62 protein-coding genes are annotated in these 53,657 nt (G+C 65.7%); 33 read left to right on the top strand and 29 right to left on the bottom strand.

Annotation, left to right across the window (positions count from 1 at the left end; all coding sequences use genetic code 11):
- Window positions 1-9: 9 nt before the first annotated feature.
- From GA0061099_RS32430 to GA0061099_RS32420, 3 genes are all read right to left on the bottom strand, one after another.
- Window positions 10-315, bottom strand: a complete 306-nt coding sequence (locus GA0061099_RS32430; protein WP_074448241.1) for a hypothetical protein — start codon at window positions 313-315, stop codon at window positions 10-12.
- 110 nt (window positions 316-425) lie between these two features.
- Window positions 426-1,079 carry a response regulator gene (locus tag GA0061099_RS32425; RefSeq protein ID WP_036027820.1) on the bottom strand — a complete coding sequence of 218 codons (654 nt, stop codon included), beginning with the start codon at window positions 1,077-1,079 and terminating at the stop codon, window positions 426-428.
- Between the two features lie 7 nt (window positions 1,080-1,086).
- Entirely contained in the window at window positions 1,087-2,457 is a 1,371-nt protein-coding gene (locus tag GA0061099_RS32420; RefSeq protein WP_036027819.1) for a sensor histidine kinase, read from the bottom strand.
- 198 nt (window positions 2,458-2,655) lie between these two features.
- On the opposite strand from GA0061099_RS32420, the gene GA0061099_RS32415 reads away from it, so the two are divergent.
- The 5 genes from GA0061099_RS32415 to GA0061099_RS32395 all read left to right on the top strand — a co-directional run bounded on the left by GA0061099_RS32415 (window position 2,656) and on the right by GA0061099_RS32395 (window position 7,002).
- Window positions 2,656-3,426: a MotA/TolQ/ExbB proton channel family protein gene (locus GA0061099_RS32415; RefSeq protein WP_036027818.1), complete on the top strand. Its 771-nt coding sequence runs from the start codon at window positions 2,656-2,658 to the stop codon at window positions 3,424-3,426.
- Window positions 3,423-4,109, top strand: coding sequence for a hypothetical protein (locus GA0061099_RS32410; RefSeq protein ID WP_036027817.1), 687 nt, complete (start codon window positions 3,423-3,425; stop codon window positions 4,107-4,109). Before GA0061099_RS32415 ends, GA0061099_RS32410 begins: the two co-directional genes overlap by 4 nt.
- Entirely contained in the window at window positions 4,102-4,707 is a 606-nt protein-coding gene (locus GA0061099_RS32405) for a hypothetical protein (RefSeq protein WP_036027815.1), read from the top strand. The genes GA0061099_RS32410 and GA0061099_RS32405 overlap by 8 nt, the downstream gene beginning before the upstream one ends.
- Before the next feature lie 117 nt (window positions 4,708-4,824).
- Complete coding sequence (locus GA0061099_RS32400) at window positions 4,825-5,565, top strand: metallophosphoesterase family protein (RefSeq protein ID WP_036027812.1); 741 nt, start codon at window positions 4,825-4,827, stop codon at window positions 5,563-5,565.
- 3 nt (window positions 5,566-5,568) lie between these two features.
- Window positions 5,569-7,002: a bifunctional serine/threonine-protein kinase/universal stress protein gene (locus GA0061099_RS32395; protein ID WP_074448240.1), complete on the top strand. Its 1,434-nt coding sequence runs from the start codon at window positions 5,569-5,571 to the stop codon at window positions 7,000-7,002.
- A gap of 27 nt (window positions 7,003-7,029) precedes the next feature.
- Here GA0061099_RS32395 and GA0061099_RS32390 read toward each other — a convergent pair whose 3' ends face one another.
- From GA0061099_RS32390 to rpe, 5 genes are all read right to left on the bottom strand, one after another.
- Window positions 7,030-7,218 (bottom strand): hypothetical protein, encoded by a 189-nt coding sequence (locus tag GA0061099_RS32390; protein WP_036012880.1) that lies wholly within the window; start codon window positions 7,216-7,218, stop codon window positions 7,030-7,032.
- Window positions 7,219-7,239: 21 nt separating this feature from the next.
- Window positions 7,240-7,419 carry a hypothetical protein gene (locus GA0061099_RS32385; RefSeq protein WP_036027809.1) on the bottom strand — a complete coding sequence of 60 codons (180 nt, stop codon included), beginning with the start codon at window positions 7,417-7,419 and terminating at the stop codon, window positions 7,240-7,242.
- 5 nt (window positions 7,420-7,424) lie between these two features.
- Window positions 7,425-7,565, bottom strand: coding sequence for a hypothetical protein (locus tag GA0061099_RS41505; RefSeq protein WP_167361692.1), 141 nt, complete (start codon window positions 7,563-7,565; stop codon window positions 7,425-7,427).
- Between the two features lie 89 nt (window positions 7,566-7,654).
- On the bottom strand, window positions 7,655-8,254 hold the full coding sequence (locus tag GA0061099_RS32380; RefSeq protein WP_036027807.1) for a hypothetical protein: 600 nt from the start codon (window positions 8,252-8,254) through the stop codon (window positions 7,655-7,657).
- 47 nt (window positions 8,255-8,301) lie between these two features.
- The gene (gene rpe / locus GA0061099_RS32375) at window positions 8,302-9,003 is read right to left on the bottom strand and encodes a ribulose-phosphate 3-epimerase (RefSeq protein ID WP_036012875.1); all 702 of its coding nucleotides are present in this window, start codon (window positions 9,001-9,003) and stop codon (window positions 8,302-8,304) included.
- A gap of 255 nt (window positions 9,004-9,258) precedes the next feature.
- On the opposite strand from rpe, the gene GA0061099_RS32370 reads away from it, so the two are divergent.
- Window positions 9,259-10,011, top strand: a complete 753-nt coding sequence (locus tag GA0061099_RS32370) for an EF-hand domain-containing protein (protein WP_036027805.1) — start codon at window positions 9,259-9,261, stop codon at window positions 10,009-10,011.
- A gap of 13 nt (window positions 10,012-10,024) precedes the next feature.
- Here GA0061099_RS32370 and GA0061099_RS32365 read toward each other — a convergent pair whose 3' ends face one another.
- From GA0061099_RS32365 to GA0061099_RS32355, 3 genes are read right to left on the bottom strand one after another with little or no spacing between them, the layout of a single operon-like run.
- The gene (locus tag GA0061099_RS32365) at window positions 10,025-10,237 is read right to left on the bottom strand and encodes a KTSC domain-containing protein (protein ID WP_036027804.1); all 213 of its coding nucleotides are present in this window, start codon (window positions 10,235-10,237) and stop codon (window positions 10,025-10,027) included.
- Window positions 10,238-10,285: 48 nt separating this feature from the next.
- Window positions 10,286-11,284, bottom strand: coding sequence for a P1 family peptidase (locus tag GA0061099_RS32360; protein WP_036027803.1), 999 nt, complete (start codon window positions 11,282-11,284; stop codon window positions 10,286-10,288).
- A 55-nt stretch (window positions 11,285-11,339) separates the two neighbouring features.
- Window positions 11,340-14,153, bottom strand: a complete 2,814-nt coding sequence (locus GA0061099_RS32355) for a PAS domain S-box protein (protein ID WP_036027802.1) — start codon at window positions 14,151-14,153, stop codon at window positions 11,340-11,342.
- Between the two features lie 233 nt (window positions 14,154-14,386).
- Here GA0061099_RS32355 and GA0061099_RS32350 point away from each other — a divergent pair, with 233 nt between their 5' ends.
- The gene (locus GA0061099_RS32350; protein ID WP_036027801.1) at window positions 14,387-14,773 is read left to right on the top strand and encodes a response regulator; all 387 of its coding nucleotides are present in this window, start codon (window positions 14,387-14,389) and stop codon (window positions 14,771-14,773) included.
- Between the two features lie 94 nt (window positions 14,774-14,867).
- Here the strand turns inward: GA0061099_RS32350 and GA0061099_RS32345 are convergent, their stop codons facing one another.
- The 5 genes from GA0061099_RS32345 to GA0061099_RS32325 all read right to left on the bottom strand — a co-directional run bounded on the left by GA0061099_RS32345 (window position 14,868) and on the right by GA0061099_RS32325 (window position 19,951).
- On the bottom strand, window positions 14,868-15,986 hold the full coding sequence (locus GA0061099_RS32345) for a branched-chain amino acid ABC transporter substrate-binding protein (protein ID WP_036012868.1): 1,119 nt from the start codon (window positions 15,984-15,986) through the stop codon (window positions 14,868-14,870).
- A 151-nt stretch (window positions 15,987-16,137) separates the two neighbouring features.
- On the bottom strand, window positions 16,138-16,875 hold the full coding sequence (locus GA0061099_RS32340; protein WP_025037253.1) for an ABC transporter ATP-binding protein: 738 nt from the start codon (window positions 16,873-16,875) through the stop codon (window positions 16,138-16,140).
- On the bottom strand, window positions 16,872-17,705 hold the full coding sequence (locus GA0061099_RS32335; protein ID WP_036027800.1) for an ABC transporter ATP-binding protein: 834 nt from the start codon (window positions 17,703-17,705) through the stop codon (window positions 16,872-16,874). The genes GA0061099_RS32340 and GA0061099_RS32335 overlap by 4 nt, the downstream gene beginning before the upstream one ends.
- Window positions 17,702-19,021: a high-affinity branched-chain amino acid ABC transporter permease LivM gene (gene livM, locus GA0061099_RS32330; RefSeq protein ID WP_036027799.1), complete on the bottom strand. Its 1,320-nt coding sequence runs from the start codon at window positions 19,019-19,021 to the stop codon at window positions 17,702-17,704. The genes GA0061099_RS32335 and livM overlap by 4 nt, the downstream gene beginning before the upstream one ends.
- Before the next feature lie 12 nt (window positions 19,022-19,033).
- On the bottom strand, window positions 19,034-19,951 hold the full coding sequence (locus GA0061099_RS32325; protein WP_074448239.1) for an ABC transporter permease subunit: 918 nt from the start codon (window positions 19,949-19,951) through the stop codon (window positions 19,034-19,036).
- Between the two features lie 260 nt (window positions 19,952-20,211).
- Here GA0061099_RS32325 and GA0061099_RS41500 point away from each other — a divergent pair, with 260 nt between their 5' ends.
- Window positions 20,212-20,373 (top strand): hypothetical protein, encoded by a 162-nt coding sequence (locus GA0061099_RS41500; RefSeq protein WP_167361691.1) that lies wholly within the window; start codon window positions 20,212-20,214, stop codon window positions 20,371-20,373.
- Between the two features lie 300 nt (window positions 20,374-20,673).
- Complete coding sequence (locus GA0061099_RS32320; RefSeq protein ID WP_036012858.1) at window positions 20,674-21,213, top strand: hypothetical protein; 540 nt, start codon at window positions 20,674-20,676, stop codon at window positions 21,211-21,213.
- Here the strand turns inward: GA0061099_RS32320 and GA0061099_RS32315 are convergent.
- The 3 genes from GA0061099_RS32315 to GA0061099_RS32305 form a co-directional block, all read right to left on the bottom strand.
- A complete protein-coding gene (locus GA0061099_RS32315) occupies window positions 21,175-21,567 on the bottom strand; it encodes a carboxymuconolactone decarboxylase family protein (protein ID WP_024340834.1) in 393 nt (130 codons plus the stop codon). The genes GA0061099_RS32320 and GA0061099_RS32315 overlap by 39 nt on opposite strands.
- 110 nt (window positions 21,568-21,677) lie before the next feature.
- On the bottom strand, window positions 21,678-22,460 hold the full coding sequence (pcaD, locus tag GA0061099_RS32310; RefSeq protein ID WP_036012854.1) for a 3-oxoadipate enol-lactonase: 783 nt from the start codon (window positions 22,458-22,460) through the stop codon (window positions 21,678-21,680).
- A 15-nt stretch (window positions 22,461-22,475) separates the two neighbouring features.
- On the bottom strand, window positions 22,476-23,831 hold the full coding sequence (locus GA0061099_RS32305; RefSeq protein ID WP_074448238.1) for a 3-carboxy-cis,cis-muconate cycloisomerase: 1,356 nt from the start codon (window positions 23,829-23,831) through the stop codon (window positions 22,476-22,478).
- A 172-nt stretch (window positions 23,832-24,003) separates the two neighbouring features.
- On the opposite strand from GA0061099_RS32305, the gene GA0061099_RS32300 reads away from it, so the two are divergent.
- From GA0061099_RS32300 to adhP, 11 genes are all read left to right on the top strand, one after another.
- Complete coding sequence (locus tag GA0061099_RS32300; protein WP_036012850.1) at window positions 24,004-24,450, top strand: SRPBCC family protein; 447 nt, start codon at window positions 24,004-24,006, stop codon at window positions 24,448-24,450.
- Between the two features lie 149 nt (window positions 24,451-24,599).
- Window positions 24,600-25,085 carry a (2Fe-2S)-binding protein gene (locus GA0061099_RS32295; protein WP_014494194.1) on the top strand — a complete coding sequence of 162 codons (486 nt, stop codon included), beginning with the start codon at window positions 24,600-24,602 and terminating at the stop codon, window positions 25,083-25,085.
- A gap of 27 nt (window positions 25,086-25,112) precedes the next feature.
- Entirely contained in the window at window positions 25,113-25,919 is an 807-nt protein-coding gene (locus GA0061099_RS32290) for an FAD binding domain-containing protein (protein ID WP_036012847.1), read from the top strand.
- 62 nt (window positions 25,920-25,981) lie between these two features.
- On the top strand, window positions 25,982-26,905 hold the full coding sequence (locus tag GA0061099_RS32285; protein ID WP_036027789.1) for an AAA family ATPase: 924 nt from the start codon (window positions 25,982-25,984) through the stop codon (window positions 26,903-26,905).
- Window positions 26,906-27,035: 130 nt separating this feature from the next.
- Window positions 27,036-28,238: a vWA domain-containing protein gene (locus tag GA0061099_RS32280; protein WP_036027787.1), complete on the top strand. Its 1,203-nt coding sequence runs from the start codon at window positions 27,036-27,038 to the stop codon at window positions 28,236-28,238.
- A gap of 10 nt (window positions 28,239-28,248) precedes the next feature.
- Window positions 28,249-28,572, top strand: coding sequence for an XdhC family protein (locus GA0061099_RS32275; RefSeq protein ID WP_025037240.1), 324 nt, complete (start codon window positions 28,249-28,251; stop codon window positions 28,570-28,572).
- Window positions 28,573-28,574: 2 nt separating this feature from the next.
- A complete protein-coding gene (locus GA0061099_RS32270) occupies window positions 28,575-29,276 on the top strand; it encodes an XdhC family protein (protein WP_036012841.1) in 702 nt (233 codons plus the stop codon).
- Window positions 29,273-30,877, top strand: coding sequence for an NTP transferase domain-containing protein (locus tag GA0061099_RS32265; protein ID WP_036027785.1), 1,605 nt, complete (start codon window positions 29,273-29,275; stop codon window positions 30,875-30,877). The genes GA0061099_RS32270 and GA0061099_RS32265 overlap by 4 nt, the downstream gene beginning before the upstream one ends.
- Before the next feature lie 202 nt (window positions 30,878-31,079).
- Complete coding sequence (locus GA0061099_RS32260) at window positions 31,080-31,469, top strand: DUF4189 domain-containing protein (protein WP_036012830.1); 390 nt, start codon at window positions 31,080-31,082, stop codon at window positions 31,467-31,469.
- A 66-nt stretch (window positions 31,470-31,535) separates the two neighbouring features.
- The gene (locus GA0061099_RS32255) at window positions 31,536-31,946 is read left to right on the top strand and encodes a DUF2000 family protein (RefSeq protein WP_036012829.1); all 411 of its coding nucleotides are present in this window, start codon (window positions 31,536-31,538) and stop codon (window positions 31,944-31,946) included.
- Window positions 31,947-32,085: 139 nt separating this feature from the next.
- Complete coding sequence (gene adhP, locus GA0061099_RS32250) at window positions 32,086-33,111, top strand: alcohol dehydrogenase AdhP (RefSeq protein WP_036027781.1); 1,026 nt, start codon at window positions 32,086-32,088, stop codon at window positions 33,109-33,111.
- 67 nt (window positions 33,112-33,178) lie between these two features.
- Here adhP and GA0061099_RS32245 read toward each other — a convergent pair whose 3' ends face one another.
- The 3 genes from GA0061099_RS32245 to GA0061099_RS32235 are packed head-to-tail and all read right to left on the bottom strand — an operon-like array spanning window position 33,179 to window position 34,401.
- Entirely contained in the window at window positions 33,179-33,592 is a 414-nt protein-coding gene (locus GA0061099_RS32245; protein WP_036012827.1) for a GFA family protein, read from the bottom strand.
- A gap of 15 nt (window positions 33,593-33,607) precedes the next feature.
- Window positions 33,608-34,069: an SRPBCC family protein gene (locus GA0061099_RS32240; RefSeq protein ID WP_036027779.1), complete on the bottom strand. Its 462-nt coding sequence runs from the start codon at window positions 34,067-34,069 to the stop codon at window positions 33,608-33,610.
- A complete protein-coding gene (locus tag GA0061099_RS32235) occupies window positions 34,066-34,401 on the bottom strand; it encodes an ArsR/SmtB family transcription factor (RefSeq protein WP_036012825.1) in 336 nt (111 codons plus the stop codon). Before GA0061099_RS32235 ends, GA0061099_RS32240 begins: the two co-directional genes overlap by 4 nt.
- 108 nt (window positions 34,402-34,509) lie before the next feature.
- Here GA0061099_RS32235 and GA0061099_RS32230 point away from each other — a divergent pair, with 108 nt between their 5' ends.
- The 6 genes from GA0061099_RS32230 (at window position 34,510) to GA0061099_RS32205 (ending at window position 40,498) form a co-directional block, all read left to right on the top strand.
- Window positions 34,510-35,205 (top strand): TetR/AcrR family transcriptional regulator, encoded by a 696-nt coding sequence (locus GA0061099_RS32230; RefSeq protein ID WP_085969158.1) that lies wholly within the window; start codon window positions 34,510-34,512, stop codon window positions 35,203-35,205.
- A complete protein-coding gene (locus tag GA0061099_RS32225; RefSeq protein ID WP_036027776.1) occupies window positions 35,202-36,005 on the top strand; it encodes an HlyD family secretion protein in 804 nt (267 codons plus the stop codon). Before GA0061099_RS32230 ends, GA0061099_RS32225 begins: the two co-directional genes overlap by 4 nt.
- Window positions 36,002-36,934, top strand: a complete 933-nt coding sequence (locus tag GA0061099_RS32220; protein WP_036027774.1) for an ABC transporter ATP-binding protein — start codon at window positions 36,002-36,004, stop codon at window positions 36,932-36,934. Before GA0061099_RS32225 ends, GA0061099_RS32220 begins: the two co-directional genes overlap by 4 nt.
- Window positions 36,931-38,094 carry an ABC transporter permease gene (locus GA0061099_RS32215; protein WP_036027772.1) on the top strand — a complete coding sequence of 388 codons (1,164 nt, stop codon included), beginning with the start codon at window positions 36,931-36,933 and terminating at the stop codon, window positions 38,092-38,094. The genes GA0061099_RS32220 and GA0061099_RS32215 overlap by 4 nt, the downstream gene beginning before the upstream one ends.
- 29 nt (window positions 38,095-38,123) lie before the next feature.
- Window positions 38,124-39,431: an adenylate/guanylate cyclase domain-containing protein gene (locus tag GA0061099_RS32210; protein WP_036027770.1), complete on the top strand. Its 1,308-nt coding sequence runs from the start codon at window positions 38,124-38,126 to the stop codon at window positions 39,429-39,431.
- Window positions 39,432-39,583: 152 nt separating this feature from the next.
- The gene (locus tag GA0061099_RS32205) at window positions 39,584-40,498 is read left to right on the top strand and encodes a PhzF family phenazine biosynthesis protein (RefSeq protein WP_036027795.1); all 915 of its coding nucleotides are present in this window, start codon (window positions 39,584-39,586) and stop codon (window positions 40,496-40,498) included.
- Between the two features lie 139 nt (window positions 40,499-40,637).
- Here the strand turns inward: GA0061099_RS32205 and GA0061099_RS32200 are convergent, their stop codons facing one another.
- Both GA0061099_RS32200 and GA0061099_RS32195 read right to left on the bottom strand, forming a co-directional pair.
- Window positions 40,638-41,093, bottom strand: coding sequence for a DUF488 domain-containing protein (locus GA0061099_RS32200; protein WP_036027769.1), 456 nt, complete (start codon window positions 41,091-41,093; stop codon window positions 40,638-40,640).
- A 7-nt stretch (window positions 41,094-41,100) separates the two neighbouring features.
- Window positions 41,101-41,937: a DUF72 domain-containing protein gene (locus GA0061099_RS32195; RefSeq protein ID WP_085972302.1), complete on the bottom strand. Its 837-nt coding sequence runs from the start codon at window positions 41,935-41,937 to the stop codon at window positions 41,101-41,103.
- 98 nt (window positions 41,938-42,035) lie between these two features.
- On the opposite strand from GA0061099_RS32195, the gene GA0061099_RS32190 reads away from it, so the two are divergent.
- The 4 genes from GA0061099_RS32190 (at window position 42,036) to GA0061099_RS32175 (ending at window position 45,630) form a co-directional block, all read left to right on the top strand.
- Window positions 42,036-42,416 (top strand): hypothetical protein, encoded by a 381-nt coding sequence (locus GA0061099_RS32190; protein ID WP_036012816.1) that lies wholly within the window; start codon window positions 42,036-42,038, stop codon window positions 42,414-42,416.
- A 135-nt stretch (window positions 42,417-42,551) separates the two neighbouring features.
- Window positions 42,552-42,752, top strand: coding sequence for a hypothetical protein (locus GA0061099_RS32185; protein WP_036027765.1), 201 nt, complete (start codon window positions 42,552-42,554; stop codon window positions 42,750-42,752).
- Between the two features lie 241 nt (window positions 42,753-42,993).
- Entirely contained in the window at window positions 42,994-44,121 is a 1,128-nt protein-coding gene (locus tag GA0061099_RS32180) for a glycosyltransferase family 2 protein (RefSeq protein ID WP_036027763.1), read from the top strand.
- Between the two features lie 6 nt (window positions 44,122-44,127).
- Window positions 44,128-45,630 (top strand): glycosyltransferase family 39 protein, encoded by a 1,503-nt coding sequence (locus GA0061099_RS32175; RefSeq protein WP_036027762.1) that lies wholly within the window; start codon window positions 44,128-44,130, stop codon window positions 45,628-45,630.
- 4 nt (window positions 45,631-45,634) lie between these two features.
- Here GA0061099_RS32175 and GA0061099_RS32170 read toward each other — a convergent pair whose 3' ends face one another.
- Window positions 45,635-47,524, bottom strand: coding sequence for a CHASE2 domain-containing protein (locus tag GA0061099_RS32170; protein WP_036012809.1), 1,890 nt, complete (start codon window positions 47,522-47,524; stop codon window positions 45,635-45,637).
- Between the two features lie 56 nt (window positions 47,525-47,580).
- Window positions 47,581-48,105 (bottom strand): FecR domain-containing protein, encoded by a 525-nt coding sequence (locus GA0061099_RS32165; protein WP_036012807.1) that lies wholly within the window; start codon window positions 48,103-48,105, stop codon window positions 47,581-47,583.
- A gap of 658 nt (window positions 48,106-48,763) precedes the next feature.
- On the opposite strand from GA0061099_RS32165, the gene GA0061099_RS32160 reads away from it, so the two are divergent.
- Window positions 48,764-49,843: a tlde1 domain-containing protein gene (locus tag GA0061099_RS32160; protein WP_036027759.1), complete on the top strand. Its 1,080-nt coding sequence runs from the start codon at window positions 48,764-48,766 to the stop codon at window positions 49,841-49,843.
- 7 nt (window positions 49,844-49,850) lie between these two features.
- On the opposite strand, the gene GA0061099_RS32155 is transcribed toward GA0061099_RS32160, so the two are convergent.
- Both GA0061099_RS32155 and GA0061099_RS32150 read right to left on the bottom strand, forming a co-directional pair.
- Window positions 49,851-50,480, bottom strand: coding sequence for a glutathione binding-like protein (locus tag GA0061099_RS32155; RefSeq protein WP_036027757.1), 630 nt, complete (start codon window positions 50,478-50,480; stop codon window positions 49,851-49,853).
- 13 nt (window positions 50,481-50,493) lie between these two features.
- Window positions 50,494-51,087, bottom strand: coding sequence for a cysteine hydrolase family protein (locus GA0061099_RS32150; protein ID WP_036027756.1), 594 nt, complete (start codon window positions 51,085-51,087; stop codon window positions 50,494-50,496).
- A gap of 127 nt (window positions 51,088-51,214) precedes the next feature.
- Here GA0061099_RS32150 and GA0061099_RS32145 point away from each other — a divergent pair, with 127 nt between their 5' ends.
- Both GA0061099_RS32145 and lepB read left to right on the top strand, forming a co-directional pair.
- The gene (locus GA0061099_RS32145; protein WP_036027754.1) at window positions 51,215-52,054 is read left to right on the top strand and encodes a LysR family transcriptional regulator; all 840 of its coding nucleotides are present in this window, start codon (window positions 51,215-51,217) and stop codon (window positions 52,052-52,054) included.
- Window positions 52,055-52,187: 133 nt separating this feature from the next.
- A complete protein-coding gene (lepB, locus tag GA0061099_RS32140) occupies window positions 52,188-52,934 on the top strand; it encodes a signal peptidase I (protein WP_036027753.1) in 747 nt (248 codons plus the stop codon).
- Window positions 52,935-53,132: 198 nt separating this feature from the next.
- Here lepB and GA0061099_RS32135 read toward each other — a convergent pair.
- The coding region (locus GA0061099_RS32135; protein WP_276327052.1) for a TCP-1/cpn60 chaperonin family protein at window positions 53,133-53,657 on the bottom strand (525 nt) is incomplete at its 5' end.

Here is a 53,657-nt window from a genome sequence, read left to right as displayed (position 1 = left end):
TGCTGTCAATCAACCTCGCGTTTTCTGGAGAGCGGCGCCGTCCCGGGGCAAGGGTGCGGATGCCGAATGTCTGCGCGTGTGGAAGGCAGGATCGGACGATGGCACGACCGGCGGACTATCCGGATAAGCGTTGACCGCGATTTCGACGGCATCCTTCGATCGCCTTCGAAGCCGGTAGAATGTCAGCTCCTGATCGAACATGGGGCAGCGAAAGTGGACGATGGCGGTGTCCGGCAGACGGCAAAGTTCGTCGATGAGCTCGCCTACTGTGATGATGGGGGGATGGTCGACTGCTTTGGGGTGACCCTTACTCATGACCCTTTACTCCTTGTCTGCCGTACTAACCGGAGCCGGATCGGAACCGTTCCAATTTCGTTCGGCAGATTGAGGATCGCGAGGGATGAGCCTGTGCGGCAGCTTTGCTGCTAGATCCTCGTCAGCCCGCAGGTCGCGGCGAGCCGCACCAGCTGCGCATCGGTGCGCGCGCCGGTCTTCGACTTGATCAGGTAGTGATAGTTCTGCACGGTCTTGACGCTGAGATTGAGATGCGCCGCGATCTCTTCGGTGGTGGCGCCGCCGGCGAACTGGCGCAAAATCTCGATCTCGCGCTCGCCCAACTGGTCCAGCACCGAGCCGGTCGGCGACAGGCTGTCCTCCGCCAGCACATGTGCGATGTCATCGCTCATGGCGCGCTCGCCGCGGGCGACGCTGCGAATGGCGTTCACGACCGCGGACGGCTCGCTGCTCTTGGTGACGAAGCCGGAGGCGCCAGCGCCGAAGGCCGCCTTCACCAGCACGGCCTCATTGTGCATGGTGAAGACGAGAATGCGGGCCCGCGGGCTGCGGGCGCGGATGTTGCGGATCGCCTCCAACCCGCTCGCGCCGGGCATCGAAATGTCGAGCACGACCACGTCGGGGTCATGCGCCTTGAACGCGCCGTAGGCGTCGGCGGCGTTGTCGGCTTCCGCCACGACATGCAAATCGCCCTGGCTCTCCAGCACGCGCCGATAGCCTTGCCGCACGATCGGATGGTCGTCGACCAGCAGCACGGAGATGCCTGTTGCCGCCACCTCGTTCATTCCGGCCTCATGCAGCGAGCGGAATGGTGGCGGCGATGCTGAGGCCGCGGTTCGCGGGCAGGATCGACAGCGATCCGCCGGCGGCCGTGACGCGCTCGCGGATTCCGGTGAGGCCGAAGCCGGCCGATTGCGCGACACGCTCCGCATCGCCGCCGCCGTCGTCCTCGACGCGGATCAGCAGCGCATCGTCCTCGCCGGCGCGCCGCTCGACGCGGAGCGAGATCTCGCGCGCTGCACTGTGGCGCAGCGCGTTGGTCAGGCATTCCTGTGCGACTCGATAGGCGGTGGTGGCGGCCGGGCCGCTGATATCGGTGAGGTCGCCCCTGAGATCGAGCTGGATCGCCGGCCGCGCGGCGCTGTGCGAGCGCCAGCTGTCGACGAGATTGACCAGGCTCGCCTCGAGCCCGAGCTCCTCCGGCAGCGGATTGCGCAGCCGGTTCAGCGCGTCGCGCAGCGAGGCCATCAGATGGTGCGTCGCCTGCGAGATCATGCGCGCGTCTTGCGCGATCCCATCATCCTTGTGCCGCTTCGTGCTCGCCGTCTCGATCGTGTTGGCGAAGGCGAGAATGGCGGACAGATTCTGCCCGAACTCGTCGTGCAGCTCGCGGGCGAGCGCGCGGCGCTCGTCGTCGCGGATCTCGATCAGGCGGCGCGTCAGCGCGGCGCGCTGCTCGGTCGCTTCCTCCAGCCGGCCGCCGAGCTCGCCGACGGCGCTGCCGATCATCGCCAGCTCCATCGAGCGGAAGCGCGGCAGCCTGGTGCGATATTGGCCGCGCGCCATGCGCTGAAGCGCGGTGACGATCGCGCGCGCCGGCGCCAGCGCGTGCGCGATGGCGAGCGAAGCAAGCAGGGCGATCGCCGCCGCCATCAGCAGCGCGACGTCGATGACGTTGAGGACGTAGTCCCAGGCGAGCGCGATCGCGGCGGCCGCATGGGGCGTCGCAACGACGGCGCCGGCGGCTGCGGCGCGGGGACTGACGGGCCGCACCACCTCGGCGTGGCTGCCGAGGAAGCTCGGCACGATGGCGGCGAACCAGCGCGGCGGCGTCTTGCCCAGCCCCTCGCTCTGGCCGCAGAGCGGCTTCTCGAAGGCCGCGGCCGGCTGGAACTCGACGCAGACGCCGGGCGAGATCAGCTTCATCGTCTCCAGCGTGCGCCACTCCGGAACCGGCAGGAGATGCTCGCGCGCCCTGCTGCTGCGCAACAACAGCTCGCGCCAATACAGCGCCTGAAGCGCCTGCGCGACCCGCTGCGCCGACGCCGCCGTCGCCCGATCGACGCTGCGATAGGCATCGAACGTGGCCCATACGGTCGCGGCTCCCAGGCACAGCGCTACGATTAGAAGCAGGCGGGCTACAAGCTGAAGCACGAGGCGCATGCGATCACCCCCGACGTTTGCTAAGGTCAGCCTAACAACGCCGCCGTGCCTTGCCAATCGCAGAACGCTAGGGATTGCAGCTCGGGCAAATTTCCCAAGCCGGATTGGGCATGGGTCTTTGGACCTGAAACGGCGGCTTTGATCTAATCGGTGAGGACACGTTGCAGGCCGGCGCCTGCAAGCCAGGAGCGGTGCAGCATGAGTTCGATAACGATTGGACCAATCGCAAGCCAGGCTGCCGATCCATCCGAGCGCAGCGCGCTGCTGTTCTGGATGATCTTCACCGGGCTGTCGATCTTCGCTGTCGTGCTGCTGTGGCGCTTCGGCCTGATTCACCTGATGCTGACCTCGGATCGCACCTACATTTCAGCGGTGATCGCGGCGCTCTACGTCCTCACCTGCGGCCACTGCTTCCTGCGGACCCGGGCCATCGCGCGGGAAGGGGCGGCGACGCGGCGCTGCCGCGCGGTGCTGTCGGCAGCGGGCGGCAGCAAGGCGCTCGATGCGAGCGCCGTGGCGCTGCCGCGCGGTCTGGTGCGCGACCACATCGAAAGCCTGGTGACCAAGGCCGCGGCGCAGGACTACCGGCCGGTCGACCAGACGCTGCTGCTACGTAATCTCGCCGATCGCTTGCGCGGCTCCAACGGGTTCGGCGCCTTCGTCTCCGATACGCTGATGAAGCTCGGTCTGCTCGGCACCATCATCGGCTTCATCATCATGCTGGCGCCGATCGCGGGGCTGGACGCCGCCGACAAGGTCGCGATGCGCTCCTCGATGGGCTTGATGAGCGACGGCATGGCGATCGCGATGTACACGACGCTGGCCGGCCTTGTCGGCTCGATCCTGATCCGCATCCAGTACTACATGCTCGACGCCGCGACCCAGCGGGTGTTCTCGGACGCGGTGGTGCTGACCGAGACCTATGTGACGCCGGTGCTGGAGCGCAAGGGTTCGGGAACGCCGTCATGATGGATGATTTCGGTCTCTATCCGCGCGAGGAGCCGTTCGACCCGCTGGGCGTGATGCTGTTCAAGGCGCTCCAGGTGATCGCCTTCCTGTTCTTCCTGGCGCTGCTGGCGGTCTCCCCCGACGCCAAGGACGGCAAGATCGATTCCAAGGCGGAGTTCATGATCACGCTGGACTGGCCGGACAACCACCCCGACGATCTCGACCTGTTCGTGCAGGATCCCGCCGGCAACATCGCCTGGTATCGCCACCGCGAGGCCGGCTTCCTCACGCTCGACCGCGACGACCGCGGCGGGGCCAACAATTTCATCATCGTCAACGGCAAGAAGATCGCCTCGCCGATCCGCGAGGAGATCGTCACCGTGCGTGGCATCCTCGCCGGCGAGTACGTCGTGAACGTCTCGCATTTCGTCGCCACCACGGGCGAGCCTGTGACGGCCGGTGTGAAGGTGCAGAAGCTCAATCCGACCGCGCAGGTGATCTTCGACAACAAGTTCACGCTCGACCACACCGGCGACGAGAAGACCGCGGTCCGATTCCGGATCGATGCGGAAGGCAAGGTCGTCGATGTCGAACAGCGGCCGAAATCGCTGTTGGAGACGTTCCGCAGCAGCTGGCGCAACGGCGGCGATCTCGATGCCAGGACCGGTGTGAGCAGGAACGCTACGAGGGTACGCCGTGAGTAACCTGCAAACGGTCATCCTGACGCTATCGGTCGCGTATGCCGTCATCGGCGCGCTGCTGCTGGTCGTTCTGGTCTATGCGCGGCTGCACTGGTCGCTGAAGGCGGTCGCCGTGGTCGTGACCAGCACCTTCTACATCGTCAGCTTCACCGAAATGCGCGGCCTGCTCGGTTGGGCCAGCACGGAGCGGCTGCCGACCACCTTCAAGCTGCTGAAGGCCCGCATCGTCGAGCCGCATTCGCTTGAGGGCGATCCCGGCTCGATCTATCTCTGGGTCGAGGCGCTGGACGAGGACAATCGCCCGAGCGGCATCCCGCGCGCTTTTCGTGTGCCCTACAATGACCGGCTGGCCGACAAGACCCACGCCGCCGAGAACGAGATCGCGGCCGGACATCCGCAAGGAGGGCGCGCGGCGGATTTCGGCGGCGGCGACGGCAGCCTGATCGACCTGGTTCGAGAATATGTGACGCCGAAGACCATCCTGGAGACCAGCGGCGGCGATTCCTCGACCGGCGAGTTCACTGCGCCGCCGGCCGGTGCCCAGGACGCGGTGTTCACGCCGATTCCGCCGCCCCGGATGCCGCCGAAGGACGAGCAATAGGCCCATCACCATCATCGTAGAGCAGCGCTGGCAAACGGCCCAGTGCTGGCGCATCCTGTTGACCTCCCTCAATTTGGCCTCATCGGCCCCGAATAAGAATCTGAGGGTGGAGGGTACGTGCTTCTCGCTGTCTTCTCGGATATCCATGGCAACAGGCAGGCGTTCGAGGCCTGCCTGAAGATCGCGCGTGCGAAGGGCGCGGAGGGCATCGTCCTGCTCGGCGACTTCGTCGGCTATGGCGCCGATCCGGAATGGGTGGTGGACACCGCGATGGAGCTGGTCGCGCAGGGCGCCGTCGCGGTGCGCGGCAATCATGACCAGGCGATCAATTCCACGGCCGAGACGATGAACGCCGAGGCGCAGATCGCGATCGAATGGACCCGCGGCCGCCTCGACACGGCGCAGCGGCGGTTTCTGGCCGAATTGCCGATGCAGGTGGAGGACGATGGCCGCCTGTTCGTGCATGCGGAAGCCTCGCATCCCCAGCGCTGGCACTATGTCCGCTCGACCATGGACGCCGCCAAGAGCCTGATTGCGACACGGGCCCACGTCACCTTTTGCGGCCACATCCACAGGCCGGCGCTCTATTCGATGTCGGTGACGGCGAAGATGACGAGCTTCGTGCCGAAGACCGACGTCCCCGTGCAGCTCCTGCGCGGACGGCAATGGCTCGCCGTGCTCGGCTCGGTCGGCCAGCCCCGCGACGGCGATCCGTCGGCGGCCTTCGTGCTGTTCGACACCGAGTCGTGCCAGATCACCTATTGCCGCGCGCCCTATGACGTCGAGACCGCAGCGAGCAGGATCCGCGACAACGGTCTGCCGCCTTGGCTTGCCGACCGCTTGTTGCAGGGGCGCTGACGGATGCCGAAACCCCTGGTCAAGTCAGGCGCGGAGATCGACGGTTTTACGATCGGCGAATGCGTTCATGCCGGCGGCATGGCGACGCTGTGGACCGTCACCCATCCCGGCATCGACGTGCCCTTGCTGATGAAGATCCCGCGGGTGTCGGAGGGCGAAGACGCCGCCGCGATCGTTTCCTTCGAGATGGAGATGATGATCCTGCCGCGGCTGGCGGGGCCGCACGTGCCGGCCTGCTTCGGCACCGGTGATTTCGCCCGCCAAGCCTATGTCGTGATCGAGCGCATTCCAGGTGCCACGCTGTACAAGCGGCTCCCCGACCTGCCGCTGCCCTATGACGAGGCGCGGCAGCTCGTCGCCAGGATCGCCACGGCGCTTGCGGATCTGCACCGGCAGAACGTGATCCACCACGACATCAAGCCGAGCAGCATCATGTTCCGCGAGAGCGGCGAAGCGGTGCTGATCGACTACGGCCTGTCGCATCACAACCACCTGCCGGACCTGTTGCAGGAGGAATTCCGCCTGCCTTACGGCACCGCGCCCTATATGGCACCCGAGCGGCTGCTCGGGGTGCGCGACGATCCGCGCAGCGATGTGTTTTCGCTCGGCGTGCTGCTCTATTTCTTCACCACCGGCGAGCGGCCGTTCGGCGAGGGCGAGACGCTGCGGGCGATGCGGCGCCGGCTGTGGCGCGATCCGCATCCGCCGCGGAAGCTTCGTGCGGATTATCCGCCCTGGCTTCAGGAGGTGGTGTTGCGCTGTCTGGAGATCGAGCCGGTGTGGCGCTATCCGACCGCGGCCCAGCTTGCCTTCGATCTCGCTTATCCGGACCAGGTCAAGCTCACCGCGCGCTCGGAGCGGGTGAAGCGCGATTCCCTCGGCATCGCCTGGCGCCGGCGCTTCAACCAGGGTGTCATGGCGCCGCGCGCGAAATCGGATGTCGCAGCCCAGATCGCATCGAGCCCGATCCTCGCCGTTGCGCTCGACACGGCGGAGGGCGCTCCGGAGCTGAACGAGGCGCTGCGCGTGACCACCCAGCGCATCCTCGCCACCTTGCCCTCGGCGCGGCTTGCCTGCGTCAACGTGCTCAAGCTGAACCGGATTGCGATCGATCGGACGTTGGACGAGCAGGGCTCCAACAAGCATATCGATCGTCTGGTCGCGCTCAGGCATTGGGCAACGCCGCTCAAGCTGGACGAGAGCCGGCTGTCGGCTCATGTGCTGGAGGCGGTCGATCCCGCCGCCGCGATCCTGGAGTTTGCCAAGGCCAACCAGGTCGACCACGTCATCATCGGCGCGCGACAGAGCTCGTTCCGGCGCATGCTGCTCGGCAGCGTGTCGGCCAAGGTGGCCTCGGAGGCGAGCTGCACCGTCACCGTGGTGCGGCCGCCGCGATTGGCGGGGGACGGCGGCGGGCCGGAGGCCGGCGAAGGTTAGGCCGGCCGGGGCGATTTGCGGGCCGGATCAGGCCGCGTGGACGGCAAACGCGCGCTTGCGGCGGATCGGCCAGGAGAATTGCGGTCCCGGCTCGCCGTGATCGGCGCTGCCGCCGAAATACTGGATGATCTCGCGGCAGGGCTCGCAATTGAACAGGTTACGCGACGCGGACGCCTTGGTCATTTCCTTCAGGCAGTTCGGGCAATGCGGTTTCATGGGTGGTCCGGAAAAGAGGTCTTAGTGTCGGCGCGGCGAGCCAAGCGAACGGTCGAGGTCCGAATTGTCGAGCCCGGCATCGTCGTCCAGCGTGCCATCGGCGTGCTCGAGGCGGCCGAAGAAATAATCGAGGCTCGGATGCGGGCGCCGTGGAATCCGGCACCGGCGCTTCGGCTGACGCCTCACGAGTGCGATCTGCATGGACGTCAGCCCCTGGTGCGGTCGCGACGGATGTTGCGGGCCGGACGTGCCGGGGCCTCGACCGGTCCGGCCGAGGGACCGAACACCACAAACGCACTGAAACCAATCCACAACGCCACGCCAGTCCAAACCAGGGTCGTCGTCATGATGTGCTCCCGCGAAACAGGCAGGAATCACTTGCAGTGATTTGCGCGAATCAGGGAAGTCCGGATGAGTACGGACCAAGGCTACAATTTTAAGCTTTGCGCCTTGCAGAACCCGTGGAAGCCGCAGTTCTTCCCGCGTGCGACCGACGTACTTTGCCGGTGCGCGCATGATCGAGGATATCCCGGATGCGCCTTGCGTCTCGAACACAGCGAAACCCATAGCGCCCGGTGTAGTCGGTATCGGGCGAACGGGTCGAGCGCCCTGACGCAAAGTTCAGGTGGCCGACGCCGCCGCCGATGTCGAGGATTTCGAACACTTCATCCATGGCGTCGAACGAAGTAGCGGTCACGCTGCGTCTGCTCCAGGCCGTGCGCACGATCAGCGCGCGGCGGTCGGTGATCACATAAAGCGTCTGCAGGTCTTGCAGCAGCATCACGAACGGAGCTGCAATCATCCCAACTCCAATCATTGCCAGAGGTTGGGTCGCTTGGTCGATCCAATCCTTGCTGACGGCGATGACGGTCAGCAACAACCAGGGAAATCCGATCCACCAGAGAAATCGCCACATTGTCGCGTTGGCGATGGCGTCGGGCTGCCCCTGCCAGACCACTTGCTCTCCATCATGAAGGGACTCGGCGAGAAGACGAAGCAGGCCGGCAGTAAACGGAGTGGCGCGGAGTTTATCCATTCCACTTGGTCGTAGCGGCCGCGGCTCCGGTTCGGATAGCGATGGTCTCAGATCGCCTCGCCGCGTGCCCCAAGTGCCGCGTTGCGGATCGCGGCGATGTTGGTCTTGTAGGCCTCCTGCGTGCCGCCTTTGAACACCGAGGTGCCCGCGACGAAAGCGTTGGCGCCGGCCGCGGCGAGCGCACCCGCGACATCGGGGCCGACGCCGCCGTCGACCTCGATGTCGATCGGGCGGCCCGCAACCATCGCGCGGATGTCCCGGATCTTGTTGATCGCGGAGGGGATGAAGGCCTGGCCGCCGAAGCCGGGATTGACCGACATCACCAGCACGAGGTCGACGAGGTCGAGGACGTATTCGAGCGCGCTGATCGGCGTCGCCGGATTGAGCGAGACGCCGGCCTTCTTGCCGAGCGCGCGGATGGCCTGGAGCGAGCGGTGCAAATGGGGACCTGCCTCCGCGTGCACGGTGACGTGGTCGCAGCCGGCCTTCGCGAAGGCCTCGAGATAGGGATCGCAGGGCGAGATCATCAGATGCGCGTCGAAGATCTTCTTGGTGTGCGGGCGCATCGCCCTGATGACGTCAGGACCGTAGGAGATGTTCGGAACGAAGTGCCCGTCCATCACGTCGAGATGGATCCAGTCGGCGCCGGCGGCGTCGACGCTGCGCACCTCCTCGCCGAGCTTCGAGAAATCCGAGGCCAGGATCGAGGGCGCGATGGCCAGGGGGCGGGGGGCGAAAGCTTGGGTCATGGCGCGTTTTCCCGGGGGCGGACGGACGACGAATGGCCTCGCCTAACATGGGCTCTTGTGGCGGGCAATGCAGGAGGGGCGCGCTTCCTGTGGGCGGAAATTTCTGCCGCCGGCGGCATGAATTGCCGATGTTCCCGCGGCCTGCACGACCCGACGGATGCGGAATTCGTTGAGCTTCTCGCGATGGCACGGCGCTTGCTGAGTTCAGCCGCAGAACATTGGTCGCGGCATGCCGCATCCTGTTGGAGTTGTGCAATGTTGTTCGCCCTTGGTGCGGTATCGAGCGCGCTCGACGCGATCCAGTCGCTGACGAACGCGAAATCGTCGTCGGCGGCGCACAAGACCGGCTCCTCGCAGAGCGCGCCGACCAATCCGTTCGCAATCGACAGCGGCAGCAGCAGCACGACCGGCGCGACCTCGTCGGTCAATGCAGGTAAGTATCCGCAGATCTCGGCGGAGACGATGAATGCGCTGTTCGCGGCGCAGGGCCAGTCGGCCAACGGCACATCCTCGACGTCGAAGGGCCGGGAGGCTGCGCTGAAGGATCTGTTCTCGCAGATCGACGTGGATGGCGACGGCAAAATCACCAAGTCCGAGTTCGAGGACGCGCTCGGCGCGGGCGGCACCAACCTGGCCCAGGCCGACGACGTGTTTTCGAAGATGGACGCGAATGCGGATGGCAGCGTCAATCTCGGCGAGATGACGAAGGCGCTGAGGGGCGGTCACGGCCGTGATCACGCGGAAGGCGCGGGCGATGGCTCGGATTCCTCGTCGCAACCCAGCCGCGGTTCGACGTCGACCACGACGACCAATGCCGACGGCTCGACCACCACCATCGTCACCTATGCCGACGGCTTCAAGATGTCGACCACGGTGCCGGGCGCCGCCGGCTCGTCGAATGCGAAAAGTGGCGGCAATTCGCCTTATGATTGGTTCGGGCAGATGATGCAGCGCCAGGCGCAGGCCACTGCGGGATCAGCAGCTTCATCGATGTCGATCAGCGTGTGAGCGCGTCCCGAAGTTACCCGGCAAGTTCGTGGGTGATGTCACGACAGGCATAGCGGTCGCGGATCTCGCGATTGAAGAACGTTCCTTTTGCGCGCGCATCCCTGAACGCAGCAGCGATCTCGGGCGGAACATCCTCATAGACATAGAGGCGCCCGCTGACGAACGTCACCTTCAGTTCGCGTCTCTCTGGCGCATAGCGAAAAAAGCGGATCACGGAAGAGGGCATGGCCGCACACCTTGTCCGCCGGGTAACGCTTGGGTGACGGTTTCGTTTCTAGCCGAACCGGTCCTTCCAAGCCGCCTGCGCGCCCGGAAACGGTAGGGCCGTCGCGCTGTAGACGCCGCGGGCGATCGCGCGGGCGACCACGTTGGCGGCGATCGTGCCGAGCTCGGTGAGGCCAACCAGCGGCTCGATCGGCGTTTCACAGGTGGCGGCGGCGAACAGCACGTCGCCGTCGGTCGGCGCATGCACCGGATAGATCGCGCGGGCGAAGCCGGTATGCGCGATCATCGCCAGCCGCTTGGCCTGGGGCTTGGTCAGCACCGCGTTGGTCACGACGGCGCCGATGGTGGTGTTCTCGCGCGCGCTCGCGGCAGGACCGCCCTTGATGCGCATGCGGAGCATGTCCTCGGTGAACTTGTCCGGCAGGCCGCGTCCACCGAATTCGCTGTCCACCTCGAACGGCGCCGCCCAGAACCACGGGCCATTGCCGACGGTGACGCTGCCCACGGCGTTGACGGCGACGATCGCCGCGACCTTGATTCCGCTCGCCGTCACGGCCGATGCCGAGCCAAGCCCGCCCTTGAACGTCGCGGTGGTGGCGCCGAAGCCGGCGCCGGCGCTGCCAAGCGCGAAATCCGCGCTGGTGGCGGCAGTCGCCGCGGCATAGCCGAGGTCGCGATACGGCGAGAAGCGTCCCCAGGCCTTGTCGCCGCCATTGAGCAGGTCGAACAGGATCGCCCCCGGCACGATCGGGATCAGCGCTTCGCGAACCCGGTGGCCGCGGCCCTGCTCGGCGAGCCAGGCCTGCACGCCGCCGCCGGTGTCGAGGCCGAAGGCCGAGCCGCCCGACAGCGCGATAGCGTCGACGCGCTCGACCGTGTTGGCGAGATCGAGCAGTGCATCCTCGCGCGTGCCGGGGCCGCCGCCGCGCACGTCGATCGCGGCGATCGCAGGAGAATCGAAGATGATCGCGGTCGCGCCGGAACCGACTTTCGGATCTTCGGCGTGGCCGACCCGGACGCCGGCGATATCGGTGAGAAGGTTCTTCAAGGCGGCCTCGTGTTTGAGAATTCACGATCTGCGATAGCGCAGCAATGCCGCAGGCTCAACCGGCGAGCGCGGTCCTCAGCATCTTGGCGAGCTCGGACTTGCGGTAGGGCTTGGCCAGCAGCAGCACGCCGGAATCGAGCCGGCCGTGATGGACGATGGCGTTCTCGGTGTAGCCCGAGGTGAACAGCGTCTTCAGGTCGGGGCGGCGCTTGTGGGCTTCGTCGGCCAGCTGGCGGCCATTCATGTTGCCGGGCATGATGATGTCGGTGAACAGCAGGTCGATGGTCTCGTCGCTGTCGATGATATTGAGCGCCTCGGCGCCGTTGGCGGCCTCGAGCGCGGTATAGCCGAGGCTCTTGACCTGCGTCACGACATATTGCCGCACCAAGGCATCGTCTTCGACGATCAGGATCTTCTCGTTACCGCCGGTGATTGGCGCATTCTGGAGCGATTCGAACTCGGTCTCCTGCACACCGGTCGAGCGCGGCAGGTAGATCTTCACGCTCGTGCCGTGGCCTTCCTCACTGTAGATCTTGATGTGCCCGCCCGATTGCTTGACGAAGCCAAACACCATGCTGAGGCCGAGGCCAGTGCCCTTGCCAACCTCCTTGGTCGTGAAGAAGGGATCGAATACCCGGTCGATCAGCTCGGCAGGAATTCCGGTGCCGGTGTCGCTGACCGCGATCATCACGTAATTGCCGGCAACGACGTCGGGGTTCATGCTGGCATAGCCGTCGTCGAGGAAGATGTTGCGGGTCTCCAGCACCAGGGTGCCGCCCTCGGGCATGGCGTCGCGCGCGTTCAGCGCGAGATTGAGGATCGCGGTGGAGAGCTGGCCCGGGTCGACCAGTGTCGGCCAGGCATCCTCGGTGAGCTGCGGCATGATGGTGATCTGCTCGCCGAGCGTCGGATGCAAGAGCTTGGCGGCTTCGAGCGCCAGTGCGTTGACGTCGATCTCGCGCGGCTGCAGCGGCTGCTTGCGGGCGAAGGCGAGCAGGTGCTTGGTCAGCTGCGCGCCGCGCTCGGCGGCGTCGTCGATCAGCTTGGTGATCGCGGCAAGATCGGGCCGGTCGGCGACCGCGTCGCTGAGAATGCCGATCGTGCCCGTGATCACGGTCAGCACGTTGTTGAAGTCGTGGGCGACGCCGCCGGTCAATTGGCCGATCGAGTCCATTTTCTGGACCTGCCGGAGCTGGGCTTCGGCGGCCTGCTTGTCGGTGAGGTCGCGGCCGATGAAGAAGTGGCGTTTCACCGGCTCGGACCAGGTGCCCATCCAGTTCAGCGTGACCTCGTGACCGTCGTAATGGTAGTAGCGCGCCTCGAAGCTGCGCTTGACCGCGCCGCGACGGGCCGCCCGCATCTCGCTCCGCGTCTTCTCGAGGTCGTCGGGATGGATGAACTCGATCGCGCTGTGCCCGACCATGTCCTCGGGGCTGTAGCCGAGAATGTTCTGCACGCTCGGGCTGACCTGGACGAAATTGCCGTAGCCGTCGGTGACCAGGATCAGGTCCTGCGATGTCTCGAAAATCCGCTGGCGTTCCTCGGTCTCGCGGCGCAGCTTCTCTCTAGCCTGCTTTTCTTCCGTGATGTCGTGGGCGATCTTGGAAGCGCCGATGATCTCTCCATCGTCGGTCCGCAGCGGCGAGACGTTCAGGACGACGTCGAGCGGGCGGCCGTCTTTGCGGATTCGGACCGTCTCGTGCTGGGCGATCGATTCATTGCTGGCGATCTGGTTGAGGGTGCTTCTGATCTCGCCCTTGCGATCCGGCGGCACGATGATGTCGATCGGCTTGCCGACGGCCTCGGCGGCGGAGTAGCCGAATAGGTTTTCGGCGGCCTTGTTCCAGCTGGTGATGATGCCGTCGAGCGACTTGGTGATGATCGCGTCATTGGAGGATTCGACCACGGCGCCGTACAGCGCGAGGCGCTTGCCGAAATAGTCGCGTTGCGAGGCCGATTGCTGGCGCAGCTTTCCGACGAGGCCCACTGTATGCGCCTGGAGGCGGACATTCTCGATCAGAAGCACCGCGAGCACGAAGGTCGCCGCGGCGAGGCCGTAGAGCCGGCCGGCATAGAATCCGAGATCGAAGCGCGCGACGTTGACGATCGCCGACAGGGCGATGTCGAACAGCCAGGCGCACATGACCACCATGAGCCAGATGTCGATTACCGTATGTGGCCTGCGGAACCAGAGCGAGACCAGCGCGGCAAAGCTCAGCGACCACACGAAGGACACGACGCCGATCATGGTCGCCGTGTAGCGGCCCTCGCTCAACAGGACCGGCAACAGATCGTGCTGCGCGGTGACGATCCAGGCGAAGACCGCCATCGCGGCGACGACGCCGAGCCCGCAGGCATAAATCGCGGTGCTTACCGCGCCGCGGATCCGGGGCCCACCGTCTTTCTCCTTCAGCCAGGCATATGCCATCACGCAGAGCGGAAAGCCGGCGTGCCAGATCATGTAGAGCCACACCGTGGTCTGTCGGCCCGCGCCCAGGAGTCCGGTCGGGGTGAACAGCCCTGGGAAGGTGAGGGCATGAACCAGCGCCCCCGCGGCGGTGAAGAGATAGCCGCTGGCGAGCCACAGCAGCGCGCGGGTGCGCAGGATCGCAAATTGCGACAGCAGCAGCACTGCCGTGACGATGTCGCTCACGGCCAGCGCGGATTGATAGCTGGCGACGAAGGCTGGCACCGGCAGGAGCGGGGTACCGGCGAAGGGCACGGCTGCGGCGAACAGGAGCGAGGACACACCGACAATCGTCAATGCTGCAGTGCGGTCGGCCGACGTGGCCGGCAGGGTCGACAGAAATGTGCTTCGGTCGATCGGCGCAGGCACGTCCATTTCGCGCGAGTAGATGGGCTTGAGCATCTCCGCTAGTCTCATTCGCCGGCAGTCCGTTTATCGTAGCGGGTTCTGGGCGCAGGTGGTCACGGAACCGGTTTACGACTCAACCGAGGGTTACAGCTTACCTAATTTCGGTGAGAGCACGGAACAGGGATTGGTAAGGGGCACTTTACTGGGCGGTGTCATAATGCCCTGCCGCTGCGGCCGGTTCCAGGCTTGAAACAGGCGATTTTGATTTCGAGATCGGGAGTTTGCCCATGCCCCGCGTTCTCATCATCGACGACCAGAAGGACGTCCGCGCGATGGTGGCGATCGTGCTTCGGGTCAACCATTTCGAGGTCGTGGAGGCCGAAACCGGCGCGGCGGGGCTGAAGGCCTTTGCGGAAAGCCGCTTTGACGCGGCGATTGTGGACATCTTCCTCGGTGATACCAGCGGCGTCGACGTCATCACCGCCTTGCGCGAACGCGCGCCGGCGCTGCCGGTGATTGCGGTATCCGGGATGACGGCACTCGATTTCATGGACCAATCGCCCCACCTCGCCAACGTGGTCGGCCTGCAAAAGCCGTTTCGGCCGAACGATCTGCTGCAGGCCCTGCGGAAGGCCCAGGCCGCGGCCGGCGACGAGATTTCGGCCGCGGTCTGACCGGCAAAAGAACGCCCCGGCAAGCCGGGGCGTGGTCGCGATGGCGGGAGCCTTCGGGCGATCGCTGATCGGGATCCCCGAAGAGCATTCTCGATCAAGAGCCCTTGGCGCCGAGCTCGGCGTAATTGCCCTTGGCGTCCCACTTGTAGACGACATAGTCGATCTGCTTGAGGTCGCCCTTGGCGTCAATTTCGATCGGGCCGAGCACCGTGTCCCACTTGCCGGCCTTGATGGTCTCCATGACCTTCTTGGCGTCGGTGGTGCCGGCCTTCTTGACCGCCTGCGTCCAGACCTGCAGCGCAGCGTAGGTATAGAGCGTATAGCCTTCCGGATCGATGCCCTTGGCCTTGAACGCCTCGACGATCTTCTTCGCGGTCGGCTTGTTGCGCGGGTCGGGACCGAAGGTGAACAGCGTGCCTTCGCCGGCGGGACCGGTGATGGAGGCGTACTCCTTGTCCGCGAGCGCGTCGCCCGACATCAGCACCGTCTTCATGCCCTGATCGCGCATCTGGCGGAGGATGAGGCCGGCTTCCTGATGGTAACCGCCGACATAGACGAGCTCGACATTGTCCTTCTTCAGGCGCGAGACGATCGCGTTGAAGTCCTTGTCGCCCTTGTTGTAGGATTCGTACATCTTCTCGGTGATGCCGGCCTTGTTGAGCGCCTTCTTGGTCTCGTCGGCAAGACCCTTGCCGTAAGTGGTCTTGTCGTTGAGGATCGCGATGTTCTTGCCCTTGTAGTTCTTGGCGATGTACTGCGCGGCGATCAGGCCCTGCTGGTCGTCGCGGCCGCAGACTCGCGCCACGTTCCACAGCTTGCGCTCGGTGAAGAGCGGGTTGGTCGAAGCCGGGGTGATTTGCAGGACGTTGCCGTCCGCATAGGCTTCAGAGGCCGGGATCGAAGACGACGAGCAGAAATGGCCGGCGACGAACGGGATCTTGGCGCCGGCGATCTTTTCCGCGATCGAGCGGGCCTGTTTCGGATCGCAGGCGTCGTCCTCGGCGTTGAGCGCGAGCTTCTTGCCGTTGACGCCACCGGCGGCGTTGATGTCGGCGACGGCCATCTCGGCGCCGTTCTTCATCTGGCGGCCGAAGGCGGACTCGCCGCCGGTCATCGGGCCTGCGACTGCGACGGTGACATCCTGCGCGAATGCCGCGCTCGATAGCGCGAGCGATGCGCCGAATGCCAGACCGATGAGCTTCAGTGATTTCATGAGATACCTCGCGGGTGGTCGCCTGTGGAAGTTGCCGGGCATGCCCGGTTCAAACCGGCGCCATTCTTGAATGAATTCGAGGAGAAGTCACCGGCAAAATACGGGCATACGCCAAGATATCTAGCCGCATTCTCGCGCAGGGCGGGGCCGGTCAGTGCCGGCCGCCTTCCAGATAAGCGGCGCGGATTTCGGGGCGCTGCAGCAATTCGGCGCCGCTGCCGGCCAGCGTGATCAGGCCGTTGACCATGACATAGCCGCGATGGGCCAGCTTGAGGGCGTGGTTGGCGTTCTGCTCGACGATCAGCACGGTCAGGCCGTCCTGCCGGTTCAGTGTGCGGATGGCGTCGAAAATCTGCCGCGCGATGAGCGGGGCGAGCCCCAGCGAGGGTTCATCGAGCAGGAGCAGGCGAGGGCGGCTCATCAAGGCGCGGCCGATGGCCAGCATCTGCTGCTCGCCGCCGGACAGGGTTCCGCCGCGCTGGGCGAAACGTTCCTTCAGGCGGGGAAACAGGGCGAACACGCGCTCGAGTGTGCTCTCCCGTTCCGCCGGCGTGCTCTCGGTGACGTCGGCCCCCATCTGGAGGTTCTCGGCGACGCTCATGCGCGGGAAGATGCGGCGGCCTTCGGGCGACTGCGCGATGCGCAAATGGGCGATCTCGTGGGTCGGGACGGCCGTGATGTCCTTGCCCTCGTACAGGATCTGCCCGGCGCGGGCGCGCGGCTTGCCGAAGATCGTCATCATCAGCGTCGACTTGCCGGCGCCGTTGGCGCCGATCAGCGCCACGATCTCGCCGGAATTGATGTCGACGTCGACGCCCTTCAGGGCCTCGATCTTGCCGTAGGCCGCGCGCAGGCCCCGGATCGCGAGCAGGGGGGATGCCGCCGTCACGATCCGCTCTCCATGACGGCCATGGCCTCTTCGTCGTCGGCGCCGAGATAGGCGGCGATCACCTTGGGATCGTCGCGCACCTCGCGCGGCGTGCCTTGTGCGATCTTCACCCCGTGATCCATCACCACGATGTGGTCGGAGATCTCCATCACCACCGACATGTCATGCTCGATCAGGAGGATCGACGTTCCCAGGTCGTTGCGGATCGAAAGCAGGAGCTCGTTCAACGCGGCGCTCTCTCGCGCGTTGAGGCCGGCAGCCGGTTCGTCGAGGCACAGCAGTGCGGGCTCGGTGCACATCGCGCGCGCGATCTCGAGGCGGCGCTGATCGCCATAGGCGAGATTGCCGGCCGCGTCGTCGGCGCGGTCCAGCAGGTTGACCCGCTTCAGCCAGTCGGAGGCGAGATCAATCGCGCGCTTTTCTGCGTCGCGATAGGCGGGCGCGCCGACAAGGCCGAGCAAGGTGAAGCCCGAGGCGCGCATCAGCATATTGTGCTGCGCCACCATCAGGTTTTCGAGCACGGTCATCCCGGGAAACAGGCGGATGTTCTGGAACGTGCGCGCGACCTTGGCCTGTTTGGCGATACGGAAGTCGTTGAGCCGCTGGAGCGCGATTTCCTTGCCGTCATCGTGGGTGAGGCGGATGGCGCCGCCGGTCGGCTTGTAGAAGCCGGTGATGCAGTTGAACACCGTGGTCTTGCCGGCGCCGTTCGGCCCGATCAGCGCGGTGATCTTCTTCCGCTCGGCGGCGAACGAGAGATCCTGCACGGCGACGATGCCGCCGAAGCGCATCGTCAGCCGGTCGACGCTGAGGATCTTGTTGCCGCTCATCCGTGTCCTTCCTTGACGAGGTCGGAGGAGATGGCCTGCGCCTTCTTCAGATAAACGGTCGGCGCGCGATGGCCGACCAGGCCGCGTGGCCGCCAGATCATGATCAGCACCATGGCCCAGCCGAACACCAGCATACGATAGGTCTCGAGGCCGCGGAACAGCTCGAAGCCGCCGATCATCGCCAGCGCGGCGAGCGCGACGCCCAGCTGCGAGCCCATGCCGCCGAGCACGACGATGGCGAGCACCAGCGCCGATTCCTGGAAGGTAAAGGATTCCGGGCTGATGAAGCCCTGGCGGGTGGCGAAGAACGCACCGGCGAAGCCGCCGAACATGGCGCCGGTCGCAAATGCCGTGAGCTTGGTCGTCGTGGTGTTGATGCCGAGCGCGCGGCAGGCGACCTCGTCCTCGCGCAAGGCTTCCCAGGCACGCCCGATCGGCAGCCGGCGCAGGCGGATCGTCACCCAATTGGTGAGCAGCGCCAGCGCCAGGATCAGATAGAACAGGAAGACGATACGGTGGGTCGGCGAAAACTCGATGCCGAGCTTGGCGGCCAGCCCATCGTCGCTCCTGTCGAGCGGAATGCCGAACAGGGTCGGACGCGGAATACCGGAAACGCCGTTCGGTCCGCCGGTCAGATCCTGCCAGTTGATCAGGACGAGGCGGATGATCTCGCCGAAGGCGAGCGTCACGATGGCGAGATAGTCGCCGCGCAGGCGCAGCACGGGAAAGCCGAGCAACACGCCCCAGAATGCGGCGAGGATGCCGGCGAGCGGCAGGCAGATCCAGAACGACCAGCCGAAATTGGTGGCGAGCAGCGCGTAGGAATAGGCGCCGACGGCATAGAATGCGACGTAGCCGAGATCGAGCAGGCCGGCGAGCCCGACCACGACGTTGAGGCCCCAGCCCAGCATCACATAGGTCAGCACGAGAATGGCGAGATCGAGGATATAGCGCTGGTCATAGAAGATCACGGGCACCAGCAGCGTGAAGATCAGCAGCGCGGGCGCAAGATAGCGGCCGACCAGCGACATGCCCTTCTGCACCGCTGGCGGCACCAGCTTCTCCGTGCCGGCCGGGCCGATCCATTGTCTGAGCAGCTCGATCACGATCGAGCCGCCGAACACGGCGGCGACGAGGTAAGCGAGCTCGCCGAAACGCGTCCAGTAGGTGAGCTGGCCGTCGGAGCCCGCCTCGGTGCGGACGCCGACCATCAGCGAAAACAGCACCAGCGCGATCACTGCGTTGATGACGGCGGTCTTGAGGAGAGCGGGGACGCTCGTTGCAGGTTTGGTCGTGTGGGTGGAGGGTGCTGTCACGCGGCCGGTCCGTCAGACTTTCTCGACTTCGGGACGGCCGAGCAGGCCGGTCGGCATGAAGATCAGCACGACGATCAGGATCGAGAACGCCGCAACGTCCTTGTACTCGACCGAGAAATAGGCCGACCAGAACGTCTCGATCAGGCCGATCGCAAGGCCGCCGAGCATGGCGCCGGGCAGCGAGCCGATGCCGCCGAGCACCGCGGCGGTGAAGGCCTTGATCCCGGCGACGAAGCCCATGAAGAAGTCGACCAGGCCGTAATAGAGCAGGTACATCAGACCCGCAACGGCGGCGAGCGCCGCGCCGATCACGAAGGTCATGGAGATGGTGCGGTCGACGTTGACGCCGAGCAGCGCTGCCATGGTCTGATCCTGCTCGCAGGCGCGCATGTCGCGCCCGAGCCGGGTGTTCGACACCAGCCAGGTGAAGATCGCCAGCACCACGATGGTGGTGATGACGACGATGATCTGGATGTTGGAAAGCTGGATGACGAAGCCGTCCGCGCTTTCATGCAGCGTATAGCCGCCGGTGATGACCGGCGGGATCGGCTTGACCCGGGCGCCTTGCGCCACTTGCGAATAATTCGTCAGCACGAAAGACATGCCGATGGCCGACAGCATCGGGGCGAGGCGGAAGGAATGGCGCAGCGGCCGGTAGGCGATGCGCTCGATGGTCCAGCCATAGAGCGCGGTGATCGCCATCGAGACCAGCAGCACCACGAGCAGGATCAGGGGAATGGCCGTGAGGCCGAGCGAGATCAGGATCAGGAAGGTGATGAGGGCGATGAAGCCGCCGATCATGAAGACGTCGCCATGGGCGAAGTTGATCATGCCGACGATGCCGTAGACCATCGTGTAGCCGATCGCGATCAGGCCGTAGATCGAGCCGAGCACGAGGCCGTTGATGAGCTGCTGGGCGAAATAATCCATAAGCTGCCGTACCCAAATGACGCGGCTCAAAGGGAGCTCTTGCAGAGAGTTCTTGGGCCCCGGCAGCCCTTGAGCATTTGGGTTTTGTAACAGGAGGGAACTGGCGGCTGCAACTGGCCCGGTCTCCACCTTAAGGCTTGTACAGAGATCATTTCGGCGCCGGGTTCCCTGGGTCCTGCGAGGAACCCGGTTCCCGAGGCAACCAAAGTGGATGCCGGCCGTTGTCTCCCCTCTGACGTCCAACAAGGGAGTTTCCCCGAATGACGAAGCAGCAGAACCAGAATCCGGGTCAGCAGAGTCAGAATCCCGGCCAGCGCAACCCGCAGCAGGGTGGTGGCCAGAAACCCGGACAGCAGCAGCAGGACCCGCGCCAGGGCGATCGCCCGGGCCAGCAGCAGGGCGGCCAGCGCGACCAGGAATAGCGAGTTTGGGAGCCCAGGAGTGAGGAGAGGCCCCGCCGGAAGGCGGGGCCTTTTTTCTTGGGGCAATCGTTTGCCCGTCATTCCGGGATGGTGCGTCAGCAGCAGGCCCGGAATCTCGAGATTCTCAGGTGCGCAATTGCGCACCATAGTTCGGCTCCTGCGAGCCGCCCCGGAATGACGAAAGCGGCGGGCAGTTAAGGTAAACAAAGGGTTTAAATTGCCGCCACAGTCTGATGCGAGTTAGCTCCGGCATGGCCGCCGCCTTCCATCGAAGGCTCGGCAAACCAGGCGGGAAGCGGCATGTTCAGGAATTGGCGGATCGGCTCGGTCAACGGCGCGCTGCTGGCGGCCTATTTCATTCCCGTCTGGAGCCTCATAGCCTTCAGCATCATTGTCGCGCCCGTGCGCGGCCTCTACGAGCGGCCGAGCGTCGCGGTGGCGCTGTATCTGAGCGACCATCTGCAGATGGCGGGCATGGACACGGTGCGTGCCGCCTGGCTGCTGGCGCTCGGACGGCTGACCGTGGTGGCGTTCTTCGCGATCTACCTCGTGCTGCTCTGCATTCCCCGCACCCGTAAGGGCGGCGGCAGTGACGAGGCGCTCGGGATTGCGCTGGCGATCGGCAGCCTGATCTCCTTTGCCAGCATGGTGATGGCCTCGAAGGTCGGCGAGATGGCCGCGCTTCGGCTCCACGCCACCGAGCTCCTGATGCTGCTCGGTGCCGCCGTCGTGCTCGTGATCGAGAAGCCGGAGGCAGCGTCGAAGGCGGCCGAGGTCGCCGCACCGCCGAATCTTCAGCCTCTAGGTCTTGAGCAGGCCGAGCTCCTGCACAATCGCTGAGGCTTCCTTGACGGCGTGGTTCGCCGCCGGCACGCCGCAATAGATCGCCTGCTGCAGCAGGATCTCCTTGATGTCGTCGGGCGTGAAGCCGCCCTCGGCCAGCGCCGCACGCACGTGCAGGCGGAATTCGTCCCATTGCCCGAGCGCGACCATGGTGCCGATCACCAGCACGCGCCGCGTGCGCTCGTCGAAATGCGGCCGCGTCCAGATCTCGCCCCAGGCGTAGCGGGTGATCAGGTCCTGGAAGTCGGTGTTGAAGGCATTGCGGTTCGCGATCGACTTGTCGACCCAGGCATTGCCCAGCACCTTGCGGCGCACATTCATGCCGGCATCGCGGCGCTTCTGGTCGTCCATTCTGTTCCTCCTCTTTCGTCATTGCGAGCGCAGCGAAGCAATCCAGAAATGTGTCCGCGGAGACGGACTGGATTGCTTCGTCGCTACGCTCCTCGCAATGACGGTTGTTGCTAGCGCTGCGTCAGGAACCCCACCACCGCATCCGTGAACGCATGCGGCTGCTCGACGTTCGAAATGTGCGCGGCGTCGATGATCGTCATGCTGGCGCCGGGAATGCTGGAGCGGATCAATTCGGCCGCCGAGATCGGCGTCGCCACGTCGTGGCGGCCGGCGATCACGAGCGTCGGGCTCTTGATTTTCGGCAGCAGCGCGCGCTGGTCGAGCGTCGACAGCGCCTCGCAGCAGGCGAGATAGCCCTCGACAGGCGAGGCGAGCAGCATCGACTTCATCTTCGCGGTGATCGCAGGCTCGCGCTCGCGGAAATCCTGGGTGAGCCAGCCCGCGATCACGGTATCGGCGACGGCGGCGATGCCGCCCTCCTTTACCGCCTTGATGCGGTTGTGCCAGTTAGTTGGATCGGGGTAGTAGCAGGACGTGTTGGCGAGGATCAGCTTGCCGAACCGTTCGGGCGCATTGGCGCCGAGCCATTGCCCGACCATGCCGCCCATCGACAGGCCGCACCAATGCACCTTCTCGATGTTGAGATCGTCGAGGATCGCGAGCACGTCGCGGCCGAACCGCTCCATCGTGTAGGGGCCAGGCGGGACGTTCGACTTGCCGTGGCCGCGGCGATCGTAGCGGATGACACGGAACACCTGCGTCAGCGCCTTCATCTGCGGCTCCCACATCTGCAGCGTGCAGCCGAGCGAGTTCGACAGCATCAAGGTCGGCCCGCCGTCGCGGCCCTCGACGGAGACGTTGAGCAGGCATCCGTCGGCATCGATCATGGGCATGCGGCGTCTCCGTTCTTAATCTTGATCGAGATTGTCGAGCAGCCGGTCGATCAGCGCCTGTGACGCGCCTTGATAGGCCATCGGCTCGAACAATGCCGCAATTTTTTCCGGCGAAAGGTGCGCGATGACTTGCGAATCGGCCGACAGCACCTCGCGCAGATGCTTCTTCTCGGCGACGGCACGCTTGCTCGCGGCCTCGACGAGATGATGCGCGTTGCTCTTGCCGATGGCTTCGGCGAGCGCGAAGGTGACGGCCTCGGCCATGATCAAGCCATGCGTCGCATCGAGATTGCTGCGCATGCGCGCCGCATCGACCTCGAGACCCTCGGCGATGTCGACGACGGCCGCCAACGCGCCTGATGTGACCAGCATCAATTGCGGCAGCGTCGGCCATTCCGCGTGCCAGGGACCGGCACTGCGTTCGTGGTCCTGCACCTGGGCGGCGAAGATCGTCGCGGCGAGCTGCGGGGCCATGGTGGCAGAGCCCAGCGCGCTTGCGGCGGCGACCGGGTTGCGCTTGTGCGGCATGGTCGAGGAGCCGCCGCGGCCTTCGCCGGCGAGCTCGAACGCTTCGGCGACGTCGGTCTGCATCAGCAGCGAGACGTCGCGCGCGATCTTGCCGCAGCTGCCGGCGAGAATGGCGAAGCAGGATGCGGCCTCGGCGATGCGGTCGCGATGGGTATGCCAGGGCGCCTCGGGCAGCGGCAGGTCGAGCTCCTGCGCCAGCCGTTCGGCCACCGCGAGCCCCTTGTCGCCGAGCGCAGCGAGCGTGCCGGCGGCGCCGCCGAATTGCAGCGCGAGGCCCTCGCGGGAGAGCCGCCGCAGGCGGCAGCGGGCGCGGGCAAGGCTCGAGGCGTATTCGGCGGCCTTCAGCCCGAACGGCAACGGCAGCGCATGCTGGAGCCAGGTCCGCGCCACCATCGCGGTGTTGCGATGGCTGCGCGCCAGCGCGGCAAAGCCCTTGATGGCACGGCTGAGGTCGGCATCCAGCGCCGCGATGCCGGCGCGAAGCATCAGCATGGTCGCGGTGTCGATGACGTCCTGGCTGGTCGCGCCCCAATGCACGTAGCGCGCGGCCTCCGCGTCATTCTTGCCGACATCGGCGGTCAGCATCTTGACCAGGGGAATCGCGAGATTGCCCGACCGCGTCGCGGCCTCGGCCAGTGCGGCCATGTCGAAGCCATCGGCCTTGCACGCCGCCTCGATTGGTCCGATGGCGGATGCGGGAATCACCGCACTGGCCGCCTCGGCCCGTGCCAAGGCTGCCTCGAAATCGAGCATGTTCTGCAAGGTCGACCGATCGTCGCAGACCACGCGCATGGCGGCGCTCGACAGCATCGGTGCGAGCAGGGGGGAGAGGGATGTGCTCATGTTGCGCGCGACCTAATCATCATGGCCCGGCCGTGCCAATCCCCCACCGCCCGCACACGTCATTTTGCAGTTGCGAATATGCATTGCACGTGACCGGGCGCCGGCCTTTTCTTTGCCGCGCCGCTGCGTTACTTGATCAGCACTATAGTTACGCGATCCGGGAGGCACCCTCATGGCCATGACGATGAACGGCGAAGTCCAGCTTGCAGCGCCGCGCGAGGCCGTGTGGGCCAAGCTCAACGATCCCGAGGTGCTGAAGGCCTGCATCCCCGGCTGCGAGGAGCTGGAGAAGACCGACGACGGCGGCTTCCGCGCGACGGCGAAGATGAAGGTCGGCCCGGTGTCGGCGCGCTTCAAGGGCAAGGTCACGCTGTCCGATCTCGACCCGCCGAACGGCTACAAGATCTCCGGTGAGGGCGAAGGCGGGGTGGCCGGATTCGCCAAGGGCGGTGCGGCCGTCAAGCTCGCCGAGAAGGACGGCGGCACGCTGCTCTCCTACGACGTCGAGGCGCAGATCGGCGGCAAGTTGGCGCAGCTCGGCCAGCGCCTCATCAACGGCGCCGCCAAGAAGCTTGCCGATGAGTTTTTCGCGAACTTCGCCAAGGCCGTACAGGGCTGAAGGTCCAATACCTTTAGGGTAGCGCCTTCGGCATGGCGCCTTGCGCCCGGGGCGATGTTGCCCCGGGGCATAATGGCCCATATGATGGGTTGGAATAATTATAAGAACCGCTTCGACGGGACCCGTCGGGGTGCTGACAGAGAGTGCTTATGGCAAAAATCTCCCTCATCGTGAACGGCAATCCAGTCACCGCCAATGTCGATCCCCGCACGCTCCTGGTGCAATTCCTGCGCGAGAATCTGCGGCTGACCGGCACCCATGTCGGCTGCGACACCTCGCAGTGCGGCGCCTGCGTCGTGCATCTCGACGGCAAGGCCGTGAAGTCCTGCACCACGCTTGCGGTGATGGCCGATGGCCACGAGGTCAAGACGATCGAGGGGCTGGCTGCGGACGGCGCGCCGCTGCATCCGATGCAGGAGGCCTTCCGCGAGCACCATGGCCTGCAGTGCGGCTTCTGCACGCCCGGCATGATCATGACTGCGATCGACATCGTGCACCGCAAGGGCCACGAGCTCGACGACCACACCATTCGCGAGGAGCTCGAAGGCAATCTCTGCCGCTGCACGGGCTACCAGAACATCGTCGCCTCGATCTCCGCCGGCGCGAAGGCGATGGCCAAATCCGACCTCGCGTAACGCGCCTCCCGCGATCAGGACATACAGATGTACGAATTCAAATATCATCGCCCTGGGACCGTTCGCCAGGCGGCCAACCTCCTGGTGAAGAACGAGGACGCCAAGGTGATCGCCGGCGGCCACACGCTGATTCCCGTCATGAAGCAGCGCCTCGCCAGTCCCCCGCATCTGGTCGACCTCTCCCACATCGAGGGGCTCAATGCGATCGAGATGAAGGGCCGCTCGCTCGTGATCGGCGCCACCGCCAAGCATGCCGAGGTCGCGACCTCCGCCATCGTCGGTGAAGCCATTCCGGCGCTGGCGAACCTTGCCGGCGGCATTGGCGATCCCGCCGTGCGTCACAAGGGCACGATCGGCGGCTCGCTCGCCAACAACGATCCGACTGCCGATTATCCGGCCGCGGTGCTTGCGCTCGGGGCCACCATCGTCACCAACAAGCGCCGCCTCAAGGCGGAAGAGTTCTTCCAGGGCCTGTTCACGACCGCGCTCGAAGCGGATGAGATCATCACCAAGGTGATGTTCCCGCTGCCGAAGAAGGCCGCCTATGTCAAGTTCCGCAACCAGGCCTCGCGCTATGCGCTTGTCGGGGTGTTCGTGGCGCGGCGTCCTTCGGACGTGCGCGTTGCCGTCACCGGTGCGGGCTCCGAAGGCGTGTTCCGCGTCACCGCATTCGAGGAAGCCTTGAAGAAGCGCTTCGCCTCGAAGGCGCTGGAGGGCATCGCGGTACCGGCCGAAGGCCTCAACAGCGACATCCACGGCAGCGCCGAATACCGCGCGCATCTCATCGGCGTGCTGACGCGGCGCGCCGTCGATGCCGCCAATGCCAAGGAATGAGCTGACCTCATTCCTCGGTCCAGACCTGTCCCCGGTGAGGGCGAAGCGAGACTGGCTTTTTCATGACTTCAGCGGCTACTTCTTCCGGTGCTTTGCCGGCATCGGTCGATGCGATGCTCGAACTCCTGACGTCGCGCGGCTATCTCGCTGAGCGCTCGCTGGCGACGGTGACGTATCTGTCGCTGCGTATGGGCCGACCGCTGTTCCTGGAAGGTGAGGCCGGCGTCGGCAAGACCGAGATCGCTAAGGTGCTCTCGGCGGCGCTGGGGCGGAAGCTGATCCGCCTGCAGTGCTATGAAGGCCTCGACGTTTCCTCCGCGGTGTATGAGTGGAACAGCGCGTCGCAGATGATCGCGATCCGGATGGCGGAAGCCGCGGGCGACACTGATCGCGATCAGCTTTCGAGCGATATCTTCGCCGACCGCTACATGATCAAGCGGCCGCTGCTCCAGGCGCTGGAGCCTGATGTCGCCGGTCCGCCGGTGCTGCTGATCGACGAACTCGACCGTGCCGACGAGGCGTTCGAAGCCTACCTGCTCGAGATCCTCAGTGACTTCCAGGTGACCATCCCCGAATTCGGCACCGTGAAGGCGCCGCACCCGCCGATCGTCATCATCACCTCCAACCGTACCCGCGAGATCCACGACGCGCTGAAGCGGCGCTGCCTCTATCACTGGGTCGACTATCCCGCTGCCGAGCGCGAGCTCGCGATCGTCAAGACACGTGTGCCCGGCATCTCCGCCAAGCTGTCGCAGCAGGTCGTGCGCTTCGTGCAGGCACTGCGCAACCAGGACTTCTACAAGTCGCCGGGCGTTGCCGAGACCATCGACTGGGCCACCGCGCTGTCGGAGCTCGATGCCCGCTCACTGACCCCGCAAGTGGTCGGCGACACGCTGGGCGCGCTGCTCAAGTACCAGGACGACATCACCCGCATGCAGGGCGACACGCTGCAGAAGGTGCTGAAGGACGCGACGAGCGAGAATTGATCTCGCGCGTCATTCCGGGGCGCGCGTTAGCGCGAACCCGGAATCCATCGGCCGCAGAGTTGGTGGATGAATGGATTCCGGGCTCGATGCTGCGCATCGCCCCGGAATGACGACCGAGGGTGCTGAACCAATGGCCATCAACCACCTTGCTCCCGAAAAGACCGAGCAATTCGCCGACAACATCGTGGGCTTCGCACGCGCGCTGCGTGCGGCCGGCCTGCCGGTCGGGCCGGGCGCTGTCATCGATGCCATGAGCGCGCTGCAGGTGATCGACATCGGCAGCCGATCCGACGTCTTCACCACGCTGGAGGCGATCTTCGTCAAGCGCCATGAGCATGCGCTGATCTTCAAGCAGGCTTTCAACCTGTTCTTCCGCGCCTCGGAAGAATGGAAGCACATGCTGGATTCGGTGCCGCTGCCGGACGAGGCCAAGAAGAAGCCCCAGGCCGGCGCCCGCCGCGTCCAGGAGGCGATGGCGCAGCCTCGCATGACCGAGACTCCGCAGCACCAGGAGCAGGATCTGCGCCTGTCGGTCTCCGACAAGGAGATCCTGCAGAAGAAGGATTTTGCGCAGATGAGCGCGGCGGAGATCGCCGAGGCGCTCCGTGCCATCGAGCGGATGAGGTTGCCGCAGGCCGAGCTCTTGACGCGCCGGCGCCGGCCCGATGCGCGCGGCCTGCGCCTCGACCTCCGCCGCACGCTGCGCGCCTCCTTGCGCACCGGCGGCGACATCATCGACATCCATCGCCTCGGGCGCATCGAGAAGCCGGCGCCGATCGTGGCGCTGCTCGACATCTCGGGCTCGATGAGCGAATACACCCGCCTGTTCCTGCATTTCCTGCATGCCATCACGGATGCCCGCAAGCGCGTCTCGGTGTTCCTGTTCGGCACGCGCCTCACCAATGTCAGCCGCGCGCTGCGCCAGCGCGACCCGGACGAGGCGCTGGCGAGCTGCTCGGCCTCGGTCGAGGACTGGGCCGGCGGCACCCGTATCTCGGCCTCGCTGCACAACTTCAACAAATTGTGGGCGCGCCGGGTGCTGAGCCAGGGCGCCATCGTGCTCCTGATCTCCGACGGGCTGGAGCGGGAGGCCGATTCCAAGCTCGCCTTCGAGATGGACCGGCTGCACCGGTCCTGCCGGCGGCTGATCTGGCTGAACCCGCTGCTGCGGTTTGGCGGCTTCGAGGCCAAGGCGCAGGGCATCAAAATGATGCTCCCCCACGTTGACGAATTCCGCCCGGTACATAATTTGAGTTCGATCCAGGAGCTGATCACGACGCTCTCCCAGCCGCTGCCGCCGCATCACCGCAGCCTGATCCGCTCCGCAGCTTGAGAGGCCAGCCATGCTCGATCGCGACGAGGACATCCTGAAGGCGGCGGAGGACTGGCAGAAGGCCGGCCGTGGCGTTGCGCTCGCGACGGTTGTCGAAACCTGGGGCTCGGCGCCGCGCCCGGCGGGCTCCAGCCTCGTCATCAACGACGAAGGCACGTTCCTGGGGTCCGTCTCCGGCGGCTGCGTCGAGGGCGCAGTGGTTACGGAGGCCATGGATGTGATCCAGAGCGGCAAGCCGAAGATGCTGGAATTTGGCGTCGCCGACGAGACCGCCTGGAACGTGGGGCTGTCCTGCGGCGGCACCATCCGCGTCTTCGTCGAGAAGGTCGGCTAGCCGTGAAGCTCCAGATCCTGCACGAACTCAATGCCGAGCGCGCCGCGCGCCGGCCGGTCATTCTGGTGACGGACACCGAGAGCGGCGAGCAGCGGCTGGTGAAGGCGAAGGATTTCGCCGGGGATCCGCTGCGCTCCGAGCTGGAGAAGCAGCTTCGCATGGGCAAGAGCGCCAGCGTCGAGGCCGGCGGCAAGAAGCTGTTTCTCAACGTCTACGCCCCGACGGCAAAGCTCGTCATCATCGGCGCGGTCCATATCAGCCAGGCGCTCGCGCCGCTGGCGCGCTCGCTCGGCTATGACGTCACCGTGGTCGATCCGCGCACGGCCTTTGCAAGCCCCGAGCGCTTCCCCGACATTCCGCTGATCGCCGAATGGCCCGATACTGCGCTGCCGCCGCTCAATGTCGATGCCTACACCGCGTTCGTGGCGGTGACGCACGATCCCAAGATCGACGACCCCGCGCTGCTGCACGCCTTCGAGCGCAACTGCTTCTATATCGGCGCGCTCGGCTCGCGAAAGACGCATGCCAAGCGTGGCGACCGGTTGCGGGCGCAGGGCGCCAAGGAAAGCGACATCGCGCGCATCCACGCGCCCATCGGGCTAGCGATCGGCGCGGTCTCGCCGTCCGAGATCGCGGTGGCGATCATGGCCGAGATCACGGCCGTGCTTCGGCTGCCTCCCAAGGAAAAAGAAGAAGCGGCATGAAGTTCGGCCCGGCGAGCCCCAGGGATGCAATTGGCGGGGTGACCGTCCACACCCTGCGCCAGGGATCGCTGGTGCTGAAGAAGGGCACGACGATCGGACCTGCCGAGGTCGAGGCGCTGGAGCGCGCCGGCATCAAGGACATCGTCGTGGTGCGCATGGAGGCGGGCGACGTCTCCGAGGACGTTGCCGCCGCCAGCATCGCGCTCGCCATCGGCGGCGAGGGCATCCATGTCGAGCGCGCTTTCACCGGCCGTGCCAATCTGTTCGCCGCGCGAGCGGGCGTGCTGGTGATCGATCGCGCCGCGGTCGACCGCATCAACAACATCGACGAAGCCATCACCTTTGCCACGCTCGCCGCCTACAAGCCGGTGGTCGAGGGCGAGATGGTCGGAACCGTCAAGATCATCCCGTTCGGCGTCGAGGCGAGTTTGCGCGATGCCGCGGTGAAGGCGGCGGGCAAGGACGTGCTGAAGGTCGCGCCTTACGTGATCAAGCGCGTCGGCGTGGTCTCGACGCTGCTGCCGGGCCTGTCCACCAAGGTGATCGACAAGACCCTGCGCGTCACTGCCGAACGGCTGGCGCCAGCCGGCGCCAGCATCATCGCCGAGCGCCGGGTCCCGCACGAGGAGCAGGCGCTGTCGGCTGCGATCAAGGAATTGCTCGGCCTGGGCGCCGAGCTCGTGATCGTGTTCGGTGCATCCGCGATCGCTGACCGCCGCGACGTGATTCCGGCGGCCGTCACCGGAATCGGCGGCGAGATCGAGCATTTCGGCATGCCGGTCGACCCCGGAAATCTCCTGCTGATCGCCCGCGCCGGCGAGGTGCCGGTGCTGGGCGCGCCGGGCTGCGCGCGCTCGCCGGTCGAGAACGGTTTTGACTGGGTCGTAATGCGGCTTCTCGCCGGCATCAAGGTGACCCGCTCCGAGCTGATGGGCATGGGCGTCGGCGGCCTCTTGATGGAGATCGTGACGCGGCCGCAGCCGCGCGCCAAGCCGGAGACCGAGGGCAACCGCCAGGTCGCGGCCATCGTGCTCGCGGCGGGACGCTCGACCCGGATGGGCGGGCCGAACAAGCTGCTCGCCGAGCTCGACGGCAAGAAGCTGGTGCGCCTCGCGACCGAGCAGGCGCTGGCCTCTAGGGCATCCGAGGTGATCGTCGTCACCGGCCATCAGGCCGAGCTCGTCGAGCAGGCGCTACAAGGCCTGAAGGTGACATTCGTCCGCAATCCGGACTTCGCCGGCGGCATCGCCAGTTCGGTGAAGGCCGGCATCGCCGCCGTTCCCGAGACCTGCGATGGCGCCGTCGTGTGTCTCGGCGACATGCCGCTGATCGACGCCGGCCTGATCGACAGGCTGATCGACAGTTTCGCGCCCGACCGCGGCAATCTCATCGTCGTTCCCGTCAGCGAGGGCCGCCGCGGCAACCCGGTGCTGTGGTCGCGCCGCTTCTTCAAGGAGTTGATGACGCTCGACGGCGACATCGGCGCGCGGCATCTGATCGCCAAGCACACCGAGGCGGTCGCCGAAGTGCCCGTCGACGGCGAGAGCGCCTTCCTCGACATCGACACGCCGCAGGCGCTGGAGGCGGCACGGCGGGGCTGAAGGTGCGTAGGGCGGATTAGCCGAAGGCGTAATCCGCCGCTGTGTTTCTCCGCGGAAACAAAAGAGGCGGATTACGCTTCGCTAATCCGCCCTACGGGACTACGGCATCCTCCAAGCCTGCCGATTTCAACCACCCGTTCACCATCTGGAAACGACCGCCGCTTAGACTCGCCTCCACCTGCCTTGGGGGGAGGGGTTTTCCATGGCTTCGAACATCGTCGCGCGCCGTTGCGCGATGTTTTTCCTTGCGCTGTCCGTCTTTGCATCCGGCGCGCGCCATACGACAGAAGCCGAGGCCGCCGGCGCCATCGCGGTCGGCAAATGCGGCGCTTATGGCCAGGCCTATGATTATGGCCACGAGCACGAGGCCCGCGCCGCCGCGCAGAAGCAGTGCAAGGGCGATTGCACCACCGTGACGATGAAGCGCGCCTGTGCCGCGATGTCGGTCGATATGACAAATCCCTGCGGCGCCTACGGCTATGCCGTCAAGCCGAACATTTCCGCCTCGCTCAACGCCGCCACGCGTGAATGCTACAAATACGGCGGCAAGGAATGCGTGATCCGCGCCTGGGCCTGTGACGCCAAGGGGTGATTTTCTCTTGCTGTCGTGATCGGGCGTTGCGTAGCATCGCCTCGGGAATGACAGCGGAAGGCATACATGCAGTTCGACACCAAGATCGCGGTCGTGATCCGTACCGATCTTCAGGCCTGGCAGAAGCTGAACGTAGCCTCCTTCCTCACCAGCGGCATCGCCGCGGCCTTTCCGGAATGCATCGGCGAAGCCTATGAGGACGCCTCGGGCACGAAGTATCATGCACTGATCGGCCAACCGATCCTGATCTATGGCGCCGACGGTCCGGCGCTGTCGCGCGCGCTGGACCGCGCGCTCGCCCGCAACGTCAAGGCGGCGGTCTATACCGAAGACATGTTCAAGACGACACATGATGGCGCCAACCGCGAGGCGGTGAGGGCGGTTGCGCGTAGCGACCTCAATCTCGTCGGCATTGCGATGCGCGCCGAGCGGAAGGTGATCGACAAGATCGTCGACGGTCTCAAGTTCCATAGCTGACAGATCGAGAGCACCGCGCGGCGTCATCGGGGTGTCATGATGGACCCGCCATTGCGCAAACATTGTGCTTTTTGACTCTCCTCAAGGGTGCGCCAGGCGGCGTCGCTATTCTGCTTCACAAAGCACAAGGAGCAGACCGATGCCGACCATGAAAGCCGCAATCGTCAAGCAATTCGGCAAGCCGCTGGTGATCGAGGACGTGCCGGTGCCGCAGCCCGGTCCGGGCGAGGTTCTGGTCAAGGTCAAGGCCTGCGGCGTCTGTCACACCGATCTGCACGCCGCCTCCGGCGACTGGCCGGTGAAGCCGGTGCCGCCCTTCATCCCCGGCCATGAAGCCGCCGGCATCGTCGCCGCGCTCGGGCCCGGCGTGAAGAATCTGAAAGTCGGCGATGCCGTCGGCGTCGCCTGGCTGCACGACGCCTGCATGTCGTGCGAATATTGCGAGACCGGCTGGGAGACGCTGTGCGAGCACCAGCACAACACCGGCTACAGCGTCAACGGCGGCTTTGCCGAATATGTCATCGCTTCGGCCGCGTTCGCCGCCAAGCTGCCGGCGACGATCGATTTCGCGGCCATCGCGCCGATCCTCTGCGCTGGGGTCACCACCTACAAGGGATTGAAGGAAACCGAGGCCAAGCCCGGCGAGTGGGTCGTGATCTCCGGAATCGGCGGGCTCGGCCATGTCGCGATCCAATACGCCAAGGCGATGGGGCTGAAGGTCGCCGCGGTTGATATCGCCGAGGACAAGTTGGAGCTGGCGCGTGAAACCGGTGCCGATCTCGCGGTCAACGCGCTGGCGGATGGTGCAGTGGAGAAGGTGCTGACGGCGAGTGGGGGAGGCGCGCATGGCGTGCTGGTGACGGCGGTGTCGACTGCTGCATTCGCTCAGGCGCTCAAGATGGTGCGTCGCAAGGGCACTGTCAGCCTCGTCGGCCTGCCGCCGGGCGAATTCCCGACACCGATCTTCGACGTCGTGCTCAAGCGCATCACCGTGCGCGGCTCCATCGTCGGCACGAGGCGTGACCTCGACGAAGCCATCGCGTTCGCCGCCGACGGCAAGGTCAAGGCCGAGGTGACCAAGGTGCCGCTCGCAGCGATCAACGACGTCTTCGACCGGATGAGGGCCGGCAAGATCGACGGTCGCATGGTGCTGGATTTTGGCTAAAGCGTTTTCGAGCGAAGTGGACACCGGTTCGCGTTAAGAAAACGCGTCAAAACAAGAATCTGGCGCTTTACCCTGGCGGCATGCCGTCGAACTTCACCAGGCCAGGGTCGAGAGGATCCCACTCATGGCCGCGCGCGGCGAAGGTCACCGCCTGCGGCCTGTAACGGGCGGGCTCGTCGAGGCTTGCCGCCCGGATCGTGAACACGTCAGGCTGCGCCGCGAAGGTCATGTAGACAGCTACGCCGCATTGTGTGCAGAAGCCGCGGGTCTTCACCTTGCCGTTGTCGGCGACCATGTCCCAGTGCCTGGCATCGCCCGTCAGCGTGACGCCGGCGCGCGCGAAGGTCGCGTACGAGCCATGGCCGCTGCCGCTTTCCCGCTGGCAGTCGCGGCATTGGCAGTGATTGCTGAAGAGGGGCTCCCCTTCAATCGAATAGCGGATCGCGCCGCAGGCGCAGCCGCCGGTATAGGGCTTCTCCATCGCAATATCTCCCACTCAACCTTCGCCGCTGATCTCGTCGAGCTTGCGAACGACCTTCTTCCAGCCGCCGCTCATCACCGTGTAGGCCGACTCGTTCCTGGGCAGGACGAAGCCCGCATGCACGAGGCGGATCCGCGTGCCGGCTTCGACCGGGGTGAGGGACCAGGTCACGACGGTGTCGAGCGGGGCGCCATAGCCGGTGTTGCGCTCGTCGCCGCCTTTCCAGGCGTAGACGAGGCGGCTGAAAGCCACGACCTCCAGAACCCGGCAATGGATCACGCCGTCCCAGTTGCCCCCCGGGGTGGTCTGGAAGGTGAAGGCCTTGCCTTCGACGGCTTCGAAGCCGGTCGGCTGCATCAGCCAGCGCCCGATCAGCTGTCCGCTGGTCAGCGCCTTCCAGATCGTCTGGGCTGTGTGAGGGAAGACCTCGTCGATGACGATGTCTCTTGTGTCGGCTTTCAACGCGGCAGCACTCACGGGTCGATCTCCTTCAAGAGGTCACGCAGGTTCCGGAAACGCTCGCGCCAGAAGACGCCGTAATGGTCCATCCAGGTGACCAGCGGCTCGAGTCCCTGCGGCGCGGCGCGGTAATAGACGTTGCGGCCCTCGGCGCGCTCGGCGACGAGGCCCGCTTGCTTCAACGATTTCAGGTGTTGCGAGACGGCTCCTTGCGTGACGCCGCTGCCGCGCGTCAGCTCGGCGACGCTGATCTCTTTGCTCTCGAACACACGCTCGAACACGGCGCGGCGGGTCGGATCGGCAAGGGCGCGCATCACGGTGGTGACGGGGTTTGGGGTGGCTTCGATCATGCCATCAAATTAGCGGATACTAATGCATTAGTCAACACTAATCCGTCTGGACAGTCGCCGCCCCCGCGCGCTCTTGACTATGACTGACCAGTCAGTCATATATATCGAATGACGAAGAAGCCGACCAAAGCCGCCTTGCCCTCCGCCGCTCCCACCGGAGCGAACGACCCTGGGACTGCTGGCCCCGATGCAGCGCCTGCCTCGAACCGCGCCTCGCGTGCGGCGGAGCGGCGTGCGGCGATCGTGGAGGCGGCGATGGAGGAGTTCATCGCGCGCGGCTTTGCCGCCACCAGGCTCGACGACATCGCCAAGCGCGCCGGCGTCGCCAAGGGCACGATCTACCTGCACTTCAAGGACAAGGAATCGATGTTCGAGGAGCTGGTGCGCATCGTCATCGTTCCCGTGGTCGCACGGCTGACCACGCTGCCGCCGCCGGCAGGCTCGGTGCGCGACCTCATCGAGACGTTCGCCGGCAACTTCCTGAAGGAGGTGATCGGCACGAGACGGGGCGATCTGGTGCGTCTGATCGTGGCGGAGGGGCCGCGCTTTCCGTCCGTCGCCGACTTCTACTACCGCGAGGTGGTCTCGCGCGGGATCACTGCCATGCGCGCGCTGATCGAGCTCGGCATCGCCCGCGGCGAGATCCGGCAGAAGGACCTCGCGCGCTATCCACAGATCCTGGTCGCGCCCGCGATGATCGCCGTGATCTGGCAGAGCCTGTTTGCGCGGCATGCGCCGCTCGACGCGCAGGAGATGCTGCGCGTTCATCTCGATTTGATTTTTGGCGAACGGAGGACGACATGAGGTCGTCGCAAGTGATTTCTTTCTTGGCATTGGTCCTTGTGCTCGCAACCGGGCTTGCCGGGTGCAAGGAGAAGCGCGATCCCGGCTTCCAGGGCTGGGTCGAGGCCGACATGATCTTCGTCAGTCCGGACGAAGCCGGGCGCGTCACCAAGCTCAATGTCCGCGAAGGCGACGAGGTCAAGGTCGGCGATCACCTCTATTCCGTCGATGACGATCTCCAGCTTGCCGACCTCAACCAGCAGAAGGCGACGCTTGCGAATGCGCAGCAGACCTATGACCGTGCGGCCTCGCTGAACAAGACCGGTTCGGGCACGCAGGCCAATCTCGATTCCGCCGTGTCCGCCTTGCGCGTCGCGGAGGCGCGGGTGGCGACCTCGGAGACGCGGATGGCGCGGCGCAAGGGCTTTGCGCCAGTCGCCGGCACCATCCAGCAGATCTATTTCCGCGAAGGCGAGATGGTGGCGGCGCAGCGGCCGGTGCTCTCGATCATGCCGCCCGGCAACATGAAGCTGCGCTTCTTCGTGCCGGAGACCGAGCTGCCGAAGCTCGCGATTGGCGACACGGTGCGTGTCTCCTGTGACAATTGCGCCGCCGACCTCACCGCGAAGATCTACTTCATCGCGACCTCGGCCGAATACACGCCGCCCGTCATCTACAGCCTCGAAGAGCGCAACAAGCTGGTCTATCTGATCCAGGCGCGACCCTCGCGGCCCGATGCCTTGCGCGTCGGACAGCCGATCGACATCCACCTCAATCCCAAAACTCCTGAGACCAAGACACCGGTGGCGGACAAGCGATGAGCAACGGCAACGGCATCGCAATCGACGTCAAGGGCCTGACCAAGTCATTCGGCGGCCGCGAGGTCGTGCACGATCTGTCGATGCAGGTGAAGCGCGGCTCGATCTACGGCTTCCTCGGTCCCAACGGCTCGGGCAAGACCACCACCATCCGCATCCTCTGCGGCCTGCTGACGCCCGACAGCGGCGAGGGCACCTGCCTCGGCTACGACATCCGCCGCGATGCCGAGAAGATCAAGCGCCAGGTCGGCTACATGACCCAGCGCTTCAGCCTGTACCAGGACCTCTCGGTGCGCGAGAACCTCGAATTCGTGGCGCGGCTCTATGGCCTCGCTGACGCGCGCGGCGCCGCGCGCGACATGATCAAGCGGCTCGGGCTCTCGGGGCGGGAGGAGCAGCTCGCCGGCGAGCTCTCGGGCGGCTGGAAGCAGCGGCTGGCGCTCGGGGCCTGCACGCTGCCCAATCCACAATTGTTGCTGCTGGACGAGCCGACCGCCGGCGTCGATCCCAAGGCGCGGCGCGATTTCTGGAACGAGATCCATGCGCTGGCCGCCGAGGGCCTCACGGTGCTGGTCTCGACCCATTACATGGACGAGGCCGAGCGCTGCCACGAGATCGCCTACATCGCATACGGCTATCTGCTGGCGCACGGCACGGTGGAGGAGGTCATCGCGAAATCCGCGCTGACGACCTACACCGTCACGGGCGACGACCTGAACGAGCTTGGCGCGGCGCTCACGGGCAAGCCCGGCATCGACATGGTGGCGCCGTTCGGCACCTCGCTGCATGTTTCCGGCCGCGACGTCCCGGCGCTCGAAGCCAGCATCGCGCCCTGGCGCGAGAGAGGCGGCCTGCACTGGCAGAAGTCCAAGCCCTCGCTCGAAGACGTGTTCATCGAGCTGATGGGACGCTCCAAGGACAATTTCCAATGAGCGCGGTAGAACATCCCGAACCACGGCGCGAAATCCGCGAGCGTTTCGGTTTCCTGCGGCGCTCCTACGCGATGCTGGTCAAGGAGTTCATCCAGCTGAGGCGCGACCGCGTCTCGTTCGCGATGATCGTGATGCTGCCGGTGATGCAGCTGATGCTGTTCGGCTATGCCATCAACACCACGCCGCGTCATCTGCCGAGCGCGGTGCTGCTCCAGGAGGATTCCGATCTCGCCCGCTCGGTGCTGAAGGCGCTGGAGAACACCAAATATTTCCGCTTCCTCTACGAGGTTCACGACGTCGACGATTTCGACAACCTCCTGAAGTCCGGCAAGGTGCTGTTCGGGGTCGAGATCCCGCGCGGCTTCGAGCGGGCGGTGCGGCGCGGCGACAGGCCGGCGCTGCTGGTCGCGGCCGACGCCACCGATCCGGTCGCCGCAAGCGCTGCGCTCGGCTCGCTCGGCATGATCGTGCAGACCGCGCTCGCGCACGATCTCTATATCGGCGAGCCCCCGGAGATGCCGTTCGAGATCCGCGCCCACGCCCGCTACAATCCGGCCGCGAATTCCAGCCTCAATATCGTGCCAGGCCTCGTCGGCACCATCCTCACCATGACCATGCTGATCTTCACCGCGCTCTCGGTCACGCGCGAGGTCGAACGCGGCACCATGGAGAGCCTGTTGTCGATGCCGATCAAGCCGATCGAGGTGATGTTCGGCAAGATCGTGCCCTACGTGCTGGTCGGCTTCGTCCAGGCCTTCCTGATCATCAGCATCGGTGTCGGCCTGTTCGGCGTGCCCGTGCTCGGCAATCTCGTCCTGCTGGCGCTGCTGTCGACGCTGTTCATCACCACCAATCTGGCGGTCGGCTACACCATCTCGACGCTGGTTCAGAACCAGCTCCAGGCCATGCAGATGTCGATGATGTTCTTCCTGCCGAGCATTCTGCTCTCCGGCTTCATGTTCCCGTTCGCAGGCATGCCGGCCTGGGCGCAATATCTCGGCGAATGCCTGCCGCTGACCCATTATTTGCGGATCGTCCGCGCCATCATGCTGAAGGGCGCGACCATGGAGAATTTGCGCTTCGATACGCTGGCTCTGGCGGCCCTGATGCTGCTCGCCATGACCGTCGCGGTGACGCGCTTCCGCCGCACGCTGGATTGAGGCACAATACCCCGGAATCGAGGGGCGGGATGGCCAAGTTTGCGAGCAGGAAAGCGCGGCAGCATGCCGTCTTGTCGGAGGACTTCGAGCGCGAGCTGACGCGGGAGGTGCTGCGCACCGAGCTGTTGCGGGTCCGGGCGCTGATCGCGACCGGCTGCGTCATGACCCTGTTCCTCACCGCAATCTATCTGATCGACCCCGCCGTGGTGAACCGGGTCTGGCGCGGCACCGAAGGGTTCGCCGAAGTCTACGGCCTGCTCGTCGGGTTCATTTTGTTCGAGGTCTGGGTCCACACCCAGATCAGGAAGAACCTCCGCCTCGATCGCGACGTGCCGGTGGCCAGGCGCTATATCGGCACGCTGATCGAGACGTCGCTGCCAACCGTGATCCTCATCCTGCAGATCCGGACCATGGGCGCGACCCAGGCCCTCGGCTTTGCCGTGCCGCTGATGTATTTCATTTTCGTCATCCTCTCGACGCTGCGGCTCGATTTCTGGCTCTCGACCTTCACCGGCTTCGTCGCTGCTGCCGAGCTGTTCGTGGTCGCACTGGTCTACGATCCCTCGAGCAGCGTCGGCGAGCCCCAGCTCTATTTTCACGCGGTCCGCAGCGCCATCATCCTGATCTGCGGCGTGCTCGCCGGCGCCGTCGGCGCGCAATTGCGCCGGCAGTTCGCCGCGAGCATCGCGGCCGCCACCGCGCGTGACCGGGTCACCAATCTGTTCGGCCAGCATGTCTCGCCGCAGGTGGTGGAGCGGCTGATGACGGCGGGAACGGGCGCTAGCGGCGACGTCCGCCGCGTCGCGGTGATGTTCGTCGATTTCCGCGGCTTCACGGCCGGTGCGCAGTCGCGCAGTCCGCAGGAGGTGGTCGACCGGCTCGACGGCGCCTTCGCCGTCCTGGTCGACATTCTCGACCGCCAGGGCGGCATCGTGAACAAGTTTCTCGGTGACGGTTTCCTCGCGCTGTTCGGCGCGCCGCTGGAAGCATCCGACGCCGCGCACCGCGCGGTCGCCGCCGGCCGCGAGATGCTCCGGGCAATGGACCGCATCAACGCAGAGAGCAGCTGGCCGCTGCGGATCGGCATTGGCATCCATTTCGGCGAGGTCGTCGCCGGCAATATCGGCTCGCCCCGGCGCAAGGAATACACGGTCATCGGCGACACCGTGAACTTCGCCTCGCGACTCGAGGCGCTGAACAAGGATTTCGGCTCGCAGCTCTTGATCTCGGCGTCCGTGCGCGAGGCGCTGGGAGCCGACGGCAGCGATGCCGTCGCGCTCGGCGAGGTCGAAGTGCGCGGCTACGAGCAGAAAGTACCGGTGTTTCAGCTGGGATAATGTGCATCACACATCGGTGCGCGCAGTTCTCTTTCATCCAAGCGATTGCTCCGATTGCACTCAATTTTGGGGCATGACGAGCGATGTTTTCGGCTTGTAGAGTGCTGCGCGATGCGGCCGGTCGCGGCCGCGACTTGCATGAGGAAGTGACGATGCAGCGCCGCTACATCACCGTCGACGTGTTCACCGACCGCGCCTTCGGCGGCAACCAGCTCGCGGTGGTGCTCGATGCCGGCGGGCTGACGACGCAGCAGATGCAGGCGATCGCGACCGAGTTCAATTATTCCGAGACCACTTTCGTGCTGCCGCCGCGCGACAGGGCCAACGACGCCGAGGTGCGCATCTTCACGCCGGTGCAGGAGATCGCCTTTGCGGGCCATCCCAATGTCGGCACCGCCTTCGTGCTGGCCTCGATGGCGAAGGAGCCGAAGCTACGCCTGCTGTTCGAGGAGAAGGCCGGGTTGGTCCCGGTCGAGATCGTGCGAGAGCAGGGCAGGGTGATCAGAACCGAGCTCACCGCGCCGCAGCCGCTGCAGCGGCTCTCAACGCTGTCAACAGCGGAAGCCGCGAGCTGCATCTCGCTCGTTGCCGACGACATCAAGACCGACAATCACGAGCCGCAGATTGTCACCGTCGGAAACGCGTTTCTGGTGATGGAGCTGCATTCGCGCGAGGCGCTGAAGCGGGCCCGGCCCGATGCTGCGGCCTTTGGCAAGGTCTTGCCGCGCGATGGTGCCCGCGCGGTGTGGTTCTATACGCGCGATGTGCCGGCGGCGGAGGCGCCTTGCGAGCGACAGGCGCGCATGTTCATGCGCGGTGCCAGCGGCCTCGTCGAGGATCCCGCCACCGGCAGCGCCACGGTTGCCGCCGCCGCGCTGTTCGCCGATCTCGATCCCGCGAGCGACGGCGAGCTGAAGCTGACCGTCGGGCAGGGTTTTGACATGGGTCGTCCAAGCATCCTCTCGACCCGCGTACGCAAGCAGGACGGCAAGATTGTATCCGCTCACATCGGCGGCGCTTGCGTGCAGATGATGGAGGGGACGTTCCGGCTGGCGGGGGAGGGGTAACTTGTCATTCCGGGGCGCGCGTAGCGCGAACCCGGAATCCATCTAGCCGCAGTGTTGGTGGAGGAATGGATTCTCAGGTGCGCAATTGCGCACCCTAGCGCGCGCTGCGCGCGCCCGGGAATGACGGCTGTGGCTACACCTACCGCCCCGCCAAATTCTTCACCGCAACCCCATCGCGCTCCTCGATGATCTCCGCGATCATCTGGCGGTGGCAGTGGGTGTGGTCGCGCTCGTAGCAGAGCAGGCACACCGGGCCGGCCTTTTTCACCAGCGCAGAAAGCTCGTCCATCTCTTCCCTCGCCTGCGGCGTCTTCAGGTGCTTGGAGAAGATCATCTCCAGCACGTCGTATTGACCGCTGCGGGCGGCGAGGCGGCCTTCCTTCGGCGTGCCGAGCGCGGCGAGATGGACATAGCCGATGCCGCGCTCGTCGAGGCCCGCCGAAAGCTGCTTCTTGGAAAAGCCCGGCCGACGCGACGACGTCACCGCGCGCACGTCGACCACGAGCTTGACGCCGGCCTGTTCCAGCTCGTCCAGCACGGCCTTCGGCGGCGTCTGCTCATAGCCGATGGTGAAGAGCTTCTTCGCCTTTGCCATGGGACCCTCAACTCACCCGTGCGATCAGTTCCATGGCGCCGTGCGGTGCGCGTACCTTGCCCTCGTGGATGACGTAAGCGAACACGTCGCGCGGCTCCTTCTTCGGCTTGGCCTTGTCAACCTTCGGGAGATCGTCGGGTTCACCGCCCGAAGCCCAATCCTGGAAGCGCTGGGCCCAGGCATCGAGCTGCTTCGGCGGATAGCAGGTCTTGATCTCGTCATTGCCCTTCTGCAGCCGCGCATAGACGAAATCGCCGGCGACATCTGCGATGGCGGGATATTTGCCGTGCTCGGCGAAAACCACGGGCGTCTCGAACTCGCGGATCAGCGCCACGAAGTCCGGCGTGCAGAAGCTGTCATGGCGCACTTCCACGACATGGCGCAGCGCGCGCCCCTCGAGCTTGCGCGGCAACAGCTCCAGGAACTTGCCGAAATCGGCGCCATCGAACTTCTTCGTCGGCGCAAACTGCCACAGCACCGGCCCGAGATGATCGCCGAGTTCCAGCACGCCGGAATCGTAGAACCGCTTGATGGAATCACCGGCCTCGGCGAGCACGCGGCGGTTGGTCGCAAAGCGCGGTCCCTTCACCGAGAACACGAAACCGTCAGGCACCTCGCTCGCCCATTTGCGAAAGCTCTCCGGCTTCTGCGAGCCGTAATAGGTGCCGTTGATCTCGATCGAGGTCAGCTTCGAAGCGGCATAGGACAGCTCCTTCGCCTGCGCGAGCTTCTCCGGATAGAACACGCCGCGCCAGGGCTCGAAGGTCCAGCCGCCGATACCGATGAAGATGTTGCCGGAGTTTTTGGACGCAGTTTTTACTTTGGCCACGGGAGGATCTCGCATCGACGGGGAGGGATCTCATCCTAATCAAACCAGATGTGATTGGCCAGTTGGCCGGTCCGGTCTAAGCTCGCGACGGGCCCGCAAAGAAGGAGAACAAGATGCGGATGCTGCTGGTGGGGGGCGCGCTCGTCATGATGACATCTGCTGCCATGACAAGTTCTGCCGTGGCGGATGACGACGACACGAAGGGCGCGCAGAAGCTCGCTCAGCAGGGCCGCGACGACTATTGGCATTGCCTCGCGCGGGAATATTCGCGCGAGTCCAATCAGGGCCTGTCGGAGCAGGATTTCGGCCGCTCGGTTGCCGGAGCCTGTCCGTCGGAGCGGCAATATTACCGGGTCACGCTGCTCGATTATCTCACCACGCAATATCCTGATATCGATGCCGGCGCTCATCTCGCCACCGCGAACAGAGCGGTGGAGGCGGCGCAGAAGGACATCGTGATGGCCTTCGTCAAGCACCGGCCGCCCCAGAAGTAGGGGAGTGGCGAATCGCGAATAGGGCGACAAGGCATGCCATGCTCATTCGCCACTCGCCATTCGCGATTCGCCCTGGGCCTTCCAGTCGCGCGCTCATCCATGGTATCACTGAGCCCGTCTGGAGCAGGAACTTGCATGTCGTCTGAGTCGGTGGGTGGCATTCTGGGGGCGATCGTCGCGGCGGTCGTCCTTGCGGTTGCCGTCGTGTTCGGGCCGATCGGCCAGTACGGCAAGCCGCCCAAGCCGGCGAAGGCCGAGCCGGCGGCGGCGGCACCCGCAGCCCCGGTCGCGCCCGCGCCGCGCGGGCCGGTCATCCGGGAAGTGCCCAACCAATAGGGTTTGAAAATCGGATTTCCGCCCCCTTGCGGAACGCTTTTGCCATTCCCATCTAGCTTCTAACGGCGACGTTGAGCGTAAAGACCTCCGTCGCTGGAACGACCTTGGAATTGCTTAAGGCTTGCGCCGGATGTACGCGCGGCCCGCCGTTCCGGGGTCGTTGGCATTTTAGGCCCCTTTTCGGCCCTTCCCCAGACCCCCGGCTTGGCAGCGCAGGATGCGGCGGATATACGCTGCCGTCATGAACGAAGCGATCAGACCGGGCATCGACAACCAAGCCCACGAGGGGCCGGAACTGTCGGTTATCGTCCCAACTTTCAACGAGCGCGACAACGTCACCGTGCTGTACCGGCGCCTCGAGGCGACGCTCGCCAACGTCGTCTGGGAAGTCGTGTTCGTCGATGACAATTCGCCCGACGGCACCTGGGATGTCGTGCGCGAGTTGGCGCAGCGCGACAGCCGGGTGCGCTGCGTCCGCCGCATCGGCCGCCGCGGCCTGTCGGGCGCCTGCATCGAGGGCATCCTTGCCTCCAGCGCGCCCTATGTGGCCGTGATCGATGCCGACCTCCAGCACGACGAGACGCAGTTGCCCAAGATGCTGCTCTTGCTCGCGAGCGATCAGGCCGACCTCGTCGTCGGCAGCCGCTACATCGAGGGCTACAAGAGCGAAGGCTTCAACAGGCAGCGCGCCGGCGCCAGCGCGCTCGCGACCGAGGTCGCCAAGAAGATGCTGCGGGTCGAGATTGCCGACCCCATGAGCGGCTTCTTCATGATCCGCCGCGACCGCTTCGAGCAGCTCGCGCCAAAACTCTCCGTGCACGGCTTCAAGATCCTGCTCGACATCGTCGCGACCGCGCATGGCAGCTTGCGGGCGGTCGAGATTCCCTACACGTTCGGCGCCCGCCAGCACGGCGAGAGCAAGCTCGATTCCATGGTCGCGCTCGACTTCCTCGGCCTCGTCTTCGCCAAGCTGACCAACGACATCGTCTCGCTGCGCTTCATCCTGTTCGCGATGGTCGGCGGCATCGGCCTCGTCGTGCACCTGACCACGCTGTTCATCGCGCTTCGCCTGTTCAACGCGCCGTTCCCGGAGGCGCAGGCCGCGGGCGCCATCGTCGCCATGACCAGCAATTTCATCCTCAACAACTTTCTCACCTATCGCGACCAGCGGCTGAAGGGCTTTGCGCTGCTGCGCGGGCTGATCGCCTTCTACATCGTGTGCAGCGTCGGCCTGCTCGCCAATGTCGGCGTCGCCTTCTCGGTCTACGACCAGGAGCCGATCTGGTGGCTGGCCGGCCTGGCCGGCGCGTTGATGGGCGTGGTGTGGAACTACGCGATGTCCGGACTGTTCGTCTGGCGCAAGAAATAGCGCGTGATGGGCGGGGCCGACGCGCGGATCGTCCGCAACACCGCGCTGCTGATTGTCGCGCTGGTGGGATTGCGGCTCGTCGCAGCCGCCTTCACGCCGATCACGTTCGACGAAGCCTATTACTGGATGTGGTCGAAGAGCCTCGCCGGGGGCTATTACGACCACCCGCCCATGGTCGCCTATGTGATCCGCGCCGGCACCATGATCGCGGGCGATACCGAGCTCGGCGTCCGCCTCGTCTCGATCCTGCTCGCGCTGCCGATGAGCTATGCGGTCTATCGCTCCGCCGCAATTCTGTTCGGCGGGGTGCGTGTGGCCGCGACCAGCGCCATCCTGCTCAACGTGACGCTGCTGGCTTCCGTCGGCACGCTGATCGTCACGCCCGATGCGCCGCTGCTGGTCGCCTCCAGCTTCGTGCTGTTCTTTCTCGCCAAGGTGCTGGAGACCGGACGCGGCGCCTGGTGGCTCGCGGTCGGCGCCGCCGTCGGCGCGGCGCTATTGTCGAAATACACCGCGATGTTCTTTGGCGCCGCGATCCTGATCTGGCTCGCTTGCGTGCCGAAGCTGCGGCGCTGGTTCCTCTCGCCCTGGCCCTATCTCGGCGGCCTCGTCGCGCTGGCGCTGTTCTCGCCGGTGATCCTCTGGAATGCCGACCATCAATGGGTCTCGTTCGCAAAGCAGCTCGGCCGCGCCAGGATCGAGGACTTCCGCCCCGTCTTCATCGCCGAGCTGATCCCGACCCAGATCGCGTTCGCAACCCCGCTGGTCTTTATCCTCGGCGCCATGGGCCTGCATGCGCTGACCTGGCAGCGCGCCGGCGCGCTGGCCTCGCGCGTGCTGATCGAGACGATGTTCTGGACCATCGTCGCCTATTTCGTCTGGCATTCGCTGCATGCGCGCGTCGAGGCCAACTGGTTCGCGCCGGTGTATCCGCCGTTCGTCATTGCCGCGGCCGCCGCGGCCAATCTTGCGCAATGGAAGCCGCGTCAGCGGCGCCTCGTCGACGTTTGCCAGCGCTGGGCCGCGCCTGTGGGCATCGTCATGTTTGCCGCCTTGATCGTGCAGGCCAATACCGGCTGGTTGTCCGGATATCGCCGCGATGCCACCGTGCGCAGTGTCGGTGTCGGCTGGCGCGAGCTCGCGGCCGGAATCGAAGCGGTGCGCGCGCGCAGTGGCGCCACCTGCGTGCTGGCGCAGGATTACGGCACCACGAGCTGGCTCGCATTCTATCTGCCGCGCGGCACCTGCGTCGCGCAGCAAAATCAGCGCATCCGCTGGGTCAACATGGCCGAACCCGATCCCAAGCTGCTCGCCGGCAAGCTGCTCTATGTCGACGAGCTGCGCGCCGACGGTCATCCTGCCCTCAATGCTCTCTTTGCAAAGGTGACGCAGGTGGCGCAATTGCAGCGCAAGCGCGGGCCGCTCGTGATCGAGACCTACGGCATCGACCTGCTGGAAGTCGCCAAGGGCGAGGTGCTGGACCGCTCGCCGCCGCCGGAAGCGCGGTAGCGCCTTAATCAATCATCTCGGCCTTGTCAGCATCCTGCCCCGGCCCATCGCGATCGCGCCAGAACCAGACGGTCACGACGCCGGAACGGCCGCGGACCCGGGCGAGCAGGGGGCCGGACAGAACACCGTCGGGCGCGCCCTGGAAGTCGGCCGCATCCAGCAGCGTGTCGCTCAGCGCAAGGCGCGCATCGTTCTGGGCGGCAATCTCCATCAGCCGGCTTGCGACGTTGACGGTGTCGCCCGTCGCCGTGATGTGCTGATGGCTTTCGCCGAGTCGCGAGGCGACGATCGGGCCGCAATGCGCGCCGATCTTGTAGCCGAGCTGACCCGCGATCGCCGGCGGAAGCGAGGCGATCCAGCGTGCGAGGCCGCGATGCAGATCGACCGCGCATTTCAGCGCGCGCGCCGAATCGTCGGGCATGGCGCGCGGCAGCCCGAACAGGATCATGGCGCCGTCGCCGAGAAAGCCCGTGATCATGCCGCCGCAATCGATCGCGATCCGGTCGATCAGCGCATGAAACGCCTTCAGAATATCCGTGAGCTCGTCCGGATCGATCCGCTCGCTCAAACCGGTGAAACCGGAGAGATCGACGAACACCACGGCTGCATCCTGCCGCACCGGCTTCGACAGGAAGTTCGGATCTCGCGAGAGCCAATCCCGCAGCGCCGGAGCCTGGAATTGCGCAAGCGACCTGCTCTTAGCGGCGAAATATTGCGTGCGGCGGCCTCCGGCCCACAGCTGCACGCCGGCAAAGACCGCAACCGGCGGCACGGCGGCGGCGAGCGTGGTCGCGGCGTTCAGCCAGACGCCGTGCGTGAACGCGAACAGGTTGAGCCCGGCCCAGGCGATCATCACCGCGGCCGCCGCCATGGTGCCGAGTGCGATGCGCCGCCAGGCGAGCAGGCCGACCAGCAGCACCGGCAGCAGGATCGCCGTGAGCGCGTCGGCAATGCGGACGCGGTGGTCACGCAGGATGGCGTCGCCGGCGACGAGATGCGTGATTGCGGTCGAGACCACCTCGACGCCGGGCATCAGGGAATCGAACGGCGTCGGATAGAAGTCGCCGCCGCCGGCGACGGAGGCGCCGATCACGACGATCCGGTTCTCGATGGCCGCGCGATCGAGCGTGCCGTCGAAGATGCTCTGTGCGCTGACGGTACGGATGGTGCGGCGCGGGCCGTAATAGGTGATCGGCAATGCCAGATTGCTGTCGGTCGGCACCACGCGATCGCCGAGCATGAGATGGCCCGGCGCGACGGTCAGCGGCTGGTCGAGCGCGCGCGCCGCGACGCGCAACGGAAACGACAGCTCGACCTTGTCGCGGGTCCGGAACAGCATCGGCACCGAGAGCGGCGAGCCCGATTGCCCGGTCGCGACGTTGACGATGCCGACCTCGGCGTGATCGGCGAATGCGGGCAATGGCTGCAGGAAGCGCTCGGCCTCCGGCAGCACGGCCAGCGGACCTTCGCTGCTGGGTGACACGGTTTCGCTGGCCGAGGGGAAGATCGCGGCGGCGGCGAGCACCATGCGGCCGGTGGCCAATGTGTTGGCCAGCGTCGCATCGCCGATCGCGGCGCTGCGGTCGACCAGCAGCAGGTCGATCGCCACGACCTTCGGCTTGAACTGCACGATGGTATCGACCACGCGGGCAAGATCGGCGCGCGGCAGTGGATAGGTGCCGCCGCGCTTCACCACCGTGTCGTCGATCGCAACGATGGTGACGAAATCCGGCGGACGCCGCACGCCGCGCGCCTGCGTCCGCCAATCCGTCAACGTGGCTTCGAGGCGGTCCAGGAAGCGCAGATGGCCGTGGGCATGCGTGGCATAGATGCCCGCGCCCCACAGCGCGGTGAGGACGAGTGCCACCAGGATCTGAACGCGTCGGCTGCGCATGCGGTCTTGCAATCGTATAATCCAAATCTCATGGGCCGGGCCTTGCCGGCCCCGGCTCATTGCCCGAGTCTGGCCATGAGCGCGTCGACGCGCGGCTGGCCCCAGGTCTTGACGGTCAACGGACCGGTTGGCTCGACATCGACGCCTTCGCCGGGGCCGAGCACGACGCCGCGTCCACGAGCCCTGCGGCTCACGCCGACCCGGCCGTCTGCGACGAACACGGAAGTCTTGGCGTCGGCGGCATCGACCGCCCATTTCGTGCCGCGCACTGCGGCGATCGCTTGCGGCGTCAGCACCTTGAAGGGATTGCCGCGCGGCTTCTTGGGCACCTCGATCAGCAGCGCTTTGCTGCTCAACTCCACGGAGTCTATATGTCCGTCGCGGTTGGCGTCCTTAAGTTCAAATCTGGCGCCGTTTTCCGCAACGATGGTGATGCCGTTGTCGCAGCGCCAGGTCTGCGTCCCGGCAGCCGACGGCGATGCCGTGCAGCCCGCATTCGCCGCAGGCTGCGCAGTCGCAGATCCGATCAACAGAAACGACCCCGCCAGGGCGAAAAACCCCGCGCGCGCAATCCCTCTCATGCCAGCCTCCGTTTGCGTGCTCGGCACAGCTCAGGGCAGGATGATACGGTACCGTATCACGCGCAGAGGCTGCTGAAAAGTGCCGAAGTGGGAGCTATTTTCTCGCGGCCGCGATGTCCAGAACCGAGGCGATCAACTTTCAATCACGGCGCCGTGCCGCGGTGCCCGGCGCGTCATGAGCATGCACCGTTGTCGCGCGGCCGACGAGGCCCAATCCGACGCGTCGCCCACCAGCCTCGCGCAACGCTGGCGCGTTACGTTCGGGGGCAGTGGAGGGCCACGAAAATGACGTTCTCAAGTGCGTCATGGATGTGGCCGCAGACGTCCGCAGAGCCTGCTGAACCGGCCAAGAATTATAGTTAACAGACCCGACTAAGTCCGTAGTTCTGCGGGCGTTTTTCTCAAAACGGGACAGCGTTAACGAGTCGCCGCAGATCCGCCCGAACTTAATCCGCATTTAACTAAAAGTCGCCTTAATGACGCTCCGACCCTCTGCGAGATGCTGTTCCCGGATCGTGACCAGCGGCACTTCGAAGGGGGACAGAGTGACACCGTCCTGGACGCAAGGCGAATGAGTACGAGTATCGCTGCGCAGAGTAACGCGGCACGGAAGTCCAAGAATTTCTCGAAGACCAATTCGCGGAAATCTTCCCGGAAAATGACCACGACCAATTGGCTTGGCGCCGCGGCGATCGGCTGCGCCGTGATGGGCGCTGCCTGGACCATTCACAGCAACATCTTCGGCGCGAGCGTCTATCCCTCCGTCGGCAGCGTCGGCTACGACGAGCCGGTGATCAAGCGCGCGCCCAGGGTGGTGCTGCGCGAGGCCGGCGAGGCCATCAAGGAAACCTTCGCGCTGCTGCCCGACCGCCTCCAGGTCGCAGCTCCAATCTCGCGCGAGATGTTCAACGAGCGCTTTGCCGCGGCCGCAACGCAGGGCGTGCCATCGAATGCCACAAGCGCCGCACCCCCGGCGCAGGTCGTTGCGGTGGCCAAAGACGCCCCGAAGCAGGGCGTGATCGCGAAGGTCGCGGAAGCGCTGAAGCCGGCAGCCAAGGGCGCCGACAACGCCGCGGACAAGACCAAGCGCGCGCCGGCTGCCCAGCTGCAACTCGCCTCGGCTGACCCGGCCGAGATCGTGCCGGCGCCCGAAGCCAAGCAAAAATCCTTCGCCGACCGTGCCAAGGCCGCGGTGATGTCGATCACCGCTCCGCGCCAGGCGATGGTGGAAAAGCTGTGGGGCAAGCGCGAAGCGTCCGGCGGGCTGCTCGCCTACGCCTCGGCCGATGCCAGCATCACTGCGTCCATCGCCCCGAAGGAGCAGAACCCGATGTTCGGCGGCGCTCCGCCTTATGAGCGGGACACCGCGGTCTACGACATCACGGCCAAGATGGTGTATCTGCCTGACGGCACCAGGCTCGAGGCGCATTCCGGCCTTGGCGCCAACCGCGACGATCCGGACTCGCGCCGCCTGCGCATGCGCGGCGTGACGCCGCCGCACATCTATACGCTGAAACCGCGCGAGGCGCTGTTCCACGGCGTGCCGGCGCTGCGCCTCACCCCGATCGGCGGCGAGAGCGCGATCTACGGCCGCGACGGCCTGCTCGCCCACACCTTCATGCTCGGGCCGGGCGGCGATTCCAACGGCTGCGTGTCGTTCAAGGATTACTACGCGTTCCTCGACGCCTACCGCAACAAGGGCATCCGCAAGCTCGCGGTGCTGGCGCGGGTGGAGTGAGGCGAGCTCAGGCCGCAACGGTCTTGCGCAGCGCCATCTCGGTCGCGATCGCGCGCCGGACCGCGGGGCGGGCCTGCATGCGTTCGAGATAGGCCGCGAGCGGTGGCCATTGCGCGATGTCGATCCCTGCCGGACGGAGCAGAAGCAAGGTCCAGGTGAGATGGGCATCGGCCACGGTGAAGGCGTCGCCGACGAGGAATTCGCGGCCCGCCAGATGCGCTGCCGGCACCGACAATGTCTGTATGATCCTCGCGCGCGGCTTGGCCAGCGAGCCCTCGTCCTTGTACCAGAAGGTTGGAAACAGGAACGCCTTGTGGATCTCGGCGCCGACGAAGCTCAGCCATTCCTGCAGGCGATAACGATCGATGTCGCCGGGCCGCGGCGCAAGGCCTGCCTCCGGCTTCACATCGGCGATGTATTGCAGCACCGCTGCGCTTTCCGTCAGCCGCTCGCCGCTCTCCAGCACCAGGACCGGCACCGCGCCCTTCGGTGACACGTCGAGGAAGTCGCCGCCGTCGTCCACGAGCCGCTTGGTCCAGATATGGGCGAGGTGATACTGCGCCTCGATCCCGGCCTCCATCAGCGCGATGCGGCTCGAGAGCGAGCAGGCCATCGGAAAGAAATAGAGCTGCAGCATCGGGACGGTCTCCTCAGGTCAGTGCGTCGCTCTGCGCGATGATAGCGAAGCGATCCGACAATTCGGCCAGAGCGACCTCGTGAATCATTCTCGCCGGCAGCGCGCCGCCGCGCCCATCGGGAAGATCGCGCGTGGCGCAGGCGTCGGCCGCGATCGTCGTGCGCAGGCCGAGATCGAGCGCGGCGCGCGCGGTCGAAGACACGCACATATGCGTCATGAACCCCGCGAGCACGATGTTCTTGCGCGCCGTGGCGGCCAGCCGGGCCTGCAGGTCGGTGCCGGCGAAGGCATTCGGCAGCGTCTTCTCGATCACGGGCTCGGTCGCCAGCGGCGTCAGGCGCTCGACGATGGCGCCGCGCGCCGCCTCGCGGTCGAACAGGCCGCCGGCGCGGCCCTTGTGCGCGACGTGGAAGATCGCAGCTCCGCTCTCCCGTGCGCGCGCGAGCAGGCGCGCAGCCGCGGCGATCGCCGCTTGCGCATCGGGCAAAGCGATCGGGCCGGCGCAATATTCGTTCTGGATGTCGATCAGAACGAGACATGTCTCGCTGAGCTCCGGCGGATTGAGATCGGCGCCGGCGAGTTCGAGCAGCGTCTTTGGAGCGGTCATGCTGTCAGGCTTTCGTGAATTCGGATGTTTCGACATTAGCGCAGCAGCAGCCTGCCATTGTGCAGGACTATTGCAGCTCATGGCTGCGAATTTGCAGGCAGCGGCGGCGCCTGCTAGGCTCGCTCCGATGAACTGGGACGATCTGCGCATCATCGCCGCGGTCAGGGACGAGGGCACCTATGCCGGCGCCAGCGCGCGGCTGCGCATCGACGAGACCACCGTCGGCCGCAGGCTTGCGCGCATCCAGCGCGATCTCGGCGTGCCGCTGTTCGACGCGGTGGACGGCGTGCGCCGGCCGACGCGCCAGTGCGAGGCGGTGCTCGCCCATGTAGGAGCGATGGCCGCGCATGCGGCGGCGATCGACCGCATCAAGGAGAGCCAGGTCGGCCCGGTCGGGCGGCTGCGCATTGCCTCGACCAATGCGGTCGCCGAAGAGCTGCTGGCGCCGCATGCGAGCAGCTTCCTGCGCGATCATCCGGGGCTGACGCTGCAATTCCTCACCGCGAGCGGCAACGTCAAGTTCTCGCGCTGGCAGGCCGATCTCGCCATCCGCCTGCGCAAGCCGGAGAAGGGTGACTTCACCATCTCCAAGCTCGGCGACGTCAGGCTGTACTACTTCGAGCCTGCGGACCGCGGCGGCGGCGAGCCCGTTGCGTGCGTCTATCCGGACGAGCTCGACGCGATTCCGGAAGCGCAGTTCTTGCGAGCGAAGCGGCTGACCAACGTGCGCTGCGTCACCGACAATGTCCGCATCATCCGCACCATGATCCAGTCGCATCAGGCGATCGGCGTGCTGCCCGAGCACAGCTGCGCACCCCTGCTCGGCGACCGCAGCCTGCGCGCCACCCTGCTCCCGAAGCGCCGCGACGTCTGGCTGCTGGTGCAGAACCACCTCAAGCGCGATCCGGCGACACGCGTGACGATCGACTGGGTGAGGGCGTGCTTCCAGGATTTGTCACACGGCTGACCGCTGCCAATGTCCCGGGCCACGCATTGAACGCGGTCTGGGCGACATGCGACCAATTTGAGCTGGTCGGGGATTGAGCGCGCTCGCAGGTTGCGTCATCTTGGGGCCGCAACGTCTTGATCAGGGAAGGCACATGACCGTTCTTCAGGAATCGATCCGCCCCGCGGCACGATCCGGCGACTGGAAGGCGATCGTCGTCCTGATCCTCATGATCCCGGTGCTGTGGTCGCCGGTGATCCTGTTTCGCTTCGTTCTGTATCAGCCGTTCAACATTCCGTCCGGTTCGATGACGCCGGCGCTGATGGTCGGCGACTACGTCTTCGCCGCGAAATACGCTTACGGGTATGGCCGCTATTCCCTCCCATTCGCGTCGTCCTGGATCTCGGGCCGCATCCTCGCCGCCGACCCCGAATACGGGGATATCGTGGTGTTCCGGACCGCGAAGGACGGTTCTGCCGACTACGTCAAGCGCGTCGTCGGCTTGCCCGGAGACCGCATCCAGATGCGGCAGGGCCGGCTCATCCTCAACGACCGCCCGGTGACCCGCATCGCCCTGGAGGCGACACAGGCCGGCGACGCCTGCGGTGTCGACGAGCGCGCGGTGGTCAAGCGCTGGCGCGAGACGCTGCCGAGCGGCGCGTCCTATGTGACCTATGACTGCCTCGACAACGGCTATCTCGACAACACAGACGTCTTCACGGTGCCGCCGGGCCACATCTTCGTGCTCGGCGACAACCGCGACAATTCCACCGACAGCCGCGTGCAGTCGACGTTCGGCTTCGTGCCGATGGACAATCTCGTCGGCAAGGTCACGCGGATCGTCTGGTCGCTCGACGAAGACGGCGAGCCGCGCTTCGAGCGGATCGGCAAGGTGGAGTGAGGCTCAGAATGACGACGGTTCGTAGCCCGGATAGAGTGCAAGCGTAATCCGGGAGAACTGGCCGCGTCGCACGAACTGTCCCGGATTGCGCTGCGCTCCATCCAGGCTACGGGCGAGCCGCTGTGGTTTGGCGACACCCCAAAAACAAAAACCCCGGCATCGCTGCCGGGGTTTCGTAGTCCTTGAGGTCGTTGGACCTTAGAAGTCCATGCCGCCCATGCCGCCGCCCGGAGGCATCGCGGGGCCGGCGCCGCCCTTCTTGGGCAGCTCGGCGACCATGGCTTCCGTGGTGATCAGGAGCGCGGCCACGGAGGCAGCGTTCTGGATCGCGGTGCGGACCACCTTGGTCGGGTCGATGATGCCCTTCTTGACGAGGTCGGCATATTCGCCGGTCTGGGAGTCGAAGCCGTAATTGTAGGCCTTGTTCTCCAGGATCTTGCCGACGATCACCGAGCCGTCTTCACCGGCGTTGATCGCGATCTGGCGAGCGGGAGCCGACAGCGCCTTGCGCACGATCTCGACGCCGGTCTTCTGGTCGTCGTTCTTGGTGCGCAGACCCTTGAGCTGCTCGGAGGCACGGAGCAGGGCGACGCCGCCGCCCGGAACGATGCCTTCTTCCACGGCCGCGCGGGTCGCATGCATCGCGTCATCAACGCGATCCTTGCGCTCCTTCACCTCGACCTCGGTCGCGCCGCCGACGCGGATCACCGCGACGCCGCCCGC

Source organism: Bradyrhizobium yuanmingense (assembly GCF_900094575.1).
GTDB classification, from domain to species: domain Bacteria; phylum Pseudomonadota; class Alphaproteobacteria; order Rhizobiales; family Xanthobacteraceae; genus Bradyrhizobium; species Bradyrhizobium yuanmingense.
The sequence above is the reverse complement of the archived record's forward strand: the minus strand, read 5'-3'. Positions and strand labels throughout refer to the sequence as shown.

Coding starts and splice junctions, on each gene's coding strand:
- GA0061099_RS32430 (WP_074448241.1), bottom strand. CDS start 315: ATGAGTAAGGGTCACCCCAAAGCAGTCGACCATCCCCCCATCATCACA.
- GA0061099_RS32425 (WP_036027820.1), bottom strand. CDS start 1,079: ATGAACGAGGTGGCGGCAACAGGCATCTCCGTGCTGCTGGTCGACGAC.
- GA0061099_RS32420 (WP_036027819.1), bottom strand. CDS start 2,457: ATGCGCCTCGTGCTTCAGCTTGTAGCCCGCCTGCTTCTAATCGTAGCG.
- GA0061099_RS32415 (WP_036027818.1), top strand. CDS start 2,656: ATGAGTTCGATAACGATTGGACCAATCGCAAGCCAGGCTGCCGATCCA.
- GA0061099_RS32410 (WP_036027817.1), top strand. CDS start 3,423: ATGATGGATGATTTCGGTCTCTATCCGCGCGAGGAGCCGTTCGACCCG.
- GA0061099_RS32395 (WP_074448240.1), top strand. CDS start 5,569: ATGCCGAAACCCCTGGTCAAGTCAGGCGCGGAGATCGACGGTTTTACG.
- GA0061099_RS32390 (WP_036012880.1), bottom strand. CDS start 7,218: ATGAAACCGCATTGCCCGAACTGCCTGAAGGAAATGACCAAGGCGTCC.
- GA0061099_RS32385 (WP_036027809.1), bottom strand. CDS start 7,419: ATGCAGATCGCACTCGTGAGGCGTCAGCCGAAGCGCCGGTGCCGGATT.
- GA0061099_RS41505 (WP_167361692.1), bottom strand. CDS start 7,565: ATGACGACGACCCTGGTTTGGACTGGCGTGGCGTTGTGGATTGGTTTC.
- GA0061099_RS32380 (WP_036027807.1), bottom strand. CDS start 8,254: ATGGATAAACTCCGCGCCACTCCGTTTACTGCCGGCCTGCTTCGTCTT.
- rpe (WP_036012875.1), bottom strand. CDS start 9,003: ATGACCCAAGCTTTCGCCCCCCGCCCCCTGGCCATCGCGCCCTCGATC.
- GA0061099_RS32370 (WP_036027805.1), top strand. CDS start 9,259: ATGTTGTTCGCCCTTGGTGCGGTATCGAGCGCGCTCGACGCGATCCAG.
- GA0061099_RS32365 (WP_036027804.1), bottom strand. CDS start 10,237: ATGCCCTCTTCCGTGATCCGCTTTTTTCGCTATGCGCCAGAGAGACGC.
- GA0061099_RS32355 (WP_036027802.1), bottom strand. CDS start 14,153: ATGCTCAAGCCCATCTACTCGCGCGAAATGGACGTGCCTGCGCCGATC.
- GA0061099_RS32350 (WP_036027801.1), top strand. CDS start 14,387: ATGCCCCGCGTTCTCATCATCGACGACCAGAAGGACGTCCGCGCGATG.
- GA0061099_RS32345 (WP_036012868.1), bottom strand. CDS start 15,986: ATGAAATCACTGAAGCTCATCGGTCTGGCATTCGGCGCATCGCTCGCG.
- GA0061099_RS32335 (WP_036027800.1), bottom strand. CDS start 17,705: ATGAGCGGCAACAAGATCCTCAGCGTCGACCGGCTGACGATGCGCTTC.
- GA0061099_RS32325 (WP_074448239.1), bottom strand. CDS start 19,951: ATGGATTATTTCGCCCAGCAGCTCATCAACGGCCTCGTGCTCGGCTCG.
- GA0061099_RS41500 (WP_167361691.1), top strand. CDS start 20,212: ATGACGAAGCAGCAGAACCAGAATCCGGGTCAGCAGAGTCAGAATCCC.
- GA0061099_RS32320 (WP_036012858.1), top strand. CDS start 20,674: ATGTTCAGGAATTGGCGGATCGGCTCGGTCAACGGCGCGCTGCTGGCG.
- GA0061099_RS32315 (WP_024340834.1), bottom strand. CDS start 21,567: ATGGACGACCAGAAGCGCCGCGATGCCGGCATGAATGTGCGCCGCAAG.
- pcaD (WP_036012854.1), bottom strand. CDS start 22,460: ATGCCCATGATCGATGCCGACGGATGCCTGCTCAACGTCTCCGTCGAG.
- GA0061099_RS32305 (WP_074448238.1), bottom strand. CDS start 23,831: ATGAGCACATCCCTCTCCCCCCTGCTCGCACCGATGCTGTCGAGCGCC.
- GA0061099_RS32300 (WP_036012850.1), top strand. CDS start 24,004: ATGGCCATGACGATGAACGGCGAAGTCCAGCTTGCAGCGCCGCGCGAG.
- GA0061099_RS32295 (WP_014494194.1), top strand. CDS start 24,600: ATGGCAAAAATCTCCCTCATCGTGAACGGCAATCCAGTCACCGCCAAT.
- GA0061099_RS32290 (WP_036012847.1), top strand. CDS start 25,113: ATGTACGAATTCAAATATCATCGCCCTGGGACCGTTCGCCAGGCGGCC.
- GA0061099_RS32285 (WP_036027789.1), top strand. CDS start 25,982: ATGACTTCAGCGGCTACTTCTTCCGGTGCTTTGCCGGCATCGGTCGAT.
- GA0061099_RS32280 (WP_036027787.1), top strand. CDS start 27,036: ATGGCCATCAACCACCTTGCTCCCGAAAAGACCGAGCAATTCGCCGAC.
- GA0061099_RS32275 (WP_025037240.1), top strand. CDS start 28,249: ATGCTCGATCGCGACGAGGACATCCTGAAGGCGGCGGAGGACTGGCAG.
- GA0061099_RS32265 (WP_036027785.1), top strand. CDS start 29,273: ATGAAGTTCGGCCCGGCGAGCCCCAGGGATGCAATTGGCGGGGTGACC.
- GA0061099_RS32260 (WP_036012830.1), top strand. CDS start 31,080: ATGGCTTCGAACATCGTCGCGCGCCGTTGCGCGATGTTTTTCCTTGCG.
- GA0061099_RS32255 (WP_036012829.1), top strand. CDS start 31,536: ATGCAGTTCGACACCAAGATCGCGGTCGTGATCCGTACCGATCTTCAG.
- adhP (WP_036027781.1), top strand. CDS start 32,086: ATGCCGACCATGAAAGCCGCAATCGTCAAGCAATTCGGCAAGCCGCTG.
- GA0061099_RS32245 (WP_036012827.1), bottom strand. CDS start 33,592: ATGGAGAAGCCCTATACCGGCGGCTGCGCCTGCGGCGCGATCCGCTAT.
- GA0061099_RS32235 (WP_036012825.1), bottom strand. CDS start 34,401: ATGATCGAAGCCACCCCAAACCCCGTCACCACCGTGATGCGCGCCCTT.
- GA0061099_RS32230 (WP_085969158.1), top strand. CDS start 34,510: ATGACGAAGAAGCCGACCAAAGCCGCCTTGCCCTCCGCCGCTCCCACC.
- GA0061099_RS32225 (WP_036027776.1), top strand. CDS start 35,202: ATGAGGTCGTCGCAAGTGATTTCTTTCTTGGCATTGGTCCTTGTGCTC.
- GA0061099_RS32220 (WP_036027774.1), top strand. CDS start 36,002: ATGAGCAACGGCAACGGCATCGCAATCGACGTCAAGGGCCTGACCAAG.
- GA0061099_RS32215 (WP_036027772.1), top strand. CDS start 36,931: ATGAGCGCGGTAGAACATCCCGAACCACGGCGCGAAATCCGCGAGCGT.
- GA0061099_RS32210 (WP_036027770.1), top strand. CDS start 38,124: ATGGCCAAGTTTGCGAGCAGGAAAGCGCGGCAGCATGCCGTCTTGTCG.
- GA0061099_RS32205 (WP_036027795.1), top strand. CDS start 39,584: ATGCAGCGCCGCTACATCACCGTCGACGTGTTCACCGACCGCGCCTTC.
- GA0061099_RS32200 (WP_036027769.1), bottom strand. CDS start 41,093: ATGGCAAAGGCGAAGAAGCTCTTCACCATCGGCTATGAGCAGACGCCG.
- GA0061099_RS32195 (WP_085972302.1), bottom strand. CDS start 41,937: ATGCGAGATCCTCCCGTGGCCAAAGTAAAAACTGCGTCCAAAAACTCC.
- GA0061099_RS32190 (WP_036012816.1), top strand. CDS start 42,036: ATGCGGATGCTGCTGGTGGGGGGCGCGCTCGTCATGATGACATCTGCT.
- GA0061099_RS32185 (WP_036027765.1), top strand. CDS start 42,552: ATGTCGTCTGAGTCGGTGGGTGGCATTCTGGGGGCGATCGTCGCGGCG.
- GA0061099_RS32180 (WP_036027763.1), top strand. CDS start 42,994: ATGAACGAAGCGATCAGACCGGGCATCGACAACCAAGCCCACGAGGGG.
- GA0061099_RS32175 (WP_036027762.1), top strand. CDS start 44,128: ATGGGCGGGGCCGACGCGCGGATCGTCCGCAACACCGCGCTGCTGATT.
- GA0061099_RS32170 (WP_036012809.1), bottom strand. CDS start 47,524: ATGCGCAGCCGACGCGTTCAGATCCTGGTGGCACTCGTCCTCACCGCG.
- GA0061099_RS32165 (WP_036012807.1), bottom strand. CDS start 48,105: ATGAGAGGGATTGCGCGCGCGGGGTTTTTCGCCCTGGCGGGGTCGTTT.
- GA0061099_RS32160 (WP_036027759.1), top strand. CDS start 48,764: ATGACCACGACCAATTGGCTTGGCGCCGCGGCGATCGGCTGCGCCGTG.
- GA0061099_RS32155 (WP_036027757.1), bottom strand. CDS start 50,480: ATGCTGCAGCTCTATTTCTTTCCGATGGCCTGCTCGCTCTCGAGCCGC.
- GA0061099_RS32150 (WP_036027756.1), bottom strand. CDS start 51,087: ATGACCGCTCCAAAGACGCTGCTCGAACTCGCCGGCGCCGATCTCAAT.
- GA0061099_RS32145 (WP_036027754.1), top strand. CDS start 51,215: ATGAACTGGGACGATCTGCGCATCATCGCCGCGGTCAGGGACGAGGGC.
- lepB (WP_036027753.1), top strand. CDS start 52,188: ATGACCGTTCTTCAGGAATCGATCCGCCCCGCGGCACGATCCGGCGAC.